This window comes from Pseudomonas sp. 14A (genome assembly GCF_018132745.1).
GTDB classification, from domain to species: Bacteria; Pseudomonadota; Gammaproteobacteria; order Pseudomonadales; family Pseudomonadaceae; genus Aquipseudomonas; species Aquipseudomonas mercuritolerans.
In genome coordinates, this window is record NZ_JAGRQJ010000007.1 from 57672 (window position 1) to 111573 (window position 53902).

Consider the following 53902-nt stretch of genomic DNA (forward strand, 5'->3'; position numbering starts at 1 on the left):
GATGCCACGCGGCGCCCGACCGGTCTTGAAGAGCCGGACGGCGCCGCCGCTACCGAGGAATTGCCCATGAGCAGCCTGTCCGTTTATCACGTTTCCAGCCCTGAGATTCCCAACAAGGTGCTGACCCATTTCGAAGATATCGCCTCGACGCTGGCCGAGCAGGGCGTGCGGTTCGACCGCTGGCAGGCCGGCGCGAAGATCCAGCCCGGCGCCAGTCAGGAAGAGGTCATCAGCGCTTATAAAGAGCAGATCGACAAACTGATGACCGAGCGCGGCTACATCACCGTCGATGTGATCAGCCTCAACAGCGACCATCCGCAAAAAGCCGAACTGCGCGCCAAGTTCCTCGAAGAGCACCGTCACGGCGAAGACGAAGTGCGATTTTTCGTCGCCGGTCGTGGCTTGTTTACCCTGCACATCGACGATTACGTCTATGCCGTTCTTTGTGAGAAGAACGACCTGATCTCGGTTCCGGCCGGCACCAAGCACTGGTTCGACATGGGCGAACATCCGCACTTCGTGGCGATCCGTCTGTTCAACAACCCGGAAGGCTGGGTTGCCAATTTCACCGGCGAAGACATCGCCGGCCGCTTCCCGCGTCTGGAGGACTGAAACCGTGTCGATCAAAGCCATTCTCACCGACATCGAAGGCACCACCAGCGCGGTGAGTTTCGTCTTCGACGTGCTGTTTCCCTACGCCGCCAAACATTTGCCGGACTTTGTGCGCCAGAACGCTTCGCGTGCTGATGTCGCCGAACAGCTCGACGCCGTGCGCCGCGACAGCAACGAGGCGCAGGCCGATGTTGAACGGGTTGTTGAAATCCTCTTGAGCTGGATCGCCGAAGACCGCAAAGCCACGCCGCTCAAGGCATTGCAAGGCATGGTCTGGGCGCAGGGCTATCAGGCCGGGCAGTTGAAGGGGCATGTCTATCCTGATGCTGTTGAAGCGCTGCAACGTTGGCATGCGGCCGGTTATCAACTGTTTGTTTACTCGTCCGGCTCGATCCAGGCGCAGAAACTGATCTTCGGTTGCTCGGAGGCTGGGGATCTGACACCGCTGTTCAGCGGCTATTTCGACACCACATCAGGGCCGAAGCGTGAGGCGCAGTCCTACCGCAACATCCAGCGGGCGGTGGGTGTTGAAGCCGATGAAATCCTGTTCCTGTCGGATATCGTCGAAGAGCTCGACGCTGCCCAGTCGGCCGGCATGAAAACATGCGGCCTGGCGCGTGAAGGCGGGGAGTTGGCAGGGCACGTGACGGTGGACAGCTTTACCGGAATCGAACCGGAAGCGTTCTGACCATTGCACACATCCCTGTAGGAGCTGTCGAGTGAAACGAGGCTGCGATCTTTCGATTTACGCATGAAATCAAGATCAAAAGCGTGCCGCAGCTCGTACAAAAATCATGCGCACAAAAAACAGGCCGTGAAGCGCGTGCTCCACGGCCTGTTTTTGTTTAAAGCAGATTACAGCGAGTGATACGTCGGCAGAGCAAAACGCTGCTGGCTCTGCAGCATTGCAATTTGCGGCAGCTCGCTGGCTTGTTCGGCCAGGTCGCGGCGGATCGCGCTGATCGCCCACGAAAGTTGGTCACCGGCGTGCAACTGCTGATACGAGAGGGCGCGTTTGAAGACTTTGCCGTCGCTGCTACGCAGAGTGAGCAGGATGCCACCGTCAGGACGTGGGGCAGTGCTGACTTCGTAGTTGGAGAACAGCGATGTAAATTTTTCTTGAATCAGGCTCATGTCATCAGCTCCGTATGTACTTGAATGGCAAGCATGCAGAGGTAGTTGCAGCGTTTGTGCCAGTATTGATTCGAAAAAAAGCCCTTTAAAATCAAGAAGTTGAAGGAATTGCATTTTGCAGGCGTCGTGCAATCTGCATGAATGGCCATCGTGCATCCTGCATTTTGCGTGATTTTTCTTCGTACAACGGAACCAAACGTCCGTACCAGAATCCGCTCTTCCCCGTCGGCGCGACGGGATACAAATCATTGCAAAAACCGCGTGTACAGCCCCGCGAGCACTGACGTACTTTCCTTCTCGACCCACGGCGTAAACGCGTCGGTCGCAGTCATTACCCGATAACAAGAACAGCGGTCTGCACGTCAGGATCGAACGGGGAGCTTTCATGCGTCACGCACCAAGCGACACGATTACCTGGGGCATGATGCTCCGCAAACTGCCGATGATCGCCAAAGCCATCCCCCGGGTGGTCAAAGGCATGAAGGTGGCCAATGTCACGGATCCGACCCAAACGTGTGGTCTGGGCTGGACGTTCGAGCAGGCGACGCGGCGCAATCCCGATGGTGTGGCGTTGTTGCAGGGCGACGTGGCGTTGACCTATACACAGGTCAATCAGTGGGCCAATCGCATTGCGCATTACCTGAGCGAGCAAGGCATCGGCAAGGGCGATGTGGTCGCGGTGTTCATCGAGAACCGTGCGGAATTGCTGGTGACAATCCTGGCGCTGGCCAAGCTCGGCGCGGTCAGTGCGCTGCTCAATACCTCGTTGATGCGCGACACGCTTGTTCACAGCATCAATCTGGTTGCGCCGGTGGCTATTGTGGTTGGCGAAGAACTGACCGCTGCCTATGCCGGCGTGCGTGATCAGGTTGCGATCGCAGCGCTGCGCACCTGGTTCGTCGCCGATCAGGACACCCACAGCCATCCGGGCATCGCGCCTGAGGGCTACGTCAATCTGATCAGCGCCAGTGCTGACGCCAGTAGCGATAACCCGCCGAGCAGCGCGCAGATTTTCTTCGACGATCCGTGTTTCTACATCTACACCTCCGGCACCACCGGCCTGCCCAAGGCCGGGGTGTTCAAGCATGGACGCTGGATGCGCAGTTCGGCGAGCTTCGGCATGATCGCCCTCGATATGCGCCCGGATGATGTCGTCTACTGCACCTTGCCGCTGTATCACGCCACGGGCCTGTGCGTGTGCTGGGGATCGGCGATCAACGGCGCCTCGGGTTTCGCCATCCGCCGCAAGTTCAGCGCCAGCCAGTTCTGGGGAGACGTGCGCCGCTATCGCGCGACCACCATCGGCTACGTCGGCGAACTGTGTCGCTATCTGGTCGAGCAACCGCTCAGCGCCGATGACAGCCGCCACGATGTACGCAAGATGATCGGCAATGGTTTGCGTCCTGGTGCCTGGGCCGAGTTCAAGACGCGTTTTGCCGTCGAGCACATTTGTGAGCTGTACGCGGCGAGCGACGGCAACATCGGTTTCACCAACATCCTCAATTTTGACAACACCGTCGGGTTTTCGCTGATGGCTTGGGAACTGGTCGCTTACGACCATGACAGTGGCGAGCCGTTGCGCGGCGATGATGGTTTCATGCGCAAGGTCGGCAAGGGCGAGCAGGGCCTGCTGCTGGCGCGGATCGACGACAAGGCACCGCTGGACGGTTACACCGACCCGCAGAAAACCGCCCGCGTCGTCCTCCACGATGTGTTCAACAAGGGCGATCGCTTTTTCAACACCGGCGACCTACTGCGCAATATCGGTTTCGGCCATGCGCAGTTCGTTGATCGCCTCGGCGATACCTATCGCTGGAAGGGTGAAAACGTGTCGACCACCGAAGTCGAAAACCTGTTGCTGCAACATCCATTGATTGCTGAAGCCGTGGCCTACGGTGTGGAAATTCCCAACACCAACGGGCGTGCGGGGATGGCCGCAATCACTCCCGCCGAATCCCTGGCCACGCTGGATTTCGCCGAATTGCTGAGTTTCGTCCGGCAACGCATGCCGGCTTATGCCGTGCCGTTGTTCTTGCGGGTGAAAGTGAAAATGGAAACCACCGGGACCTTCAAATACCAGAAGACTCGCCTGAAAACGGAAGGCTTTGACCCCGGGCTTACGGGCGATGACCCGATCTTCGCCTGGTTGCCCGGCAGCGAAACCTATGTGCATGTCAGTGAGCAAATCCTCGCTGAAATTCAACAGGGCAAACATCGATATTGAGTGTGGCTATCGGGATGCTCGGAAAAAACCGAGTGACAGCCACCGTCGCGCTCGGGAAACTGTCGGCTTTCCGATAGACCGAAATGGAGTGCCCCATGTCCGACCAAAGCCGCCAGATGACCCCTGAAGAAGCTGCCGAATTCACCGAGCAGGTTTTCAACAAGGCGCGCGACGGTGATGCCGAGATGCTTGATCGCCTGGTCAGCGCCGGGCTGCCGGTGAACCTGAAAAACAGCAAGGGCGACACCTTGTTGATGCTCGCCAGCTACTACGGCCATGTCGATGCGGTGAAGGTCCTGCTTAAACACAAAGCCGATCCGGAAATGCGCAATGGCAACGGCCAGAGCCCGATTGCCGGCGCTGCGTTCAAGGGCGATCTGGCGGTGGTCAAGGCGCTGGTCGAGGCGGGCGCCGAGATTGAAGGTTCTTCCTTCGACGGCCGTACCGCGCTGATGATGGCGGCAATGTTCAACCGCGTTGAAATCGTCGACTACCTGATCGGCCAGGGTGCAGACCCGAAAGCCAAGGACGCTAACGGCGTGACCGCGCTGGATGCGGCGCGGACCATGGGCGCAGTCGATACCACCGCGCAGCTGGAAAAGTTGCTGGCGTAAAGTCCACGGACTGTGGCGAAGGGCAGAATGCGCTATCCTTCGCGCCCTGAAAATTCACCTCCGCCACAGGATCCGCCCTCATGAAAGCCGCACTCGTCGAACTCATCAGCAAAATCAGCTCCGGCTGCATGGGCGAGGACGAGATCCTGAAAGTGGCCGACGAAGCCGCTCAGGCCTACGCCGATGCCGATGCTTTTCTGGCCGCCAATCCGGACATCAACTACGACGACACTTTCCCGATCCCGCTGGGTGAGTGGGTAGTGGTCGGTAGCCTGCCGGAAACCGTGCTGTTTCAGGCCGATACCTACGTCGATCTGTTCGCACAAATCGTTGCCTCGTTTGGTCCGGGCGTGGATTTCAATCTCAAGCCCAAGCAACTGGCCAAGACCGAAGCACTGACCGCCCTCAACCGCATCCAGGTGCAGATGAGCAGCCTGAACAAGGAAAACGGCGGTTACACGCTGATGAATTTCAGTCAGTTGCTCGACGATGAACTGCAAATGGTCCTGGTCTACGGCAACGATGTGCCCCGCGTGCTGGAGTTATGCGCCGAGGTTGGCATCGCCGCCGCGCCAGCGCTGGAAGCCTTGAAGGTCGCCGTTCACGTCTGAACGCAATAAAAGGGAACCCTGCGCGCGACCGTCTATCCTAAAAGTGCATGCCACTATTCTGGAGCGACACCATGGGTTCCACGTTCAACGGTCTGATTGGCCTGATCATCCTTGCCCTCGACATCTGGGCCATCATCAACGTACTGAAAAGCGGCGCCTCCACCGGGATGAAAATCGTCTGGGTGTTGCTGATCATCCTCCTGCCAGTGCTGGGCCTGATCATCTGGGCGATTGCCGGACCGCGGGGCAACGTCCGGATCTGAGCTGATTTTCGATCACACGGTCATCCCTGTGGGAGCGAGCCTGCTCGCGAAGACGTTGTGTCAGTCGCCATCACCGGCAACTGATGCTGCGCTTTCGCGAGCAGGCTCGCTCCCACAGTAATTTGCGCTGGTAAAAAACAACCGGAGGTTCGACCTGTCATCTTCGGCAACGTAGAATGCGCGCCTTTCCCGGGCAATCGTCCCCACGATGGCGCCCGCGCATTTATCGGAGCACTTTACCATGACCGTCACCAAGACCAGCGAGTACCTGGAAACCCTCTACGAAGGCTACGGCCAGCGTTTTCGCATGGAAAAACTGCTGCACGAAGTGCGCACCGAACACCAGCATCTGGTGATCTTCCAGAACCCGCGCATGGGCCGGGTGATGGCGCTGGACGGCGTGATCCAGACCACCGAAGCCGACGAATTCATCTACCACGAGATGCTCACCCACGTGCCGATCCTTGCCCACGGCACTGCCAAGCGCGTGCTGATCATCGGCGGTGGTGACGGCGGCATGCTGCGCGAAGTGACCAAACACGCCGGCGTCGAGCACATCACCATGGTTGAAATCGACGGCACCGTGGTCGACATGTGCAAGGAATTCCTGCCGAACCACTCCGCCGGTGCCTACGACGATCCGCGCCTGAACCTGGTGATCGATGACGGCATGCGTTTCGTCGCCACCACCACTGAAAAATTCGACGTGATCATCTCCGACTCCACTGACCCGATCGGCCCAGGCGAAGTGCTGTTCTCCGAGAATTTCTACCAGGCATGCCACCGCTGCCTGAACGAAGGCGGCATTCTCGTGACTCAGAACGGCACGCCGTTCATGCAGATCGACGAAGTCAAAACCACCGCCGGTCGCCTGCGCAGCCTGTTCCCAGACTGGCATTTCTACCAGGCCGCCGTACCGACCTACATCGGCGGCTCGATGACCTTCGCCTGGGGCTCGACCAACCCGGCCTACCGCAAGCTCAGCCGTGAAACCCTACAACAGCGCTTCATCGGCAGCGGCATCGTCACCCGTTACTACAATCCGGAAATCCACATCGGCGCGTTCGCCTTGCCGCAATACGTGCTGCAAGCGGTCAACAAGCCGAGCAACGACTGATCACGCTGAAGTCTCTCTGCAAGGGAGCTCTTGTGGCGAGGGGATTTATCCCCGTTGGGATGCGCAGCATCCCTGACCGGCCTGCACGGTGTCTGCGTTAAACCGCAATGGATGGTATTACGACTGCTGCGCAGCCGGACGGGGATAAATCCCCTCGCCACGGAGCCCGCCCTATCGATCGGATGGTTATTTTCACCGTTGTCGGCTGTAATCCTTTTGAACCAACTATCGCGGAAAAAAGTCGAGATAGAGGTAAGCCCATCTACGGGTTGATCGAGGAGGCACTGATGCAAAAGTGGAAAGTCACTTTCGTGGATGATCACGGCGTAATTATTGATGAAGTCTTCGAACGTGAGGAATGCCCGTCCGATGATGAAGCCGCACGGCTGATCAAGGAGCGACTTCTTCCAGTCGCCGCGAAGCTGGATCTCAACGACCTGCAAGGGCGCACCACCGATGCCGAGGTGAAAAACCTCAAGACCCAGAACGGCATCGAAATCCGCAGCATCACCCCTGTCTGAACACTTCCTGTCATCTCGTAAACCAGGCCTTGGCAGCGGCGCTCTCTTGGGGCTACTCTGCAAGCGAGATCAGCGAATGGATCGCTAAGGTCTGGTCTTGTCAGCTACATGCTTGTTTCCCGCGCGCAACCACGTTGCCGTAGTACTTAGGCCAAAAGGCCCGGGGCGGGAATACGGAAAGTCTATCCATCAATCGAGGGGGACGATTCATGAGCACAGCCTATCAAGAAGACATCAGCAGCAACGTTCTGCGCCGCATGAAAGAAGGCGGTTTCGATTTTTCCCGGTTCCATCCCATCGAGTTCTACGCGATTTTCCCGGACGAGGAGCGGGCGCGCAGGGCAGCAGGCAAATTTCGCGGTGAATCCATCAATGCCCAGGTCAGTGCGCGCGACGACGGCGCCTGGTCGCTGGAATTGAGCAAAGTGATGTACGCAACCTATGACGACATCGGCGATTTCGAGCAAGGCTTTTCAGCCGTGGTCGAACCGCTGGGCGGCATTATCGAGGGTTGGGGCGTGAAGCAGGAGGTGCGCAATCGTTACCGGTTGAATTGATATTGCGCATTGTTTGTCGGGCAACGGCTGACCTTCGGGTCGGCCGTTGTCGTTTTAAAGATCTAAAGATCGCAGCCTTCGGCAGCTCCTACAGGTGATCGCGTAGGAGCTGCCGAAGGCTGCGATCTTTTGCTTTTGCATTCAAAATATTTCAAAAAAACAAAAAAAAGCCACCGGAGAGGGTGGCTAAAAGGGAAGACGGGTATGCAATAAAGTCCTGTCGGGACGGGGCTGCCAAGGCAGTTCAGCTCAGTTGAGCTGTCTACTTCGCGGCGGCTGGCCTGGGAAGTTTTGCAGCGAATGCGCGGATTATCCGCAGTCGTGGCCGGGCAGTGAAATCAACTCTGACTATGCTGGTGATAGGCGATGCAGTGCGTCGCAATGAAGCGGGGGCAATCGGGCCGGGGCATTTGCCGCACAGGAATGGTGCGCAGCATTCGGCGTGGATCTACAACCGATTGAAATCAAAGCGTTTATGCCGATGGCACGGGCCTTGCGAAGGCCTGTATGTCCGGAGTGACAAGGAGTACGGCATGATCCGCACCTATTTTGACGAGATGTACGATGCCGGCGGCCTGGTCCGCCCGCATTACCGGGAATTTGCCCGCTGGCTGGCCGAGACGCCCGACGAGCTGCTCGCGCAGCGCCGCCGCGAGGCCGATCTGCTGTTCCACCGTGCCGGGATCACCTTCACGCTCTATGGCGACGAGCAGGGCACCGAGCGCCTGATTCCGTTCGACACCATTCCCCGCAGCATTCCCGCCAGTGAATGGCGGATTGTCGAGCGCGGCTGCATCCAGCGGGTCAAAGCGTTGAACATGTTTCTCGCCGACCTCTACCACGAGCAGCGCATCATCAAGGCCGGGATCATTCCCGCCGAACAGGTGCTGGCCAACGAGCAATACCAGTTGGCAATGCAGGGTCTGGATCTGCACCGCGACATCTACTCGCATATCTCCGGCGTTGATCTGGTGCGCGATGGCGATGGCACTTACTACGTCCTCGAAGACAACCTGCGCACACCCAGCGGCGTCAGCTACATGCTCGAAGACCGCAAGATGATGATGCGCCTGTTTCCCGAACTGTTCTCCGCCCAGCGCATCGCTCCGATCGATCACTACCCCAATCTGCTGCTCGACACCCTGAAAAGCTCCAGCCCCATCGACAATCCCAGCGTGGTGGTACTTACGCCGGGGCGCTTTAACAGCGCGTTCTTCGAACATGCGTTTCTGGCGCGGGAGATGGGCGTTGAACTGGTGGAAGGCGCGGATCTGTTCGTGCGTGACGACAAGGTATTCATGCGCACCACCGATGGCCCGAAAGCGGTCGACGTGATCTACCGTCGCCTCGACGACGCATTCCTCGATCCGCTGGCGTTCAACCCGGACTCGATGCTCGGCGTGCCGGGGCTGCTGTCGTCCTATCGTTCCGGCAACGTGGTGCTGGCCAACGCAATCGGCACCGGGGTGGCGGACGATAAATCGGTGTACCCGTTTGTCACCGACATGATCCGTTTCTACCTCGACGAAGAGCCGATTCTGAAAAACGTGCCGACCTGGCAATGCCGCAACCCGTCCGAGCTGTCTCATGTGCTGGCCAATCTTCCGGATTTGGTCGTCAAGGAAACCCAGGGCTCCGGCGGTTACGGGATGCTGGTCGGGCCGGCCGCGACGACGGCGGAAATCGATGCCTTTCGTGAGCGCATCAAAGCCAAACCCCATGCCTACATCGCGCAGCCGACGCTGTCGCTGTCGACCTGTCCGACCTTTGTCGAAAACGGCATCGCGCCGCGCCATATCGATTTGCGTCCGTTCGTGTTGTCCGGTCGCGAGACCCGGGTTGTGCCCGGTGGTTTGACCCGAGTCGCGTTGCGTGAAGGCTCCCTGGTGGTGAATTCCTCTCAGGGCGGCGGCACCAAGGACACCTGGGTAGTCGAGGATTGAAGGAAGCTTGCCATGTTAAGTAGAACTGCCTCGGATCTGTACTGGATGTCGCGTTACCTGGAGCGTGCAGAGAACCTCGCACGCATGCTCGACATCAGTTATTCGCTGTCGCTGATGCCGCAGGACGGGCGCGGCGACGGTCTGCACGAACTCGCCATGCCGTTGCTGATCACCGGCACCCTGGACGATTACCTTGAACGCCACGGCGATCTCCACGCCGAACGTTTGCTGCATTTTTTCGCACTGGACGCGGCCAATCCGGCCAGCATCTACAGCTGCCTTGGTGCAGCGCGGGCCAGTGCCCATGCGGTACGCGGGCGAATCACTGCGGACATGTGGGAAAACATCAATGCGACCTGGCTGGAGATTCGCGGCATTGCCGAACAGGGCCTGAGTCGTTATGGCATGAGCCGTTTCTGCGAATGGATCAAGGAGCGTTCGCACCTGTTTCGTGGCGCCTCATACGGCACGATCATGCGCAACGACGCGTTTCGCTTTATTCGTCTGGGCACGTTTATCGAGCGCGCGGACAACACGCTGCGCCTGCTCGATGCCCGTTACGAAATGGCCGGCGATCAGGCCGAAGCAGTCAGCGACGGCACGGCGCACGCCTATTACCAATGGAGTGCGCTGCTGCGCGCCTTGTCCTCATTCGAGGCCTACACCGAAATCTACCGCGACGCGCCCGGCGCCCGGCATGTCGCCGAACTGCTGCTGTTACGCGCCGATGTGCCGCGTTCGCTGCGTGCCTGTACCGAAGAGATCGACCAGATCCTCGCGCAACTGCCCGGCGCCAACGGCCGACCGGCACAACGCCTGGCGGCGGAAATGGACGCGCGTCTGCGTTACACCGGCATCAACGAAATCCTCGAAGAAGGCCTGCACGCCTGGCTGACGGAATTCATCCCACTGGTGCGCCAATTGGGCAACGCCATTCACAGTTCCTATCTGGAGGCTGCATGAGACTTTCCATAAGCCACGAGACCACCTATCACTACGAAGATCAGGTGCGCGCGAGCATCCAGTACCTGCGCCTGACACCTCACGACAGCGAGCGTCAGCATGTGCTCAGTTGGCAGCTCGACCTGCCGCGTCCGGTGCGTGCGCAGCTCGATCCGTTCGGCAACATCCTGCATGTGCTGACCATGGACGAACCGCACGAAGCGATCATCATCGGCGCCCGTGGTCAGGTCGATATTGACGAATTGCGCGAGGCCGAACATGAGAGCCAGTCGGCGCTGCCGTTCCTGCGCTTCACGCGCCTGACCGAAGCCGACGAAGCCTTGCGCGAGTTTGCCGCGAAGAACTGCAAGCAACGGCGTGATCGCACCGCGCTGATCGACTTGATGCACGGTCTGAATCAGCACATGACCTACACGCCGGGCTCCACCGAAGTCGACACCAGCGCCGCCGAAGCTTTCGCCGGTCGCGCCGGGGTTTGTCAGGATCATACCCATGCGTTTCTCGCCTGCGCGCGCAGTCTCGGTGTGCCGTCGCGTTACGTGTCGGGTTATCTGTACAGCGAAGATTGCGAGCATCTGGCCAGTCATGCCTGGGCAGAAGCGTGGCTGGACGACGCGTGGTACAGCTTCGACGTGACCAACCAACTGGCGCGCCCGGAGCGACACCTGAAGCTGGCGGTCGGCCTGGATTATCTCGATGCCTGCCCGGTCCGCGGCATGCGCCGGGGCGGCGGTTGCGAGCAGATGCATGCGAAGGTGTTCGTCTCGCCAACGCCGGTGATTTCCGTGCAGCAACAGTAATTGCGGGGCCTTGTAGGAGCTGCGGCACGCTGCGATCTTTTGATCTTATCTGTAAAAAACAGGATCAAAAGATCGCAGCCTCGTTGCACTCGACAGCTCCTACAAAGTTTTCTGCTGATCAGGGTTTAGCTTTGCGTCCGGCAATATGCTTGAGATACCCCACCAGCATTTCAAGATCCCCATCCGGCAACACCTCTTCCGAAAACCCCGGCATCTTCGCCTGCGGCCACTGACGCAAACTCTGCGGATCGCGGATGTAGCGCTTCAAGAAATCCGCCCCAAAATACTCGGTCGGGCTATACGGAATATTCAGATCCGGACCGAACTGCGCGTCTCCGGCACCATTCAACCGGTGACAGGCCAGGCAGTTTTTCTGAAACAGGGCAAAACCCTTGTTCACCGGATCATCGGCCTTCAAGGCAGGATCGGGCAGCAGGGCAGGAAAGCGTTGGGCCACTGGCGCCATCAACTTGATGCTGGCGACTTCGAACGGCCACTGTTCGGGGCTGATATTGCCGGCCTGCGGATCGGTCCAGACCAGATAGAACGGCCCGGCGCTGTGTTTGCCGGCGGATAACGGAGGCCACGGCTGCGCCGGATCCTCGATCGCCAGCCATGCGCGTGCGCCGTCCTTGTTCAGCAAGGGCGCAGCGGCCAACTCTGCGGCAAAGCCATCCAGCGCCACCGCCTGCAAGTGATCCTCCGGCTTGACCCCCTTCAGCAACGCGGCCAGAGGCACAGCTTGATAGGTCATGTCCTTCTTGTAGGAAACATCATTGTTGATCGTGAGCGTTTGCAGTTGAGGATGCTTGAGCAGCTCTCCGGTCTGCCAGGTGCGGCTGTTTGCGCCCAACTGCAGATCCAGTTGTGCGGCAGACAAGGGCAAGCTCAGTAGCAAGGCACCGAGCGCAATGAGCGTTTTCAAATGATCGCCGTCCATGTCGTGGAAGTGCGCAAAGGTTGGCACAACCACGCTGGCCCGGGTAGCGGGCCAGTCACATTTTCAGTGGCGATATACAGCACGCGACGTTTGAATCAGCCGATGACCTTGGTCAGATTCGGCAAGATCAACAACAGCGTCGTGGCGAAAAGAATGAGTCCTGCTTGACGTACTTTCGGTTGTTTGAACATGGCTTGACCGCCTTTATTGTTATTTCCTGATGCATGCCTGACTGCATATCCCTGACGGCACGCGGTGCACTTCCTGCTAAAGGACGCCCGTCTCGGCAAAACCCGACGACGATGGCGTACATCTTCACCTTAGAGCCCACGTCAGCCATCGCTTAGATCCATTTCATATGGTGATCTTCAAAAGTGCTTTTAAAAGGACATGAGGCGTATTGCCAGCTTCTTTGCCGCCCGCTGGCTAGACAACTCGACGACCTGAACCGGTTCACCTGATGTCATATGACCGTCCGTCTGAGCGTGTGCGTCAAGCGCTTTGAGCAATGTGGTCATTGCTTGCCAGTCGGCGCAGGGCGAAAGTGAAGTGACAATAAATCAGGTTCGAGGACGTCATGACTGAAGCTTTGATTTTCGATGCGTTGCGCACCCCGCGTGGCAAAGGCAAGGCCGATGGCGCGCTGCACAGCGTGAAGCCGGTCAACCTGGTGGCCGGTTTGCTGAACGCCTTGCAGGCGCGCACCGCGCTGGACACCAGTCAGGTCGATGATGTCGTCCTCGGCTGCGTCACGCCGATTGGCGATCAAGGCTCGGACATCGCCAAGACGGCGGTGCAAGTGGCCGACTGGGACGTCAGCGTCGCCGGTGTGCAGATCAATCGTTTCTGCGCTTCGGGTCTGGAAGCGGTGAATCTTGGCGCGATGAAAGTGCGCTCGGGCTTCGAGGATCTGGTGGTGGTTGGCGGCGTCGAGTCGATGTCGCGGGTGCCAATGGGCAGCGATGGCGGCGCGTGGGCGCTGGACCCGCAGACCAACCTGCACAGCCACTTCACGCCGCAAGGTGTTGGCGCCGATCTCATCGCCACCCTCGAAGGCTTCAGCCGGCAGGACGTCGACGCCTACGCGCTGCACTCGCAGCAAAAAGCCGCACGAGCGCGGGCCGACGGCTCCTTCAACAAGTCGCTGGTGCCAGTGCAGGATCAGAACGGCATCATTCTGCTTGATCACGATGAGTTCATCCGCGCCGAATCCACCCTCGAAGGCCTGGGCAAGCTCAAGCCGAGTTTCGAAATGATCGGGCAGATGGGCTTTGACGCCACGGCGTTGCGGGTCTACAGCCATGTCGAGCGGATCAACCATGTGCACACGCCGGGCAACAGTTCCGGAATTGTCGACGGTGCGGCGCTGATGCTCATCGGCTCCGAAGCCAAGGGCCGCGCGCTGGGGCTGCAGCCTCGTGCGCGCATCGTTGCCACGGCCGTCACCAGTACCGACCCGACCATCATGCTCACCGGCCCGGCGCCGGCGACTCGCAAAGCGCTGGCCAAGGCCGGACTGCGGGTGGAGGACATCGACCTGTTCGAGGTCAACGAAGCGTTTGCTTCGGTGGTGTTGAAATTCATCAAGGACATGGCCGTCGATCCCGGCAAGGTCAACGTCAACGGCGGCTCGATCGCCATGGGCCACCCGCTGGGCGCGACGGGTTGCGCGATCCTCGGCACCCTGCTTGATGAACTGGAAGCGCGGCATCTGCGCTACGGCCTGGCGACGCTGTGTGTCGGCGGCGGCATGGGCATTGCCACCATCATCGAACGCCTCTGAGCCACGACTTCAAGGAACCCTGTTATGAGCGAAGCCATTCGTTACGAAAAAGGCCAGGACGGCGTCGTCGTGCTGACCATGGACATGCCGGGCCAGAGCGCCAACACCATGAACGCCGTGTACCGCGAGGCCATGGCCGCTTGCGTTGCTCGTTTGCTGACCGAGAAAGACAGCATCGCCGGAGTCATCATCATTTCGGCGAAGAAAACCTTTTTTGCCGGCGGCGACCTCAATGAACTGATCAAGGTCGGCAAGCTCGAAGCCAAAGCCGTCTACGACATGGTGCTGACCCTCAAGGCGCAATTGCGCAGCCTGGAAACCCTCGGCAAACCGGTGGTCGCGGCGATCAACGGCACTGCGCTGGGCGGCGGCTGGGAAATCTGCCTGGCATGTCACCACCGCATTGCTGTTGATGACGCCTCGGTGCAACTCGGTCTGCCGGAAGTGACCCTGGGCCTGCTGCCGGGCGGTGGAGGGGTGGTGCGCATGGTACGCATGCTCGGCATCGAAAAAGCGCTGCCGTACTTGCTTGAAGGCAAGAAGGTGCGCCCGCAACAGGCGTTGCAGGCCGGGCTGATTGATGACTTGGCAGCGGATCGCGATGAGCTGCTGGCCAAGGCGCGCGCCTGGATTCTCGCCAATCCGGCGCCAGTGCAGCGCTGGGACGTCAAGGGTTACCAGATTCCTGGCGGCATGCCATCGGACCCGAAAGTGGCGCAGATGCTGGCGATTGCGCCGTCGATCCTGCGCGCGAAAACCCAAGGCACTCTGCCGGCGCCGGAGAAGATTCTGTGCGCGGCAGTGGAGGGCGCTCAGGTCGATTTTGACACCGCGCACCTGATCGAAACCCGCTACTTCACTGAGCTGACGACCGGGCAAATCTCGAAAAACCTGATCGGTACGTTCTGGTTCCAGTTGAACGAGATCAACGCCGGCGGTTCCAGGCCGCAAGGTTTTGCGCCCTATAAAACCCGGAAAGTCGGTGTGCTCGGCGCCGGAATGATGGGCGCGGGCATCGCGTTTGTCAGCGCTTCGGCCGGTATCGAAGTCGTCCTCAAGGACATCAATCTCGCTGCTGCCGAGAAAGGTAAGGCGCATTCCGCAGCGCTGCTGGACAAGAAAGTTGCCCGTGGCCAAATGACTGCCGAACAGCGCGAAGCGGTGCTGGCGCGAATCGTTGCGAGCGAAAGCGATGCCGATCTGGCCGGTTGCGATCTGATCATCGAAGCGGTGTTCGAGGATCGCCAACTCAAAGCCAGAGTGTCCGCCGCCGCGCAACAGGTCGTGGGCGGCGAAGCGGTCATTGCTTCCAATACGTCGACGCTGCCGATCACCGGTCTGGCGACGGCGGTGCCCGATCAAAGCAAATTCATCGGCCTGCATTTCTTCAGTCCGGTAGAAAAAATGCCGCTGGTGGAAATCATCAAAGGTGCGCAGACCAGCGCCGAAACACTCGCTCGCGGTTTCGATTTCCTGCTGCAAATCAAGAAAACTCCGATCGTGGTCAACGACAGTCGCGGCTTCTTTACCTCGCGGGTGTTCGGCACGTTCACCAACGAAGGCATTGCCATGCTCGGCGAGGGCGTCAGTGCGCCGATGATCGAGACCGAAGCGCGCAAGGCTGGGATGCCGGTCGGGCCTCTGGCAATCTCCGACGAAGTTTCCCTCAGTCTGATGAGCCATATCCGTCAGCAGACGGCCAAGGACTTACAAGCAGAGGGGAAACCGCTGATTGAGCACCCGGCCTTTGCCGTGATTGACTTGATGCTCAATGAATTCAAACGACCGGGCAAAGCTGCCGGAGGCGGTTTTTATGAGTATCCAGCGGGCTCGCAGAAGCATTTGTGGCCGGAGCTGAAAGCGCGCTTCGAGAAGGCCGACGGACAGATCTCTGCGAAGGATGTGCGTGATCGGCTGTTGTTTGTGCAGGCCATCGAAACCGTGCGCTGTGTGGAGGAGGGCGTGCTGACCTCGACGGCGGATGCCAACGTCGGCTCGATCTTCGGCATCGGTTTCGCCGCGTGGACGGGCGGGGCGCTGCAGTTCATCAACCAGTATGGCCTGAAGGACTTCGTCGCCCGCGCGCAGTATCTGGCCGAGCAATACGGCGAACGCTTTACCCCGCCAGCGCTGCTGCTGGACAAAGCGGCGAAAGGTGAAATGTTCTAGGGCCGGCGAGCATTTCGGGGCTTGCCTTGGCCACGTGTTTCAAGGCAGGCTCTGGGGTGTTCATTATTCCCATCACGTGTCAGGTATTTTTTATGTCGCTGCGCATCTGCATTCTCGAAACCGACATCCTGCGGCCCGAATTGATTGACCAATATCAGGGCTATGGGCAGATGTTCCAGCGCCTGTTCTCGCAGCAACCGATTGCCGCTGAGTTCACTGTCTATAACGTGGTGAAGGGGGATTACCCAAGTGACGACGAGACTTTCGATGCGTACCTGGTCACTGGCAGCAAGGCCGATTCGTTCGGCACGGATCCGTGGATCCAGACCCTCAAGACCTACCTTCTGAATCGCTACGAACGCGGCGACAAATTGCTCGGCGTGTGCTTTGGCCATCAATTGCTGGCGCTGCTGCTTGGTGGCAAAAGCGAGCGTGCTTCCCAAGGCTGGGGCGTCGGCACTCACAGCTATCAGCTGGCAGCCAAGGCGCCGTGGATGAGCCCGGTGCGCGAAGAGCTGACACTGCTGATCAGTCATCAGGATCAGGTCACCGAACTACCGGAAAACGCCACGGTCATCGCCTCCAGCGATTTCTGCCCGTTCGCGGCGTATCACATCAACGACCAGGTGCTGTGCTTCCAGGGCCACCCGGAATTCATTCATGATTATTCGCGCGCGCTGCTCGATCTGCGCCAGGAAGCGCTGGGCTCGCAGATCTACAGCAAGGGGGTCGCGAGCCTAGAGCAGGAGCATCATGGCGCTACGGTTGCGGAGTGGATGATGCGCTTCGTGGCGCACAAGCCAGAAGCGGCTCAACGCTAAAAGGGTCTGCTTCCACAATCCCTGTGGGAGCGAGCCTGCTCGCGAATATCCGGGGTAACGCGGTCCCGGCTACAGCCACCCGGACCGCTTGAAACTCGCCCACAAACTCACACACCCCACCGCAATAAACCCCAGCACCGCAAAATAACCGTAATGCCAGGTCAATTCCGGCATGTTCTGGAAATTCATCCCGTAAATTCCCGCCACCGCTGTCGGGAACGCCAGAATCGCCGCCCACGCTGCAAACTTGCGCTGCACCACGCTCTGCCGTGATGCCTCGAGCAACACGCCAATCTCGATGGTCTGGCTGGCAATGTCGGCCAGCGTGCTCAGATCTTCCATTTGCCGCGTCACGTGAATCTGCACATCGCGAAAGTACGGGCGCATGTTCTTGTCGATGAACGGGAAACTGAGCTTTTGCAGCTCTTCGCCGATTTCCACCATCGGCGCCGCATATCGACGCAAGCGCACCACATCACGGCGCAAACCGTGCAGCTTCTGGATGTCGCGCTCGTTGAGGGCGCTGCACAGCACGTTGCGCTCCAGCTCATCGATCTCAGCGTGGATCGCTTCGCCCACCGGCTGATAGTTCTCGATGACGAAATCGAGCAGCGCATACAGGACGAAATCCTCTCCGTGCTCGAGCAACAGCGGACGCGCTTCACAGCGTTGACGCACATAGGCGTACGACGCGGAGTGGCCGTTGCGTGCGGTAATGATGTAACCCCTGCCGGCGAAGATATGCGTTTCGATGAATTGCAAAACGCCGTTTTCGCGGACCGGCGAGTAGGTGACGATAAACAGAGCGTCACCAAAGGTTTCCAGTTTCGGTCGGCTGTGTTTTTCCAGTGCGTCTTCGATGGCCAGTTCATGCAAGTTGAACTGACGTTGCAGGTTGGATAATTCCTGTGCGTCCGGTTCTTCCAGGCCGATCCACACGAAGTGGCCGGGTTTGGCCGCCCAGGCGGCACCTTCGTCCAGCGCAATATTGGTGACTTTCTTACCCTCGCTGTACACCGCAGCAGCAACAACTCGACCCATGGTGGTGATTCACTTCTTCTTGGCAGATGGCAGGGGAACAAGGCTTCAGCTTAGCCGTGTCGCTGCTTGAGAGTCAGTGAAACTTCTACAGTTCACCCGGCAAAAGAAAACCCGCGCAGGGCGGGTCTTGTTTCAAGCGGCTTGCAGTTGCCTATCCATCGATTCGATGCACTCGCGCATCTGCTCGCGGCATCGCTCAATCAGCATGGGCATGTCGTCCATGGTCAATCCGACTGTAGGAACCGCCGGCAAGGAACGTATGAGAATTTCCCCGCTGCGCCAGCGATTCAGACGCATGTGCTTGATATAGCTGCTCACGCACACCGGAACGATCGGCACGCCGGCGGCAATTGCCATCTGGAACGCGCCTTTCTTGAACGGCAGCAAATCTTCACCGAGATTGCGGGTGCCTTCCGGAAACACCCAGATCGAGGTGTCTTCATTCTGCAAGGTGTGGGTGGTCGTCAGCATCGACTGCCGCGCCTTGTGCGCATTGCCACGGTCGATCAACACATTGCCGGCCAGCCAGAACAACTGGCCGAACAACGGCACCCACTTCAGGCTTTTCTTGCCGATACACACGGTGCGGCGGGGGACGACATTGCCGAACACGAACAGATCGTAGTTGGACTGATGGTTGGCAATGATCACGCAACTGTCGGGCTTGTTCATCAAGCCGTTGACCTCGGACCTGACCCGCAAACGCAAGATACACATCGCCGGCAAAGCGTAGAGACGGGCGCAGAGTCGGCTGTTGTCCGGGTTGAACGGGCGGCACAGTCCAAGGATCACGCCGAGCACGCCGGCCAGAATAAAGTGCAGGCCCATCAACAACATACGAAACACAAACAGCATTTTTGCAGGCCCACCGGGACAAAAGGTGGCGCAGTGTACGGATGTGCACTGTTTTCGGCAATTGCCGCTATAGAGTCCGGAGATGGCCGATGTTTAAGCGCATGTTTCAGTCTTGCCTGTCAGGCGCGTCCTAGAGCTTTCCGCGAATCTTCAACGAGTGACGTAAGAAAAAGCCCGACACGAGGGTCGGGCTATTCACTTACCGGCAGATACTGGACGAGTCAGCCCAGATGTTGCTGATCCTGCAGGATGGCGTCGTCGAGGGTTTCCAGCAGTTGCTTGCGCACTTTCAGCTTGGTGTTCTTGTGCGCGAGCATGTTGATCTTCTTCAACTGCCGCGCGGCAGCCAGGGCAGCGCCTTGCAATTCTTCGGCTGTGACGACTTTGTCGAGGAAGCCTGCATCAACGGCACTTTGCGGATCGAACATCTCGCCATTGATCACCGAGCGATGGAAAGCCGAACGCCGCAAGCGATCACGCGCCAGCTCGATACCGGCGTGGTGCATGGTCATGCCGATCTGCACTTCGTTCAGGCCGATGCTGAACGGCCCGTCGACACCGATGCGGTAATCGGCGGACAACAGCAGGAAAGCGCCCTTGGCCACAGCGTGCCCCGGGCAAGCAACGATCACCGGGAACGGGTGAGAGAGCAGGCGGCGGGCCAGGGTCGAACCGGCCGTCACCAGCGCAACGGCTTCTTTCGGGCCGGCGGTCATCACCTTCAGGTCATACCCGCCCGAGAGGATCCCCGGCTGCCCGGTAATGATCACCACGGCGCGATCCGCCACCGCCTGATCCAGCGCCGCGTTAAACGCCGCAATCACATCCGGAGAAATCGCGTTGACCTTGCCATTGTTCAGGGTCAGGGTCGCGATACCGTCTTCGAGGTGGTAGGCAATCAACTCGCTCATGACGCTATTCCTTATTAGAAAGATGGGCAGACGTTACCCACCGCCGCAGGCCAGGTAAAGCGCCGTGACTGACCTGCCAGTCACCGTTTTGCGCTTCGGCCAGCGTCGCGCGCGTGTTGCCTGCTATAAAAGGAAGCGCATGGCTTACCCGAGATTGGCGGGTTTGACATCGTCCGCTCTGGCTGATCGTGGCGGCCTCTCTTAAGCGCATGAAAATTCTGAAAAAAAGTTTGCCATCGGAAAAGCTTTCGACTACATTAGCGCGCCTCGACAGACAGAACATGTCTGCAGAGATACGGTGAAGTGTCCGAGTGGCTTAAGGAGCACGCCTGGAAAGTGTGTATACAGGAAACTGTATCGAGAGTTCGAATCTCTCCTTCACCGCCACATTCAGTAAACGCAAACCCCTGATTTTCCTAGAGAAATTCGGGGGTTTGTGGTTTTTGGCATGCGGAAAAAGGCCATATGGGACTGAGATGGGACTGGGGCGCTATTTTGGTGCAAATATGGCCGCCACCGAATGGGTGGCTAACCTTCGCCAGCGATTCGATGAGCTAGGCTTCTGCGAACCAAACTCCAAGGAAGGCTGCTATGCCAAATAACTCAGATTCCAACATTGCCACGGCGGATGCACTCACATTGCTACTGCACAATCAGTATGCGCTTGGGGCGGCGATAGAAGAGGTCACCAAGTGGCTTTCGGAGAATGGCGTAGGGACAGTTGCAGAGAACGCAGTCGCGGCCATGGAAACCCTGGATGAAAACGCGAAAGCGATTACAGACGCGATCAAGCGACTCCGTCAGCTTTAGGGAGTCGTCCTGATAGGCAGCAATCGGCCAATAGCGGACGTTTGCACGCGACCGCGTCCGGCCAAAAATGGCCAGTTGCTGATGTGATTTTTTCGAAGCCTAGAAAATGTCAATCGAGCCGGTTAGGCGCGCTTATTCAGCATTCGCAACTTTACTACCTTCTTTTCGCACGTTGGTGATCTATCAATCAGCGGCGAACCCACGCGGGTTCAGGCGTAAACCACTAAGCTAGGAGCTCGGTAATTGCGTTATGCAATGCGTCTAAATCCACAGGCTTGGGAAGAAAACGCGCTTTAGACGGTAAGGATTCCAGAGGCAATACCGTGTCTCCTGACATGAGTATCACTGGCAATTCGGGCCATTGCGACCAGATAGCACGGGCTAGATCTAAGCCGTCGAGCCGTCCGGGCATGCGAACATCGCTGACTACGAGACAGAATGGCATCGCACCCTGCAACGCTATCAAAGCCTGATCCGCGCTTGGGCATTCTGTGACCTGGTAGCCAAGGATTGCTACCGCTTCCACCATTACTGCACGCAGAAACATATCATCTTCGACGAGAAGTACATTTTGCGACACTTTCGGGCTCCCCAAATGTCCACAATGGGTCTGAAACAGTTTGGCAAACTGTGTTGGCAATGGCCCCGCACGCCTCAGCTCGCTTTTTCGGCCTAATACAGGGACAACAATGAGACTGCACAAGTTTATCCTTAATAACGTCGAGCTCATTTTGTCCGCTTGGACGCGTTTCGCCCGCACTGTGGATACGGGGAAGCCAACCATGGATGAGAAGGGGTTGCGGAATCACGCGCAGCACATACTGACAACGGTGGCCCAGGACATGCAATCGTTTCAGTCCCAGTCGCAGCAGATCGCAAAATCCGAGGGGCGCGGCCCTTCTGCGGGCGACAACACGCCCTCCCAAACGCATGCCATGACACGGTTCGTTGCTGGGTTCACTATGGATCAGATGGTGTCGGAATATCGCGCTCTCCGATCCACTGTGCTGCGCTTGTGGCTCGCCGACAAACGCGCAAGCGATGACCATGATATTCAGGACATGATTCGCTTCAACGAGGCCATTGATCAGGCGTTGATAGAATCTATTGCGACGTATGGTGAAGCGGTAGAGTCAACCCGTAAGACAGTGCTAGGGGTGCTGGGTCACGACCTCCGCTCGCCACTCGGGGCCGTGCTTATGGCAAGCGAGCTACTTTGTGAAAGTGGGGACATTTCAGTCAGAAACAGAGAGCTGGCAAACCAGATAAGGGTCAGTTGTCGCAGAGCGAACCAGATGGTCGGTGATTTGATAGATCTAGCGCGGTGCAATCTGGGCAACGGTCTGCCAGTACATCCGGAAGAAGCGGATCTGAAAGTCTTGTGCGAATCGGTGGTAGAAGAGCTCCGCACGGGGTACCCGAAAGCGAATATCGACTTACATACTATCGAAGCCACAGGGACGTTTGACCCTTCTCGAATCGAGCAGGTCTTCACCAACCTGATTAGCAATGCCATTCTCCACGGGGATCTGGATCACCCTATCTGCGTCACCTTGTGCCGGAATGACAAATGGTGGGAGTTCAGCGTTCAAAATCGGGGCGAGTTGATTCCCGAAAGCGTCATGCCTCATCTTTTCAATCCGCAGGCGCGCTACTCAACATACGCGGCGAATGAAAAGGGAGCATCTGCTGGTCTGGGATTAGGCTTGTTCATTGCCGCGGAAATCGTTCAGGCCCATGGCGGGACGATTGACGTTGTTTCCACAACCGAGCGTGGAACCTTGTTTACCGTCCGACTCCCCCTCATCCGCTGATCGATCCACTATTGCGTGAACGAAAGTGCGCCATATGATTACCTACAGTGAGGCAATTGCCCTCCTCGAATAGCTTAATTTCGCAGAAGGATAGGTACATGCTTCGCTTGCCGTCAGGAACTCTCGATCAGGATCAGAACGAGCCAACGACTGCCTTCGAACAGGCAATGTTAAACGCTGCTCAATTCGATCAAGTACGCCAAGATTTCCTGAAAGCGTTGCTGGTGAATCATGAACGGTTGGCGAGGCTGAAACACTTAATGGCTAAGCTGGACGAGCCGACACGTAATCGTCATCTGCCCGGATGGCCGACTTCCTTCCCGGAGGTCGACGCGCCTCAGTTGCGAGATAACCATCGATCGCCAAAATAGCTGATTGGGCGACGTATCTGCGACATGGGCCTCTATGATCTGTAAATCAAAAGCTTAGTCATCGCCCCATATGATGGCGGCGGATTCCCGCCATTTCACTTCACTGATGCCATATCTTTCGGCCAACGGTTTGGAAAACCGTTTTAAGGGCGGTCGTCCAGGTTTCGGTATTGGCGTGAGCCCCGCGTCGCAGCTTGCCCATTGCCATGCTTCGGCGTTGCTCATTTCCTGAAGACGGATGACAAATGATTTGGGCTTCCCGTGGAGCAGATACTCGACGAAATATGTCGCACTCATGAGTATTTCTCCTTTTGCTCATGAGTATGTGAGTTACGCGTGCTGCTCGGAATTCAACTATTCGTCGGACTTTTTCGGAAGTGACAACATGACCATGAAATTCGTGAATCTATGGCCACGCAGGCCGTTAAGCCTTCAAGCGTAGGGAGGTTCGCGGTCAGTAGGCGCCCCGATCAAGGATTTTCCTACAAGTAGCGCTTGAGGCTAATGAGGCCTGGTCTGCGGAGTACCAGCGTTCAGCGCTTTTTTCTGAATACGGCCCTCGCTTGATCCCAGGCTTTTTTGCCTTCAAGGCTTTTAGCGTCGGCTGCGGCTCGCGCTTTTTTGAATTCTTCCATGGCTCCAGGCGAGTCTGCAGCATGTGCTAGCAACTCGTAGGCGATGGCATTGAGACGGTCTGCTTCTTGGAAGAGTTCGTTGCTGCGGTCGGTAGCCTCATGCCAGGCAGAAGAAGTAACCGGGTTATTTTTCATCTGGTCCTCGCGTGGTCTTATTCCTCGACATGTGGCGTAAAGGCCCTGTCGTTCCTTGCAATCCACCTGTCATGAACCCTTTGTCGCGCAAGGACAAGCGAAAGCGTTTGCCTTTTTTTGGTTCAACGCTCGTGCCTGCTCCCGCATAGGTGTGTCTGTTTGCAGACGTGATGTCCCTCAGTCATGGAAGTCAGAGCCTGCAACAGCGCGCAGATAGGCTTCGTCAGCTTCACGCCGCAGCCCTCGCCATTCTCGCCAATCGATGAGTCCGAGTCTGTCCATTTCATCCGCTTGGCGCAAAAGTTCATCGTGGTAAGCGTCCGGACACTCTTTTCGGAGCGTGCAGTTCTCCAACGCTTTGTGCCAAGAAGCATAGGCAATGAGCTTAGCTTCCTCGTCTGAAGAAAAAAGATCCTTGCAAATTTTCATAGCGGTCACTTATCGGGAGTTTGTTTGTGGAGCAAAGTTACGCGACAACAGTTCAAAAGCGTCGACAGGAGGCAGGCAAGGACAACGTTTGCCACTGATAAGGGGCAGTCGTTTATGAGCGTCCGCCCAGGTCCGATAGGGGCCATACATGACTGGTTCATTTGGTTCCAGGCTATGTCCAATCGCCCCCATACCTGGCGCGAGTGTGGGGGCCTTTTTGTAAAGCACGGCGACCAGCCCCACCTACACCGGATGACCGGGCTCAGGCAGTCTGGATTTGTCTTCTTGTTCATCCATGGAAGTCATCGGCGACAGTTTCAAGGCCATTTGCAGCATTCCGACCACATCGGGTCCGTCTTCATTAATCCACGTTCCGTAGTGCTGTCGAATCATGTTGCCGTTTGTGTGGCCCATCTGCTCAGCAATCCAGTCGATCGACGCCACGCCCGTGGTCAGCAACTGACTGGCGTACGTATGCCGGCATTGACCAGGGCCGCGGTAACGAACGCCGGCGGCCAGCAAATGCGCTTTGAAGAAGCGATCGCGCACCACAAAGTCGTTGGCATGCGGGAGGCCGGTCTTGGTGTTCAAGAACACAAAGTGCAGTTTGTGTTTCCGTACCGTTTTGTTGTCCCGCTCGACCACCTCTACGGTCTCAGCTTTTCGTTTGCGGGTCAGTGCGTCAATTTTCAGCAGGGCCTCCCATGCCGGTGCCAGCAGGCGCACCCGCCGCGTCGATCGGCGGGTTTTCGTCACCCGGTAGGCGCCGCGCACCTTGGACCGACGAAAGGTCACCGTACCATTCGCTAGATCGACATCCTCCCAGGCCAAGGCGATCGTCTCCGACACCCGTGGGCCTGCCCATAACATGAACTGCACCATCAGCAGTTCCTGCGTGCGGCTGGTGGGGGTGGCGAGCATCTGTCTGATTTCCGCTCGGGTGAACGGGTCCGGGGCTTCTGGATCAGGCAGGCGCACCATCAATCCCTCGGTCGGGTCGTGCGCGACTTTCATCCGCGTGCGGTACAGGCGAAACACCTGGCGCACGTTGCTGATGATGTCGCGGATGGTCTTGTTCTTCAGGGTTTTCGACAGTGTGTCCTGAATCCAAACCTGCAGGTCGAGGTGATCGATCTGGTTGATCTGGATCTTGCCCCAGCGTGGCCGCACATGCACTTCGGCCTTGTTGGCGTAACCTCGGTAGCTGGAGGCTGCGACGCTGTTGGCCTTGATTTTCAACCAAAGATCCAGGTAATGACCAAAGGTGTTTTCCACTAACCTGGGCGAGTTCGGAAAGTGCCGGGCGTAATCGAAGGTGCCGGTCTGGATTTCGTATTCAATGATGTCGGCCAGGCGCTTGGCCTGGGCCACAGTAGCCGGTGTGTTGCTGCCCGGAACCGTTTCCCGGCATTTCTCCCCTTTGTATTGAAAATAGATTCTCACGGACTTGCCGCGAGCTTCGACCCCACTCATGTAAACCCCTAACGCTGTACTCGTATGTCGACAGTCTGACGATCGGAAACAAAAAGGCCCGTTTCCGGGCCAAGTATCTGCGGGTGCGTCTTCTGGTGGACGCGGCTTATGCCTTGGGCTTGGGATGGCGCAGATGAGCGTTCAGCCGCTGACGCCGCCGGCTGCATTTATCGTGATTGCCTTGGGCTCGCCACTTGCCGCACTGATCGCACACGCTGGTGTAATCGATGTTCCAGGGAAAGCGGCGCACCGGTGTTACGGCTGGGTCACTGGACATGGCGGGAGTCTCCCTGTGTGGCGGGGCGGGCGAGTAGCTGACTGATCACAGCGGCATCCGTCGCGCTCAGATCGCCCAAGCGGCTGGCCATCTGGCTCAGGCTTTCCAGCCGCGTGCGGGCCTCGGGGGTTTTGTGCACCAGGTAGCCGATGACGGCGGCGCCGATAATCGCAGTGGCCACCAGGTGGCGCGCCGGTGTGGTAGCCTTCGCGCCGCTGCTGCTGTGGTTCTGTGCTTGCATGGTTAGGGTCCTCAGTTGTAGTCGGGTGTCGGGGAGCTGCAACTCCTCGACACTGTTTTTTTCTCAGTCCTTACGTGCCAGGTGGATCACCAAGCCTTCGAAACGCGGCTCATGCTCAACACATGACTGCCATTCCAACACCCGCAAGATCTGTTGCCGGCTGCAGTCGTCCACGAGGATTTCGCGCTGCCCAGCGGCGGCTCGAACTTCCAGCATCTGCAGCAAACCGTCCTCTGCGTAAGCACCGGCTTGAATGATTGGCGCGCGTTGTCCCGCCAAATCCAAACGGTCTTGCACCGACTGGAGCTTGTTGGTGTGGCCGTCGCCGGCATTGCCCATAAACACTTGGATCTGCATCGGTCTTGCTCTCCTTTACGCCTTGAATGTCCAGCACTTGACCGTGGTCGGCCGGGGGTGGGAAACAGGGTTGCGGTGATTGAAGGCGGCGCGCACGGCGCTGTGCACGGCCTTGTTGCTGTCGAGAAATTTGCGCGAGCGCGACTCCTTTAGCAGGTCGCGCAACGTGGCCACGTCCGCCAGCTTCTGTTTGTGTTCGGCGGCGCGCTCGCAGAATTCGTTGAGGTTGATGGCAATCACCGTCGGGTCACTGCTGTGGTCGACTACTGGGTCTTCGCTCAAGGATTCGAGGTAGTCGTAGACCTCCCAAAATTCGGCGACGGCCGGATGGTCGGAGCTGATCGAGGCCTGGCGCTCGATCGCCATCCGCACGATCTGCCGCTGCGTGGCGGCGACCTGCGGATCACTGAGTTTCAGCACCAGGCGCAGGCCATCCAGCAGCGACAACAATTGCGCGTGGTTCTTGCTGATGCGCTCGACCCGGATGTAACCGCGCAGGTCGTAGCCGCAACTGCTGCAGTTGCCTTGCTCGCTCGCATAGGCCGTACCGCAGGCAAAACAGTGCGTGTGCAGGCGGCGCAGCTTGGCTTCGTGTTCGGGCATGCGCTGGGCGAACAGCTCAAGCACAGCGGACTCTTTGCCCACGGCGCGCAACAGGAAGTGACTGAGGGTGGCGCCGTCCAACGCATTCAACTGATCGGCGGCCGCACGGCTTTCCGGCGTAACGATCGGGCGCACAAAGTGCAATTTAACGATGCGCGTCATGATCGCTTCGTGCGCTACCACCGCCGCGTTCTGGCTGATCGCGATCGTTCCGCGGAAGGGCGGTTCATACGTCTCGTTGCCCGCTGTCTTGACTCCTTTGGTGGCCAGCGTGCCGCCGCCGTAGAAGTCTTTCAGCTCGTCCCATTCAAAGGTTTTGGCGTGCGCCCGATCGTCGCTGTGGCGATCGGCTTCAAGAAACACCACCGGCATGCCGGACACCTGACCCATCAGGCGCGAACGCCCGGCCTTGGTTGATTTCATTGGGTCGAAACCCTCATAACCTTCGCGGCCGAGCAGTTTCCACAGCAGGTTGAGCAGTGTGGTCTTGCCGGCGCCGGCTTCACCAGTGGCTTCCAGGAAGGGGAAGGACTGGTAACGCGCGCGGATCTGCTCACAGAACAGCGAGCCGAAAAAGAACACCAGTGCGACGAAGCCCTGGGCGCCGAAACAGGTCCACAGCAACTGTACCCACTTCTCGTTGAAGTCTTTGCCATCGCGCTGCAGCTTGATTGGCACGCCTTTCTGCAGCGTTTTCAGGCGCAGCTTGCCAAACTCGAAATAGTCTTCGCTGTTGACCTTGTAGGTGGTGCCGTCCTTGATCGCGAGGTCGCCGTAGACGTAGCAGGCGTATTCCTTGCTGTAGCCGACGTAGTCGATGGTCGACACGGTTTTGATGCCAAACAGCTGATCCTTCATCAGCTTGTCGAGCTGCTGGCCGCTGCCGGTGAACATGGCGCCGGCCGCCATGCCGAGCAGGCGTTTCTTGAATTCACTCGCGGCGGACAACTGGCCGCTGGTGAAGGTGTTTTTCACACTCTCGGAGTCGTGGGGGAAGTCCACACGCAGGTAATACCAGGACTCGTCGGTGACTTCGTTGCGCTGGAAATACAGGGCTTGCGGGTAGCAGTTGGCAATCTCCACGACGCTGCCGGACTGCTGCAGTGCCTTTTCGCGCTGTTGCGCCTGGTTAAGCAATTGATCGTCATGGTTCTCGCTGTCCTCGATGTCGGACATGGCGCGGTTGAACTTCTCCATGTCCAACTTGAACCAGTACAAACGGTTGCCAAAGCCCAGGTGAAATTCGCCGCGTTTGTTCCAGTCGTACATCAGCAAGGCTTTTTCCGCTGCGCTTTCAGCCAGCAGCAGCGCACCCTGGTGGCGAGCCTGTTTGAGATCCGTAGCAATCTGCTCGGCGCGCTTGGCGTCGTCCTGAATAAAGCTCCAGCGCTGGTGCATGTCGTTCCAATCAGCCTTGCGGCCGTCGCGTTGCGGAATCAGTGCTGATTCGCAGACGAAACCCAACGCGCGGGCATCGCGGACCCAACGTCGGGTGTAGGCGTTGGCGCTCGGCTCGTTGTCCAGCGCCCATACCAACTTGGGCAGCTTGCCGCCCTCGCGGGTCTTGATGAGGGCTTTGAGCGAGTCCGCAGGGAGCGCGTTAGACGACATGGCCGACACCGCCGCGATGTCGTTATGCACCAGGGCGATGGCATCGAAGATGCCTTCGACAATCCACAGCTCCTTGACCTCAAGCAGGTCGACGCAGGGCGGGCACCACCAAACGCCGCGATAGCTGTCCTTGGATTTGAAACGCGCCTTCATCTTGCCGAAGCGGTGCGGCTGATCGATCAGGCGTTCCCACCAGCCGCCTTTTTCCAGAGCAAAACGCACCGTGGCGCTGCCGGCGTTGTGTTCTGGCGAATAGAAGCTTTCTTGTGTGAACCAACCTTGGATCAGTTCGAACCGAAAGCCTCGAGCGAACTCCAGATAAGCCCGGGCAGTGGCATTAGGGTGCTGGTCCGTCGCCGGCGCACGCTTACTCCAGTCTTCAAACAGATCGTCGTACAGCTCTTTCACGTGCAAGGTGTGGCCGCATTTTTCAGGACGTCCACAAATCACCATCCATGGCGTATCGAACCGTGAATACAGCTCCTTTTTCTTGCATTTGGGGCAGGTGCCCCCGCGCATGTAATCGGTGCCCACTCGGTGCTTGAGTCCGAAGTCGAACTGGAGGCGCTGCAGCACGTCGTGGCGGAGATCTTCTTTCATGGTTACTTCACTGCTTTGAGGCTGAGGGAGAGCGCGGCCATCAGGCGTTTCTGTGCCGCCATCACCGGAGTTCTTTCGAGAATCGAGCTGTGCCGTTTTTCTTGCGGGACGTACCGGTATTCATCCGCGTACCAGTAGTCGTTGAGGCTCAAGCGGTACTGCTCGCGCATCGCAGCCAGCAGCGCTTCGGCTTCTGCTGGTGGCAGCTGGGCGGTCAGAATTACGGCGTTTCCCATCTTGAAACCTCGATTTTGGGCGCAGCTCACCCAAACCCACGGGATGCGGGACAGGCGTTGGTTTGAGGGTTGGTGTTACGAGTTGGCTAAGCGAAAGCGGCCGATGTCTGGCGCGTTGATGATTCGCTCATAGATGACGCTGACCGGTACGGCCCATTGCCTGCCGGTGGCCGGATCAACGATTACGGTATGCGTCGACGTGCTGCTCTGGATGTTCAAGCGTTGCCGATCGCGTACAGCGACCATCGTGGAGCCCGCCAGATGGACGATCTTTTCGGCGACCTGCGTTTTCACGTCGTAGTCTGCAACCAGAAACTGAACAGCCCGGCTGAACAGTTGCTGGTCGTCGCTCAGGTGTTCGCAGTGGTGACGCTCAAGAAACGACAGCGCAGCGTTTTGCAGAACATCTTGATATTCCGGTACTGCAGACAAATTGTTCATTGAGCTTTTCCCGCGCGGTAGAGAGCGATGGCAGCCAGCACTTCTGCGTGCCTGGCTGCTACGTGGAGGTTATGCGCGTCCATGATGAATTCGGCTTCTTCATCACTAATCGATCCGTCTTCAAGAGCGGCGGCGATTGCTTGATCAACGCAACCTCGCTTGGCAGAAACTTGAACGGAGCGTGCGTAAAGTTCGACGTTGTCCAGTGTTTCAGGATCAGCCATCGGCACGAACAGTCCCCCATACATCGAGGCGATGTAGTTGGGGAAGTGGTTCGTTCCACAGTCCTGCTCGAGCATGAAAACTTGGGTATCACTCAGGGGACTGCAACCCGCATTTTCGTAGGCATGGTTGTCGAACTTTTTGAGCTTCAGACCTAAGCGTGCTGCTGCAGCTTCGCGGCCGCCGTTGTAGCTGCGAATGATCTCGCTCATGACTTCTTTGCGTGTGTCTAGGATTGGAGTTTTCAACTTCTACTTTTCCCTGTGGAGCGCCGCTATTACTGTTCAATCACGCCGTCTTTTATCCCCAGGAGAACGGCGGCTCGATGTGCCTCCCCTCGGCGACCTTTGATCCGACCGTTCAATAGGTCGCTGACTAAATTTTTGTTCAGTCCATGCTTCCGACTGAATTCCGCGATGCTTAATCCCTTTCGATCGAGAGCCGCCCGGGCTTGCTCGTGCGTAACGGTGGCGGGCATAGTGTTCCCTCTGTTCGTTCGTGTTTGTTTGCGTTTGTCTGTGGTGATTCTTGGTCAAAAAAATGATCAAGTCAATGGTGGTGACTAAAAAAATGCTCATAGCGGATCGTGTCGGTGAACGCCTCAGAGAAGAGCGCGAGCGCTTGGGGTTGAATCAAACAGATTTTGGCGTCCTACTCGGGGTTAGTAGGGGTACGCAAAAAAACTACGAATTGGGAGCGAGTTCCTTAGATCTTCGATATGTAACCGCTCTTGAAGAGAAGGGCGTAGACGCGGCGTATGTTCTCACTGGAAAGCGTTCCACTCCGCTGGGTCAGCTCTTTAGCCCTTCAGAAGAACTGTTAATCAAACAATTCAGAGCGATTTCTGACGATGACCAAAAAGCGATTCGTCGGTTTCTAGAAGCCATGGCAGACGACGCAGCTCGGCATCGGTCTTAAATCGCAACAATCCCGCACAGTCATTGGGGTATCTCTTATTCCAATGTACTTGCTCACCCCCCATAAAGTCCGTTCAGCAATGCACTTTATGGAGTAGTTAGCATGTTGGATCGCAAGAAGAACGATCAAATCAACCTCGAACACGCCGGGTCGGAAATCGCCGTACTCACGGACATCGAGCGTCGACTGATCGATCTGTATCGCCGGCTGAGCCGCTTAGAACAGCAGCAAGTTCGCCGCGTGGCCGAGATACTGGCAATCAACCCAAAGGAGAACGCAGAGGGCTGACCGTCATTCTTTGAATGATCCCGATCGCCGGCGCTCATACGTCGGCGGTTTGTAACTACGCCACAGCCTGCGATTCCAACTGTTCGAAAAGCTCCCGCTGCTTCGCTCTGGGCATCTCTCGTAAGCGGTCGATCAGCATCCGCTCGAACGTCTGAGATGACGGGCTGAGCGTGTGTGAAAACGTCAGATTTGCCACCCATGTGTGCCCGCACTTTGCGTCCAGGCATTGGCAGTACAGTTTTACAAAGGCTCTGGTTACCTCTTCTCGCGAGGCAATCCGGCCCTTGTGTCCACAATTGCATACAACTCTCATTATGTCCCTCCCCAGGGGCAGCTGATCGCCACCATTTTGCCACAGCTTGTAGTGGCTTTTCTTTCTGCGGGCACTTCATGTAGTGATATCCGCTGCTTCTGGTATGGCTTTCCAGCTAAAGCGCCTGTCTTCGCGAAGCGTGTCATTCAATTGGTTGAACAGCTGACAGATCGGCCGGATCTCGTTGCTCGTGTACACGCGATCAATCTTTTCGATGTCCCCGAAACCACCGGTGTTTTCCGGAATGATGCCGGCCAGTGCCGGGTTCATACGCCAGGCGGCGATGACGTCGTTTCGGGTGATGTTTTTCACCTTCTCCAGCTCGTCTTTCGCCTGAAAGTCCCCGACGGGGATGATCTGAATCGCGTTTTCCTTGCCGTTAGGGATGTTCACGAACATCGAGCGGAAGTTGCCCACGCCCTTGCTCGCACTGATCTGTGCGCGCAGTTCGTCTTCGTCCTCTTCTGTCAGGTCAGGGTCGTTGGTGTAGAAGATGTAACCGGCATGCGCGCCGTTGCTGTAGTACCGGCGACGGAACAGGGTCGCCGCCTCGTTGAGCAGCAGCGCCTGCAGACCGCCCAAGTAGTCGGGGATCCCGTAAATGTTCTGTTCCACGTCGTAATCCAGAACGTGGGAGATCTCGTGCTGTTCGAACTCCATTTCCTTGTTGTCCGGCAGCAGCATCACAAACCCGCCGTCGACCTTTACCCGCATGTTGATGGCGGGTAGGTGCTGCAGCTCCAGCACCTGGCCGAATGCGTTGGTGTCGTTGTAGAAGTACGCTTCGCCAAACACCATGTAATCCAGTCCGGCGCGGCCCATCGTTTCGGTGCTGCAGCCGGCCGAGGGGATGAACTCACGCAGCAGCAGGTTTCGTTTGAATTTCGGAATGGCACCGTGGTGGGCATTGGCGCGCAACAGCTTGGCCAAGCCAACCCGGGAAACCGGAGGCTTGTAGATTTTGCCGTCGTCGCTGGGGAACACGCCCACGTATTCGCCGATGTTCCCGGACAGCACTTGTTCCGGCTCCCCGAACGTAAACGAGCGCATTGGCTGTTGCTGTCGTTGGGCTACGTGTTGCTTGCTGCGTTTGCGGTTGGCCATGGCTGGTCTGATTACTCGTGACATAGCGGCTGCGACGCCGCTTGTTGGTGTTCAAAGGTTCGTTGGCCAGAGCGTGCATCACCGCCCAGGCAATGTCGGCGTGCCCGGTGGCATCGGTGCGCGAAGCGCTGTAGGTGATCTGGCCGCTGTTGGTGGCGCCGCGCTTGATGGTCAAGAACGCCTGCGCGATGTCCGTCCACCCGGCGTCCCACTCGATTCGACTGCCTTGGATCGTGTCTTGGGCTTTGAGCACCAAGGCGTTTTTCGCCTCAAGGCTGTAGTGAATGGGCGTTGCCTTGGCGTAGAAGTCGCGCACCAGGTCGAACACGCCGTAACCCACGCCAGTGACGTCGATGCCGATGTGCTGGACGTTGAAGCGTTCGGTCAGTTTCTTGACCTGTGCAGCCTGGTAGGTGAACGAGTGGCCACGCCAGCTGTGCTTTTCCAGAATTCGGAACTTCGCGCCCGGTTCAAGCGGCGGTGCGATGACCACACAGGTGGCATCGTCGCGGGTGCGGCTCGGGTCGTAGCCCAGCCAGACCGGGCTGTTGCCAAACGGTCGATCAAGGTCCGGGTTGTAGTCTTCCCACAACGACAGATCCGAATAGCAGCGCTCCAGATCCTTGAGGCTGAATGCGCTTTGGGTGCTGTCGATGAATTTGCAGTAGAACAGCTGCTGAAATTTGTCTTCGTCGTACTCCAGCTGCAGCTGCTCCAGGTCGAACAGATCGCAGCCGCCGGCGATCGCATCGTCCAAGGTGATCGTCTTGCGCCACTGGCCGTCTGGACACAGCGCGCCCTGGGTGTAGGCCGCTTCGCTGGGCCACACACCGCCGGCCTTCTTGCCGCGTTTGCTGTTGCGAAATTCCTCGCCCGACCAGAACGGATACGCCTGGTGCGACACCGCGCTGGGCGTCGAGAAATAGGTTTTGCGCCATTTCTTGTGGGTCCCCATGGCGCTGGCGACGGTGCTGAGTTTTTCGAAATCGCGAATCCAGAAATATTCGTCCACATAGACGTGGCCGTGATAGCCCTGGGCGGTGCTGCTGTTGGTGCTGAGAAAGCGCAGTTCGGCGCCGTTACTGAGCGTGATCGGGTTGCCGGTCAGCTCGATATCAAACCACTGCTTGGCAAACTGGATGATGTAGCTGCGAAAGATCTCGGACTGCGATCGGCTGGCAGACAGAAAGACCTGGTTGTCACCGCTCAGCACGGCGTCCATGAACGCTTCGCCGGCGAAGTAGTAGGTCAGGCCAACCTGCCGGCTTTTGAGGATGTTCCGGACACGGCGTGTCAGTGGGTTCTGCTTCGCCTCGAAAAGCTCTTTCTGATAGCCGTACATCTTCGAGATGAATTTATCGAGGAAGTCCACTTCGGTCAGGCCGCTGATGTCGTTCTTGGCCTTCTTTTCACGCTTCTTGGCGCCGCCTTCGCCCCGCTCACGGCGTTGACCAGGCTGCCGTTCGCGAGGCTCGTCCGGACGATCAGACGGCAGCGCCGGCGAAGGTTTCGCGGACAGCTTTTTCAGGCGTTCAAGCAGGCCGGTCAGTCGCTCCAGCTCGTCCAGTTCGGCTTTCGTCAGCGGATCGACTTTTTCCAGGATCAGGGTGATGCGCCGATTGACCGCGCTCAACGGTTCTTCATCAGTGAGCATGTCGTCCCAGCCGCCTTGGCGGATCCAGTAGTAGACGATGCGGATATTGGGCAGCTTCAAATGCGCCTGTATTTCCTTTACCGAACAGCGGCGCAGGTAGAGGCGTTTTGCGGCTTCTTTAACTTCGGTCGGGTAGTTCATATTCCGCAGTCTATGCGGCGAAAACCCCGAAAACGCGGGGTGAAAAGCTGCGATTCGCCTATCTGGCGGAAATAGGAGAACACTGAATTTCAACCGTTTGTTTGACGGTAACCGGCTCCCTATCGTGGCGGCTCATTCAACGATTGAGCGCAGTCACCACTCATGCCCCGTTCCCTTGTCTCCTACTGGAAACGTGTTGCCACCAGCGGCCCGACCGTCGATGGCCGCGAGATTCTTCCCCAGGAACTGCGTGACATCGCCGAGACCTACACGCCGGCCAAATACACCGCTGTGATCTGGTGCGACCACGAGCGTTGGCCTGGCTCTCACGGCACCGTATTCGCCGTGCGCTTGGTGGAAGAGGGCGACGATCTGGAGCCGGGGCAAATAGCCCTCGAAGCGCAGCTAAAACCGAACGATCGCCTGCTTTATCTCAACGATCAAGGCCAGAAGCTCTTCACCAGCATTGAAATCACCCCGAATTTTGCCGGCAGCGGCAAGGCCTATTTGACCGGTCTGGCGGTGACCGATTCGCCGGCCAGCCTCGGCACTCAGGAACTCTACTTCTCCAACCGTACCAGCCGGGCTGCGTACTACGCCGCATCCCAGGAACTCGGCCCACTGCGCGAAACCGAGACGCAGGGCGAGATCGGCCGTCTGGCCGCCATGTTCACCCGCCTGTTCAAGCGTTTCGGTATCGAAGACAGCCCCGCCGAAACCACTCCGCAAACCACAAACGAGAGCAAACCCCCAATGGATGAAGCTACCGCCACGGCCCTCAAAGCCCTGCTGGCCCAGCTGCTGGTTGTCGCCGCCGGCATTCAAGCCGTGATCGAGCCTGCTGCAGAAGACGCACCAGAACCCGATCAAGCCCCGATCGATGATGTCACTGAGGCGGTGGACGAGATCGTCACCACGGCCGAAGAAGAGCGCGAATTCAAGCGCAACGGCGGCGGAAACAAAGCTGTGCTAGCGGCGTTGGCCGATCTGCAGAAGCAGTTCACCGAACTGAAGAACACCAGCAATGGCCGCCACTTGCCGCGCACTGCTGCCCCCGCTGATAAATCCAAAGTACGGGTGCTCTGATCATGGCCCGTTCCCTGAGCGCTTACGGCGCCAAGATGTACGCCGAAATGCAGCTGGCGATCGCCGAAACTTACGGTGTTCCGCTGTCCAGCAAGATGTTTTCCGTTGAACCGTCGATCGCCCAGGAGCTGAACGACGCCATCACCGCAAAGGCCGATTTCCTGCAACGCATCAACGTCATTCCAGTGACCGAGATCAAAGGCGAGAAAGTGTTCATCGGCGTGTCCGGCCCGGTGACCGGCCGCACCAATACCAAGACCACCGATCGCGAAGCGAAAGATGCGTCGGAGCTGGATAACAGCACCTACGAGCTGTCGTCGACTGAATCTGACGTGGGCCTGCCGTACGCGAAAATCGACGCCTGGGCCAAGTTTCCGGACTTCCACCAGCGTTACTCGGCGGCCGTCCAGAAACAGATCGCCCTGGATCGCATCATGGTCGGTTTCCACGGTTTGAAAGCGGCTGCGCAGACCGACATTGAAGCCTATCCAATGCTGCAGGACGTCAACAAAGGCTGGCTGCAGCAGCTGCGCGAGCAAGCGCCGCAACAGGTTCTCAAGGAAGGCAAGGAAGCGGGCAAGGTGACACTGGGGCCGGATGGCGATTACGCCAACCTGGACGCCCTGGTACATGACACCAAGCAGATGGTGGACGAACGTCTGCGCGACGGGGGCGACCTGATCGCCATCATCGGCACCGACCTTTTGGCGGCGGACAAAGCGAAGCTGTACGCCAAACAAGGCGACGTGCCGACCGAGAAAGAGCGCATCGAAGATGCCCAGGTGATTGCCACCTATGGCGGTCTGCCGAGCTTCAGCGTCCCGTTCTTTCCGGTCAACGGTGTGCTGGTCACCAGCTGGGACAACCTGTCGATCTACTTCCAGGACTCCAGCTGGCGCAAGCAAACCGTGGACAACCCGAAACGCTCCCGCGTCGAGGATTACAACAGCCGCAACGAAGGCTATGTGATCGAGCAGCTGGAGAAAATCGCGCTGACCGAGAACGTGGAGCTGGTGAAGTGAGCCTGGCTCTCGCACACAAGCGCCGCACCTTGGCTCAGGGAACAGCTGCAGTGATTGCTGCTGCAGCGGCACCGCTGGCGTATTCGCCGGCGGAAGCCCTGAGCAGCCCGGCGAATGCGAAAAAGCACCTCCTGCTGATGGAAGCCTCGCTGGATCAGGATCTGCAGCGCCTGAGCGATATCAAGGGTCTCGCCGGACGCCAGGCGCTCAAGCGTGAGGAGCTGCTGCCCAAGTACCAGGACTTCATTCAGCGCTACATGGACTCGGGCCTGGTGATGCCGAATCGTGTCCTGGTGCAGGTGATGGTCTGGCTGTTTGACACCGAGCAGTTCGAAGATGGCCTGGCGCTGGCTGACTTTGCGATCGGGCAGGGGCAGGAGATGCCCGAGCGGTTCAAGCGGCGCGACGTGCAGACCTTCGTTGCCGACGCGGTAATCGATTGGGCTTACGCAGAATACAACGCCCAGCGCAGCCCCGAGCCGTACCTGTCTGACCTGCTGCCGCGCGTCGATGGTGAGTGGGAGCTGACCGAGCAAATCCCGAGCAAGTACCACAAGTTGATCGGCATGCGCGCCATGGAGGCCGAGCAGTGGGAAACCGCGCTCCAGCATCTGGAGCGCTCGACCGAGCTGTACGCGAAAGCCGGCAACGAGACGCGCATTGCGAAGTGCCGCAAAGCGATCGCCAAACAAACACCCGCCGTCACCGGCGCCCAATAACCGACTACCCCCCCAGCGGGGAACTGTGGACGTGTGTCTGCCATTCATGGCCAGCCCCATGGAAAACAGTCTCCCCGCCCTATTTGAGCGGTCAGCAATGAGCTTTTCCGGTAAACCCACCACGTTTGTGGAACAGATGATCGAGAACGACGGCTTTTGGCCGGATCTGTCTGTTGCCGAATTCCAGAAAGGATACCGCCTGCCGGCGGAGTACCTGGTGGACATGCTGGCCGCTGACCTGACCATGGCAATGGTCGAGGTCAATGCCGATCTGGCAGAGCTGAAACAACGCTGGCGAGCCCTTGGCGTAAACAGTGTCGAGGTTCCCGATCCGCTCAACCTCCCGCCGAAGCAGATCAAGGAATGGCCATTCATCCAAACTGATCAGAACCTTCTGCCAGATAACGCGTTGAAGCTGAAAATCTACCGTCGAGCCGTGTACTGCCGGGCCAAGGCGAGCGCGTTACAACAGTTCGCCACGGTGACCCGCCGCGAAAGCGCAGAGAACACGGGCAAGGAAGCGCCGGAACGCGAAAGCACGTTCCTGGCATTCAGCCAAGCGGCAGTGCGCGCCTTGCAAGGCCGTGGCCGCGTCACGGCGGCGCTGTTATGACCAAGCTCCAAGGGCTGACCGCGTACCTGCAGGAACGCCGTCTGGTCGAACCCGAGCAGCTCGACAGTTTCACCGAGCAGGTCAAGCTTGCACTGATCTGGAAGCCCGACGTCGACGGGATGCATCTGGGCGACATGCACTATCGCGCCGTGATCGTCCTGGAGCGTTTCGCCGACCATCCGGCGCGGCTAATGGCTCTGGTGGGCAGTTGGCTGGAAAGCCACGACGCCAACCGTGACCGTCACGAGCTGCCGGCGCCGGAATTCCTTGTCGAGCCGGTCGACAACGACCTGTTCGACGTGGAAATCACGCTGGAGTTTGTCGAGCCGCAGTATCTGGCCGAGGACGCCGCCGGCGAGATCCAGGCCTTTGGCAAAACGTGGGCGTTCGTCCCGTTTGACCTGTGGGTCGCCGAGCGCGGTGAGGTGGCCACCGATGGCCGGCCGTAGCACGTTCGAACTCGACATTCGCGGTCGTTTGGGCGTCCGCGAGCAATTGGCATTGCTGAGCCTTCCGCCGCAATTGCGCCGCCGCTTGCTGAATCAGGTCACCAAACGCGTGCGCACGATGAGCCGCAAGCGCGTGCGTGAGCAGAAGAACCTGGACGGCACGCCGTTCGCCCCACGCAAAGGCGACGGCAAGGGCAAAAGGAAGATGGAAGCCGGTCTGGCCAAGTTGATGGTGGTCACCCGGGTAAGCCCTGATGAAGCGGAACTGGGCTGGAAAAACGCCCTGACCCGATGGGTTGCCGCGCAGCAACACAACGGCGTCAGCGAACGCCGTACCGCTCAACAGATGCGCCGCTGGAACAGGACCCCACCGGGTTTGGCAGCTACCGACAAGCAGGCCAAGCGCCTGCGCCGGTTGGGCTTCCGCGTGCGCCAAGCGGGCAAAAAGACACTGACCCGGCCGTCGGTAGCGTGGATTCAGGAGCATGTGAACTACGCCAAAGCTGGTTTGCTGATCCGGATCCTCGACGACCAGCGCAGCGAAAGCACCGGCGCGCAGAGCTGGGAAATCACGCTTCCGAAACGCCAGTTCATCGGCGCCGAAACCGAACGCGAAACCAATCTCCTGATTAACCAGGTGTTGCAACAAATCCTAAATTCACCCCGCTAACGAGGCACTGCATGGCACTCGGTCAAGTCACCGTCGACAATCTCAATCTAGGCCAGGGCGCCGTGACTGAGGTTGAGCGTTACTTTCTTTTCATCGGCCCAGCCGTCAAGAACGTCGGCCAGTTCATCCCGCTGAACACCGATAGCGACCTGGACGCCGCGCTGGGCGTTCCAGCGAGCGACCTCAAAACCCAAATCGCTGCCGCGCGGCAGAACGGTGGTCAACGCTGGGCCTGCATCGCGGCCCCGATCGGCGCCGAAGGTGACTGGGCCACTGCGCTGGAGAAGACCCAGCAACAGGGCGTGTCCGTCGAAGCGGTTATCATCACCAAGCCTGTAGTGAAGGCTGACGAGCTGTCAGCGATGCATGACGCAGCCGTCACCCTGAACAACACCTACGGCCGCCGAGTGTTCTTTCTGGCGAGCAGTGTCGGCATCGCCGTCGACCAGACTTGGGCGCAGTACCTCACTGAGCAAAAGGCCTTGGTGGCAAACCTCGCCGCTCCGCGCGTAGCTGTAGTGCCTCAGTTGCACGGCAACGATTTAGGCGTGCTGGCTGGCCGCTTGGCCAATGCCGCGGTGAGCATTGCTGATAGCCCGATGCGCGTAGCCTCCGGTGCCGTGCTGGGACTTGGCGAGGTGCCTGTTGATAGCGAGCTGACCCCGCTGCCGTCCGCCGTGCGCACTGAGCTGGACCGCGCGCGGCTATCCGTTACGCAAACCTACCCGGATTACCCAGGCGTGTACTGGGGTGACTGCAACATGCTGGACACCCCCGGCAGCGACTTTCAAGTCGTGGAATACCTGCGCATCACCGACAAGGCCGCTCGCCTGATTCGCCCGCTGCTGATCCGCCGCGTCGCCGATCGCCGATTGAACAACACGCCCAACAGCATGGCGGTGAATACCAACCAACTGATGGCGCCGCTGCGTGCCATGGCGAAGTCCATCAAGTTTGCCGGCGAAGTGTTTCCCGGCGACATCGAGCCGCCGAAGGACGGCGACCTGGTGCTGGAATGGCTCAGCAAAACCAAGGTAGCGGCCTACATCAAGCTCAAACCCCTCAACTGCCCGAAAGACCTGACGGCGAACATCGCCCTCGATCTTTCCACCGACAAAACGGAGTAACGCCCATGGCAAAGATTGGCGGCAAGAACTTTGACGTGAGCCTGGGCGACATCGCGCTGCACGTTGAGAACTGCACCCTGGACATTACCGACAACTCGGCAGTGGCTCAGACCCGAGGTGTTCCAGACGGCTACGTGGACGGCGACGTGGCCGCTGCCGGCGAACTGGAGCTGGATACCACCAACTTTCAACTGCTGATCGATGCAGCGCGCTCGGCCGGTAGCTTTCGCGAGCTCAAGCCGTTCGACGCGGTGTTCTTCGCCAAAGCCGGTGGGGATGAGGAACTGCGCGTGGAAGCCTTCGGTTGCAAGGTGAAGGTGTCCAGTCTCCTGGCGATCGACCCGAAGGGCGGCGAAAAGACCAAGCACAAGGTGCCATTCGACGTCACCAGTCCGGACTTTATCCACATCAACGGCGTGCCGTACCTCGCTGCCGCTGAGATCGAAGGTATCCGCTAATGGTGGACTGGTTCGATCGCGCCCAGGAACTGGAGCAGCGCCAGCGTGACCAGGCCATCAAGGCCCAGCTGCTGAAGCCTGTGCCGGTCGGGCCAAGCCTGAGCCATTGCCAGGACTGCGACAAAGAAATCCCGCCGGCGCGCCAGGCGCTGGGCGGAAAAACGCGGTGCGTCCCGTGCCAAACGGGGTTTGAGCAGAGTAATCGCCGATGACCACTGACGCTGTGCGCCTCGGAGCGCTGGAACAGAAGTTCGCTGTCTTTGAACACCGCTTGGGCGAGTTGGAAGACCGGCACGAAACCGTCCCGACTCGGGTCACCAAGTTGGAGCAGGGTTTCGAGCACATGGCGGGGCAACTGTCTGAGCTGAACGCTGGCCAGCAGACCCTGACGGTCGCGGTGAACGACATCGGCGCGAAGGTTGGCCGCTTGCTGACCATCCTCACGGTGGTCGCTTCTGTGCTGCAAATGGTTGTTCCGGCACTGCTTCGAGTGTGGTTTCCATGAGCCTGCGCGGCCGGATTCAAGCTGGCGCGCTCGCGCTGGCCAGCGCTCCGCTGGTGATTTTCCTGGGTACTTGGGAAGGCCGTGGCCAGAACACCGTTTACGCCGATCAGTTGGCCGGCGGTCTGCCGACGGTATGCATGGGCATCACCCGGTACACCAGCCCGTTTCCGGTCGTGGTGGGCGACTACTGGTCACCAGGACGTTGCGCGGAGGTGGAGCAGCTGGTGATCCGCAAAACCCAGCTGCAGCTCGCCGATTGCATCACCAACCCTGACGTAAGCCAGAACACCTTCGACGCCCTGACTAGTCACGGCCACAACGTTGGAGTGCCCAACACGTGCGCCAGTCGTGCAGTGGCATTGATCAATGCCGGCCGCATCGCTGATGGCTGCAAAGCATTGGCCTGGGCGCCGGATGGAAAGACGCCGGTATGGGCGTATGTGACCGACGCGCAGGGGCGCAAGCGCTTCGTTCAAGGCCTGCACAACCGTCGTTTGGCGGAAATGAAATTGTGCCTGCGATGACTTTTTCCTCGTTGCGCCTGGCGCCGCTCGTCCTGCTGCTGACCTTGCTGTTGTGGCTGGCCTTCGATCGGGTAACCGATCAGCGCGATGACGCCAGGCGCGAGCGCGACAGCGCGCAGTGGGAAGTGAACGGACTACGTGAGGCGGCCCGAATCAGCGGCGAAATGCTGGCCGAGCGGGACGCGATCGACCAACGAAACACTCAGGAATTGACCGATGCGCGCACTAAGAACGATCGCCTGCGCGGCGCTGTTGACGATGGCACTGGCCGGTTGCACGTTCGCGCCGCCTGTCCCGCCGGTGGATCTGTGCCCGCCACCGCCGGCGCCGCCCGCGTGGTTGATGCAGAAAGCCCCGAACTCGCAGCAGACGCTCGACCGGATTATTTCACCCTCCGGGATCAGCTCGCCTTAAGCCGGCAAATGATCCTCGGACTGCAGCAATACGTCCGAGACGTGTGCCAGCGATCGCCGGCGCACCAGGACACCACTTTACCCAACCTCAACAAGAGAGCACCCCAATGAGCCAAAACACCGAAATCACCCTGGAAGTCGGCGAAGCGGAATTCACCTTTAACCTCACGCCGGCGGACGTCACCAAATACTTCAACGCCCTGACCCAAACCAACAAGGTGGCCCCGGGCAACAACCTGTTGATGACCACCGTCAAGCAAGAGGAAAAGCCCACCTTGAAACCGTTGCTGGCCAACCCGGTGATGGTGATGCAGATCGCCGGTGCGCTGCTTGAGGAGTACGCGCCGAACGTTGAGGTGATCGTAAAAAAGCGCACGAGCACGCTGAGCGCTTAAGCGAAAACGGCCTGGGCCAGTTGATGGCCCTGACGAACCGCTGGCTTCCTGGTACCGAACCCACGCCCGAAGCGATGGGAACCGCCAAGTGGCTGGAGGACGAATACTGGAAACGCATGGAGTTTGCCGTGGCTAACGGCATCGCCCTTGCGCTGAACGGGTAACGACATTGGCAGACCGCAGCGCCAGCCTGGCTTTCATTCTGAGCTTGCAAGACAAGGTCACCGCGCCCTTGGGCAAGGTGAAAATGGGCTTTTCCGAGCTTGCCGATCAGAGCGAAAAACACATCAAGACGATCGGCATGGGCATCGGCGGCGTGACGGCGGCCGTGGTTGGGATCCGTGAGTCCATGGAACCAGCGCTGGAGGTCAATCGCGCCCTCGGCGACGTCCGATCGCTCGGCGTCGCCGAGGATGCGTTGTCGGCGCTGAATGCCAAGTCGTTGCAGTTCGCGGTGAGCTACGGCGAGAACGCTAAGGATTTTGTGGCCTCGGCGTATTTGATCGAAGGCGCCATCAAAGGCCTTGCCGGCAACCAGCTCGCGATCTTCACCAACACCAGCAACCTGCTGGCCAAGGCCACCAAAACCGACGCTGAAACGATGGGTGAATACGTCGGCACGCTCTACAACCTGCAGAAGTCCCAAGCGGATGCGATGGGGAAGGGCGCGTGGGTGGAAAAACTCGGCGGGCAGACGGCGCTGGCCGTGCAGCTGTTTCGCACCAGCGGCGCGGCGATGAAAGACGCTTTCAAAGAAGCCGGCGCGATCGCCACCACATCCGGCGTCGACCTGGCTGAGCAGATGGCAGTGATCGGCACGCTCAGCAGCACCATGGAAGGCGGCGACGCCGGCGGACGCTACAAGGCGTTTTTCGAAAACATCGGCGCGGCGTCGGACAAACTCGGCATGAAGTTCACCGACCAGCAGGGCAAGGTGCTGCCGATGATGGCGATCCTGGACAAGCTGCAGGGCAAGTTCGGTGATCTGACCAGCGCATCGGCCGGCGCCAAGTTGATGGAGGCTTTCGGCGGTGAGGGCGCCCAGGTGATCGGCGCGCTGGCCAAGGACACCGATCGGTTGCGCAACGGCATCGAGCAGTTGGGCAAGGTGCGCGGTTTGGAGAACGCCGAGCAGATGGCCCGGGCCATGGTGGACCCATGGCAGCAGTGGGCCTCCCTGGTCGAGGTCATGCGTGTGGTGTTTGGCCAGGTGTTGATACCAGTGCTGACGCCGTTCATGAACAAGATGGTGGATATCGGCAAGACCCTGGTGCGCTGGTCGCAGCTGTTTCCCAACATCACCCGCGTGATCGGCATCACCGCACTGACGATCATGGGCATCGTTGGCGCCATGTCGTTGCTGACGTTGGTCGTTGGGATTTCGCGGATGACCTGGCTCGGTCTGGTGTCGGTGTGGAAAGTCGTCCAGTTGCTAAACCTGCGCACCGTCGCCGGCTTTGTGCTGCAGAAACTCGCGATCCTGGCTTACATGGCCGTGATCTACACCCTCAGCGCGGGCCTAGCCCTGGTGCGCGGCGCCATGCTGCTGTGGCAGGGCGCGATCTGGCTGGTCAACGCGGCGTTGCTGGCCAATCCGATGGTGTGGATCGTGGTCGGTGTTCTCGCCCTGGTGGCGGTCATTGTTGCGGCCGTCCACTACTGGGACGAATGGACGTCCGCTCTGATGAATACGGCCGCGTTCCAGTTCGTCGCCGACAAGCTCCAGAAACTGGCCGACTGGTTCAACTCTATGGGCGGTTGGTCAGGCATGGCCAAGGCGGCATGGGACAGCATCGTCGGCATTTTCACCAAGGCCGTTAACGGCGTGATCGAGCTGCTCAACAGCATCCCGGGCGTGAACATCGAAGCGCGTTTCGGCGGCATGCCAGAGGTGCCTGGTGTTGATGCTGCCACCAATGCCGCCGACACCGCCAACGCCGCGCAGAAAGCCCAGCAGACCATCAATGCGGCCATTCCCAGCCTTTCACCGGCGCGCCCTGCAGCGGTACCGCCCGGTGGCCTGTTGACCAGCATCCAGAACACAAACAGCAGCCAGAACAAGGGCACGCATGTGGAGAACGTGAACATTCACACCAGCAAACCGATGAATCCGCTGGAAGTGGAAAACATGGTCGCTATGGCGGTGGGCGGATGAGCGAGTACGTAGACCTGTTGATCGTCAATAACGACCTGGCACTGGATCCGTCCCGCCAGCCGCTGCTGATCGATGACCGAGCCTGTATCGCCCAGGACATCGCTCACATGATCCGCGACAGCGGGCTGCTGGTGACGTTGGTCGCAGAACGCGATCGGCTGCGTCAGCGCGACTGCATCCAGCAGCTGGAGCTGTTGGTGGAGGATGACCCGCGCCTGGTGCCGGGTACGGCGCGCATCACCCAGCAGGAACCAGGCGTCTACCTGGTCACTGCGAAAACTCTGAAATTTGGTTCGATTGAGGTAAGTCTGTGAGCCAGGTCGACTTTAAAAAAGTGATCGCCGACGCCGGCATCCCGACCACCGAGGCCGCTCTGAAAGCTGCGTGGGAGAAGGAGGCCGAAGCCCAGGGCGCCAAAGTGGCCAACACCAGCAGCTATTCGCCGTTCTGGCGAGTAATGACCGCACTGGTGACCAAGCCGGTGCTGTGGCTGTTGGATTTTATGTGCCTGACGGTGCTGCCCAATTTCTTCGTGAAAACAGCGGTAGACACTTGGCTGGACACGCTCGCGTGGGCTGTCAACGTCGAGCGCAAAGGCGCTACCAAGGCACGGGGGAAATTGCTGTTTACCCGGGCTTTACCGGACGGTGTCCTGGAGCTGGAAAAAGGCATTGTGGTGCAGTCTGCCGCGATCAACGGCAACGTCTACCAGTTGATTACCACGGCGCCGGTGACATTCGTTGCGGGTCAGCTGCAACTGGACGTACCGGTGGAGGCGGTCGATTCCGGCAGTGGTTTCAACCTTGCCCCGGGCTACTACGCGATTCTCCCGGTGCCGGTACCCGGCATCATCCAGGTCGTGAACAAGGACGGTTGGCTTGAGTCACCAGGAGCGGATCCGGAGCCGAACGACCAGCTGCGCTTGCGCGTGCGCAACCAGTTTTCGGCGGTAAACCAATGGCACACCGACGCGGTGTATCGCGCCATGATTTCAGCCTTCCCGGGCGTGCGTCCGGATGGCGTCTATTTCGAGCACGGCGCCCCGCGTGGGCCGGGCAGTGCCAATGCGTTTGTGCTGTTCGATGCGGGCGTGCCGGCGGCAACTTACCTGGAGCAGATCAATTCGCATATCCGCGACCAGGGCAATCACGGCCACGGCGATGACCTGCTCGCCATGGTCATGCCCGAAGTCCCTGTAGACGTGGAAATGACGCTTTGGCCGCAGCCCAATCTAAGCGCCGAGCAGGTCGACACGCTGAAAACTGAGGTCGAGCTGTTCATTCGTGCAGCGTTTCGAGAAAGCACGCCCCGCGACTATCAACCCACGCTGACTTATCCACAGTCGCGTTTCAGCTTCAGTCGACTGGCGGAAGAACTGCACCAGCAGTTCGCCGATATCGCCTCACTGCGTTTTAGCCCAGGCGTCGACATCACCAGCGGGTTGGACATTCCTCGGCTGGCGTCGCTCAAGGTGGATGTGCAATGAACAAACTGAAACTGCCGTTCTGGCTCGGTGGCGCCGAGCTGTCGAAGTTGGTGGCGGCTGTCCAAGCATGGTGGGAAACCGTGACGGGATGGCTGCGCTGGCCTTATTCGCAGATCGATCCCGACACTTGCCACCCGAATATTCTTGAGTTGTGGGCTTGGCAGCGGGACGTGACGCGCTTCAAAGGCGAACCCGAATCCTTGTTTCGGCTACGCGTGAAATACGCGTTTATCAACTCGGTCGACGCCGGTAGCACCGCCGGTTTGAAACGCATTTTTCAGCGCCTCGGCGTGGGTTATGTCGAGATCGAGGAGCGTCAGCCCGATCGGGATTGGGACGTCGTGCTGCTCAAGTTCAGCAACGCTCAACTGTCTCTTAACCCCGAGCTGCTGCGTGTGTTGATCCAGCAATACGGCCGAACGTGTCGGCGCTATGACTTCGTCACCATCACCCCCGTAGGGCTGCAAATCGCCCTGATCGACTTCAACGACGACCAGCAAACGCTGGTCGCCAGCCTGTAGGAGCGCACCGTGAGCGCCAGTATTACCTTGGCCGGCGAAAGCCAAATCGCCCTGAAACAAAGCCTGCAACAGCCACTGATTGTTACCCAGTTCATCTTTGCCAATGTGCCGGGGCTTGACCCAACCAAGCCGCTCGATCGCGCTGCCGGCAAGCCACCCGCTGATCAGATCGTCCACGTCTATACGATCCCGGAGAAAAATGCCGGCTACGTGAACCCGAACCAGGTGGTGTACAGCGCGCAATTGGGATCGGACGTTGGTGATTGGGATTTCAACTGGGTCGGCCTCGAGGACGCCGATGGCATCTTGTTCGCTGCGTCTTCGGTGCCCCTGCAGCAAAAGCGCAGAAACATTCCGCCGGAGCAGATCGGCAACAACGTCACTCGCAACTTTCTGGTGGCCTTTGATGGTGCGATGCAGCTCACCGGTGTGAAGATCGATGCCAGCACTTGGCAGCATGATTTCACGGTACGCCTTGCCGGCATCGACGAGCGCGAGCGCCTGAGCAATCGCAATCTCTACGGACGAGCGTTCTTTTTCAGTGATTCGCTGATGTTCGAAAAAGCGGAGACCGGCTACCAGATCAACGGTGGCACAGCCTACATCGAGGGCATCCGCGTGGCGATCGCGAAGGCAGAGGCCGTCCAAGAAGTAATCCCAGTAGGCAAGATCTGGTTAGACGTTTGCCTCGAGCGCCAGTTGAACGACCGGGTGGCTGTGTGGAAAGTGGTGTTCGGTGAACAGGACGACTATACCGACGCCGCTGGTGTGCGCCATTACTGTGTACCACTCGCCGATTTCGTATCGCCAACCAACATCGTGGACTTGCGCGATGCCGAGCCCGTCGGCGGTGCGTTGATCAAATACCTCGCTTCTCGTACCGGTGACTATCCGTTACTGCGCGCCCGGGCCACGACCAAAGCAGACGTCGGACTCGGCAATCTTCCGAACGCCATCAGCGACGATCCGGCTACCAACAGCAGCCAGATCGTGGCGTCTACGGCCGCGCTGAACAAATTGCAGAAACAGGTCGGGGATTCCATGACTGGCATGGTGGCAGGCTTTGCCATCTCTTGGGCGCCTGAAGGATGGCTGAAGTGCAACGGTGCGGCCGTCTCACGCACAACCTATGCGCGACTGTTCGCATTGCTCGGCGCGCACTACGGCGCCGGCGATGGATCAACGACTTTCAATCTGCCCGACATGCGCGGCTTGTTTCCACGAGGCTGGGACGACGGTCGCGGCCTTGATCCGGGGCGAGCCTTCGGCGCTTACCAGGACATGATGCTTCAATCTCATAACCACGGCGCTTCAGCCGGTGAAGTCGGCAACCATCTACATGCCGCGTGGACGGATGCGCAAGGCGAGCACAGTCACGCCGCGTGGACTGATGTTCAGGGCAACCACCAGCACACTGCCCCGCGCGCGCAAAACAATAACGTGGGCGGTGGCAGTCCTAACTTTACGACAGCAAACCTGCAGAACGGCACCACGGCCCCGACTGATTGGGCGGGTGCTCACTCTCACAACGTTGGTATAGGCGCTGCCGGCGCCCACGGCCATAACGTCGGCATCGACTGGGCCGGCGCTCACAGCCATGCCATTTCCGTGGCCGCAGCGGGCGGTGCCGAGACGCGTCCTCGAAACCTGTCTCTCCTTTTTTGCATCAAGTATTGAGGTCGAGCATGACTGAAAAATTCGTGTACCAAACTGACCACCTGGGCATTTTCATTGGAGCCGTAACGGCCGATGAATCGCCGCTGGAGCCGGGCGTATATCTGGTTCCTGGTGGTTGCGTCGAAGTGAAGCCGCCCGCAGTACCGGAGCAAAAAGCTGCATGGTGGAACGGTAAAGCCTGGCAGTTGGTGGATTATTTCGGCGGCGTCGTGGTGTACAGCATCGTCACCGGCGAGCCGCGAACGTTGGAAGGCTTCGAATCGGTGCCAGCGGGCTACACCATGAAAAAGCCCGGGCCAAATCAGGTCTGGAAAAATGGCGGGTGGGTCGACGACATCGAAGCGGTTCTGGCGGCACTGCGTGACGAGAAGCTACAAGCGATCGCCTCGGGCTGCGCTGGCTACATCGCTGGTGGTTTTACTTCCAGCGCATTGGGCGAGCCATACCGCTACAGCAGCGCCATTGATGACCAGGTGAATCTCAACGGCCAGGTGCTGTTGGGGCTCGACGACGTCTACCCCTGCTATGACATCGACCAGGTGCTGGCCTTCCGGCCGCACACCATCGCCCAGTTGCAGCAAGTCAGCCTTGATCTGGTTCGGTTCCGACGAGCCGCGCAGCAGCATGCCGAGGCGTTACGCCTGGCTGTGGAAAAGGCGCAAAAAGACAAAAACCTGAAAGCGATGAAAGCCATCCGCTGGACTGCGCCGGCATGACCTGGGCACCGGTGACCATGCGCTGGCCAGAGCAGGCCACTCAGTGGCTGGGCGGGCTGTCAGCAGCCAAGGATCTGGCCGGCGGCGAACTGGCCAGCACCGCCCAGCGCCTGGCGAGTCTGAGCGGGCTGGCCAACACCAACCCGGGGCCGGTCGGTGATATCGCCAAAAGCGCGATCGCGGCCGGACGCAAGGCGCTGGCCGAGCAAATGGATCAAGTGCCTGCGTGCCTGGTGGTAACGCCGTTTCAAAACGGTGTGGGGCAGGGTGCGGGGTATCAGCGATTTCTGTCAGCGCCGAATGCGCTGGAACATCTCGCCAAAAAACTTGAAGACGCCAGCGACAGCGGGCGCCCGAGTGGGCCGCAGTACGCACTATCGATCCTGTTTTTGGCGACACACCTTGAGCAGCTGGCCAGCAGCTTGGCGCGGTTCAATGCTTTGCTGCCGATCCCTGACCTGGTGCGAACCGAGCGCCGTGCGCAACACCTGGTGAAACTGGAAATCGAAAAGTGGGAGATCCCCGGCGCTGGCACGCTTCCGCGCTGGCAGGGTTTGCCGCTTGAACGTTGCACGGTGGTGAAAGCTGCCAAGCAGTCCATGGCGGGGCAGTTGGCGATGCTGGAAGGCTACGCGGCCGACAGCTCGCCGTTGGCCGATCTGGCAACGCTGGCAGCACGCAAGAGCGCTCAGCAACAGGGACGGGACAAGCAACTGGCTGACCTGAAAGACTTGCTGATCGGTGGCAACCCAGACGTCAGCATGCGCGCGCGGATGATTGGCCCAGGCACCGCCAGCGAATTGCGCCGCGAGCTGCTGGCCGGCGATGCGCCTGGCCACGAATGGATTCAATGCGCGGGCTTGCTGTTGGTGGGTAGCAAAGAAGGGCTGAGCTTCGTGCAGGAGCTGGTCGGCCTATGACGCTGCTACTCGACGGGCAAAAAGTCCAAGGCAAGAACCTCAAGGTCACGGCCAATCTGCGCATTGAAAGCGGCGATATGTCCGGCCAGACGAGCAACACCGACAAGGCTCACAAAGGCTTCAAGCCCAAGACGCTGGCCGTGTCGCTGATGATCCCCTTCGCGGACAAAACCCAACTCACCGATCTGCTGCGTTTGGCTGAATCCACCGCCGGCGGTGGTCAGCTCCATCTGTACCGGATTGTTAACGATACCGCCGAGGCCTTCGGTGTGCGCCAAGTGGAGTTCTCCGACGGTGTCAACGCTCGGGAGGCGGACACGCTGAAAGCATGGTTGGTGCAATTCACCCTGAGCGAGCGTGAATCAAACCCGGAGAAAGTCGAAGGCCGGCGCGCCGGCAACAAGGTCACCGCGCAAGGCGCTCCCGGCAGCTCAGTCGGTGACGCCGGTACCGGCAACGGCGAATCAACCGGCAACGATCCCTCGCTAAGCGGCTTCGAAAAAGTGCTCGGGCGTGTGGACAAGTGGCTAGGCGGGAGTGAGCCGGCGTGAAACTGCACAAGATACTTTCGATCAACGGAGTGCCGATCGCACTGGTCAAGGAGGACGTGCGATTAGACGCCACCAGTCCCGGTCGGGCGAACTTCACGGTTCAATCGTCGGCGCCGCTCAAAGGGCTCGTGACGCTGGATATCGGCTACAACGAAGGCACGCTGCAACGGCACTTCATCGGTTACGTCGAGCGCTGCACCGCCGCCAACGCGGTAGAGCAAGTGCTGTTCTGTCGCGAGTTGGCCGCTGTACTGGCCAAGCCGTTGCCGCTGAATCTGCGCCATGTTGACCTACGCGCCGTGCTGGCCGAGGTCAGCGTACAAACTGGCTTGCGGTTTCGTGTTCCTGATCGGCCTTATGCCAACGTGAAGGCGCCGTATTTTTACAGCCTCGCCGCCGGTTACCAGGCGATGGACAGCTTGGCCCGCGTGTACAGCATTCCCGACTTCACCTGGCACCAGTTGGGCAACGGCGAAGTCTTCGCCGGCAGTTGGGCCGATAGTTTTTTCGGCGCACGTGCGCCGCTGCAGATTCCCACGGAGCTGTTTGACGGCTTCCAGGGCAACCAGAGCGCGATGGTCGCGGCCCTTCCCGGGCTGCGACCAGGTGCAACGATCAACAACGGCGAGCGCATCACCACGGTGGCACTCGCCAATGACCAGATGGCCATCCGATGGACGACGCAATCCGCCGCGCTGTAGAGCGCCAATTCCCCGAACTCACCGGTGGCTATCACTTGCCGCGATTTGCCCGAGTTATCGCCGTGGCCGATGCGCCAGCGGACGCCGGACTGTGCGACGACTTCCGCCCGCGCTATGCCGTGGATATTGAAGTGCTCGGCGCCGACGACGAACCAGACCCAGCCATGCCGCCGCTCACTGGCGTTCCATTGCCGCTGCCCACCGGTGGCGAGGAAATGGGCATTTATGCCTTTCCGGAGGAGGGCACGCGGGTGGTGGTGTGCTTTGCCTACGGGCTACCGAACAAACCCTACATTCAATCGATCTTGCCGCACGGCCTGAGCATGCCCAAGGTGCCGAAGGGGGATCAGGTGTGGCAGCACAGCGAAGCCGCCCAACAGCGCGTCGATGCCGACGGCAACTGGCTACGCCAGACCGATGGCAAAATCCGGGATCAGGCGATCGAGCGCGAAGTTGAAGCCCTGGATAACCGCGAGCAGTTCCAGAGCCACACGCAGACGATCGATGACCATTCGACCGAGACTGTGGGTGGTGTGAAAAAGATCGAGGCGCTGGGCGCGCTCAAGCTGATGTCAGGAGGATCCGCGAGCCTGGCGGCGGTGGATGATTTGCACCAGGCCACCGGCCGGGATCTGAATCTGGTGGTGGGACAGAAACATAATGCTACCGTCGGTAGCGAGATGCAGGAGCGGATAGAAGGCTTACGGCGCAGCGTGGCGGGAATCAGCCAGCGATTTCAGGCTCCGAAAAACTGGATTGGCTCCGGAGAAATCAATTTGTTCAAAGTTGTCGGGGATGTTCTCGACCTAATGCAACAAATGAATTTAGAAATCGCTATTCATACGCATGGCCCTACTCCAGCGCCTGTTAATGCAACAATTTTCGAAGGGTGCGCAGTTCAATCTAAAGCCTACTCAACATCAATCAAAAAAATCACTCTTTAGGTAATAAACTAAACGGGGTTGTCGCAGCTAACCTTCACGAGAGAGCGATAACTAATCTCTTTGGTCGATGCATTGTGATGCGCTTGATAAATATTGAATTCAGATCTTTTGTATTTATCACAAAGCTCTTCGACAACTTGAATGATTTTATACTTTTCAACCTCTGGTGTGCGGATGCCGAAAATTATTCCTTCAAGTGATTCAAAATTATACTTCAAACACCGATTTTTAAATTCCTCATAATCGGGCATGCCGTTCTGCAGGATTAAACGGTATTCACTTTCATTTTTCCAGTCCTGCATTTTACTAGTAATACTTAGCTGCCGACTTCTCCAGTAGTTTTCTATCCATTCTTCTTGATTGTCAAGAGCTGAATAGCATGCGCTCCGATCACCGGCATCGTTCAAGTACCAGTTTTTTAACAGCATATTTCTTGGATAAATCCCGATAGATCTAAAAAAATCAAGATCACTTATTTCGGTCACGTAATTTACTTTCTCAAACGTAAGCTTGGCATGATCCCACAATGATCCACTGGATGATAATGCGACAGCCATATGGAAAGATAACTGTGCTTTGCCCCCAGTCTTGTCAGTCTTGAATTTTAAACAAACGCCTTTGTGGTTATCGCCATAGGTTCCCCATATGGATGAGTTGCTGCAACTTTCCATAAAGCACGCGGTGTACCATTCCCTATAACTTAGTTTTTTCAAGCTCTCTACAAATTGCGCGATAAAACTATGAACAAGCCTGCGCCATTTGATATTTTTTGACTCCTCTTTATAGGAGTTGTAGTTTGATATGAAAAGTTCAGTTTCCGCCATATACAAGGCCACCGTATACCCTATAGCGTCGGCCGCAGTAACTTCTCCCTCGCTCCCTTCCCCACAGACTGAAAGCAATGCTGATGAAGGCTCAAGGCTACGTACTTCTTGCATATCTTTTAACTTAGTATCTACGGGTTTTACACCTATTTGGATGTATAGTCCAGCGACCAACTTCATCGCATACACTTGAATACTACTCAGGTGCACAACCAGCTCTTCTTTTGTAACCTTTCGTTCTCCACGTGCTAAGAACTCAATGTGTCGTAGAATATTGCCATTTGAAAGAAAAGTAGAAATCACTTTTTTCCTGGCTCACTGACATCGGGTGGCAGTATGCTGAGATCGTACACATCTGGAAAATCACTTTGATTAAGCTCAAAGCCGGATAAATATTGGTAGTTTCGAACTATTAGGCAGGCAATATATCGCTTAAAAAGCTGCTGCCAGACAATAGGATCACCTGAAAAAAACAATTCACGATAGCCTTCGAATGGATCATTTAACTGATCGGGTGACGCAAAATATATATAAGTACCTGCCAGCTCACCTTCAAGCTCAACTTTACCAAGCAGCTTTTCTACCGAGCGGAATCTATAAAGGTAATCGGGCATTTGCACTTAATCTCATATGGAGTCAGTTAATCGAGCCAGATTAGCACCGTTCCGCTGGCCAGCAATTCAACAAGCACGCCACGGGGGACACGAATGCTCAATCAAAGGAAGGAAGTCAGCGCTGGGATTGTCGATTTCGCTGCCTGCGACTACCGTCGAAAAACCCCCGAATCTTCCACCATAGCCTTCGCGGCAAATTGACGTTGTAGAACTCATGACCAGTCGCGAGTGCCACGAATAGACAGTGACGAGAATAGCTA

The 53902-nt window shown here is 58.4% G+C and carries 67 protein-coding genes and 1 tRNA gene; 45 read left to right on the top strand and 23 right to left on the bottom strand.

Annotation, left to right across the window (positions count from 1 at the left end; all coding sequences use genetic code 11):
• The first annotated feature begins 66 nt into the window (after positions 1–66).
• Positions 67–612 (top strand): acireductone dioxygenase, encoded by a 546-nt coding sequence (locus PS14A_RS07735; RefSeq protein ID WP_130910504.1) that lies wholly within the window; start codon positions 67–69, stop codon positions 610–612.
• A 4-nt stretch (positions 613–616) separates the two neighbouring features.
• Complete coding sequence (gene mtnC / locus PS14A_RS07740) at positions 617–1300, top strand: acireductone synthase (protein ID WP_212615663.1); 684 nt, start codon at positions 617–619, stop codon at positions 1298–1300.
• Positions 1301–1467: 167 nt separating this feature from the next.
• Here mtnC and PS14A_RS07745 read toward each other — a convergent pair whose 3' ends face one another.
• Entirely contained in the window at positions 1468–1746 is a 279-nt protein-coding gene (locus tag PS14A_RS07745) for a DUF3509 domain-containing protein (protein WP_016773780.1), read from the bottom strand.
• Positions 1747–2131: 385 nt separating this feature from the next.
• On the opposite strand from PS14A_RS07745, the gene PS14A_RS07750 reads away from it, so the two are divergent.
• The 10 genes from PS14A_RS07750 to PS14A_RS07795 all read left to right on the top strand — a co-directional run bounded on the left by PS14A_RS07750 (position 2132) and on the right by PS14A_RS07795 (position 11359).
• Entirely contained in the window at positions 2132–3970 is a 1839-nt protein-coding gene (locus PS14A_RS07750) for a long-chain-acyl-CoA synthetase (protein ID WP_212615664.1), read from the top strand.
• Positions 3971–4065: 95 nt separating this feature from the next.
• On the top strand, positions 4066–4584 hold the full coding sequence (locus PS14A_RS07755; RefSeq protein WP_016773782.1) for an ankyrin repeat domain-containing protein: 519 nt from the start codon (positions 4066–4068) through the stop codon (positions 4582–4584).
• Between the two features lie 80 nt (positions 4585–4664).
• Positions 4665–5195 (top strand): hypothetical protein, encoded by a 531-nt coding sequence (locus PS14A_RS07760; RefSeq protein WP_123443419.1) that lies wholly within the window; start codon positions 4665–4667, stop codon positions 5193–5195.
• Positions 5196–5266: 71 nt separating this feature from the next.
• Positions 5267–5458 (top strand): PLDc N-terminal domain-containing protein, encoded by a 192-nt coding sequence (locus tag PS14A_RS07765; protein WP_016773784.1) that lies wholly within the window; start codon positions 5267–5269, stop codon positions 5456–5458.
• 241 nt (positions 5459–5699) lie between these two features.
• The gene (gene speE / locus PS14A_RS07770) at positions 5700–6575 is read left to right on the top strand and encodes a polyamine aminopropyltransferase (protein ID WP_016773785.1); all 876 of its coding nucleotides are present in this window, start codon (positions 5700–5702) and stop codon (positions 6573–6575) included.
• 287 nt (positions 6576–6862) lie between these two features.
• A complete protein-coding gene (locus tag PS14A_RS07775; RefSeq protein WP_122506536.1) occupies positions 6863–7096 on the top strand; it encodes a hypothetical protein in 234 nt (77 codons plus the stop codon).
• A 209-nt stretch (positions 7097–7305) separates the two neighbouring features.
• A complete protein-coding gene (locus tag PS14A_RS07780) occupies positions 7306–7653 on the top strand; it encodes a ribonuclease E inhibitor RraB (RefSeq protein WP_003223226.1) in 348 nt (115 codons plus the stop codon).
• Positions 7654–8186: 533 nt separating this feature from the next.
• Entirely contained in the window at positions 8187–9596 is a 1410-nt protein-coding gene (locus PS14A_RS07785; protein WP_129999222.1) for a circularly permuted type 2 ATP-grasp protein, read from the top strand.
• Between the two features lie 12 nt (positions 9597–9608).
• Positions 9609–10559 carry an alpha-E domain-containing protein gene (locus PS14A_RS07790; protein WP_016773788.1) on the top strand — a complete coding sequence of 317 codons (951 nt, stop codon included), beginning with the start codon at positions 9609–9611 and terminating at the stop codon, positions 10557–10559.
• Positions 10556–11359 carry a transglutaminase family protein gene (locus tag PS14A_RS07795; protein WP_016773789.1) on the top strand — a complete coding sequence of 268 codons (804 nt, stop codon included), beginning with the start codon at positions 10556–10558 and terminating at the stop codon, positions 11357–11359. Before PS14A_RS07790 ends, PS14A_RS07795 begins: the two co-directional genes overlap by 4 nt.
• Before the next feature lie 118 nt (positions 11360–11477).
• Here PS14A_RS07795 and PS14A_RS07800 read toward each other — a convergent pair whose 3' ends face one another.
• Positions 11478–12299 carry a cytochrome c gene (locus tag PS14A_RS07800; protein WP_212615709.1) on the bottom strand — a complete coding sequence of 274 codons (822 nt, stop codon included), beginning with the start codon at positions 12297–12299 and terminating at the stop codon, positions 11478–11480.
• Positions 12300–12876: 577 nt separating this feature from the next.
• On the opposite strand from PS14A_RS07800, the gene PS14A_RS07805 reads away from it, so the two are divergent.
• The 3 genes from PS14A_RS07805 (at position 12877) to PS14A_RS07815 (ending at position 17072) form a co-directional block, all read left to right on the top strand.
• Positions 12877–14082, top strand: a complete 1206-nt coding sequence (locus PS14A_RS07805; protein ID WP_212615665.1) for an acetyl-CoA C-acetyltransferase — start codon at positions 12877–12879, stop codon at positions 14080–14082.
• Between the two features lie 24 nt (positions 14083–14106).
• Positions 14107–16251, top strand: coding sequence for a 3-hydroxyacyl-CoA dehydrogenase NAD-binding domain-containing protein (locus PS14A_RS07810; protein ID WP_212615666.1), 2145 nt, complete (start codon positions 14107–14109; stop codon positions 16249–16251).
• 92 nt (positions 16252–16343) lie between these two features.
• Positions 16344–17072, top strand: a complete 729-nt coding sequence (locus PS14A_RS07815; protein WP_123443416.1) for an amidotransferase — start codon at positions 16344–16346, stop codon at positions 17070–17072.
• A gap of 69 nt (positions 17073–17141) precedes the next feature.
• On the opposite strand, the gene PS14A_RS07820 is transcribed toward PS14A_RS07815, so the two are convergent.
• The 3 genes from PS14A_RS07820 to PS14A_RS07830 form a co-directional block, all read right to left on the bottom strand.
• Positions 17142–18113, bottom strand: a complete 972-nt coding sequence (locus tag PS14A_RS07820) for a magnesium and cobalt transport protein CorA (protein ID WP_016773794.1) — start codon at positions 18111–18113, stop codon at positions 17142–17144.
• Between the two features lie 132 nt (positions 18114–18245).
• Positions 18246–18968 (bottom strand): 1-acylglycerol-3-phosphate O-acyltransferase, encoded by a 723-nt coding sequence (locus PS14A_RS07825; RefSeq protein WP_212615667.1) that lies wholly within the window; start codon positions 18966–18968, stop codon positions 18246–18248.
• 221 nt (positions 18969–19189) lie between these two features.
• A complete protein-coding gene (locus tag PS14A_RS07830; RefSeq protein WP_076566844.1) occupies positions 19190–19879 on the bottom strand; it encodes a crotonase/enoyl-CoA hydratase family protein in 690 nt (229 codons plus the stop codon).
• Positions 19880–20176: 297 nt separating this feature from the next.
• Here PS14A_RS07830 and PS14A_RS07835 point away from each other — a divergent pair.
• Together PS14A_RS07835 and PS14A_RS07840 are read left to right on the top strand one after the other, a co-directional pair.
• Positions 20177–20266 (top strand) — tRNA-Ser (locus PS14A_RS07835).
• A 204-nt stretch (positions 20267–20470) separates the two neighbouring features.
• Positions 20471–20689, top strand: coding sequence for a hypothetical protein (locus PS14A_RS07840; protein WP_212615668.1), 219 nt, complete (start codon positions 20471–20473; stop codon positions 20687–20689).
• Between the two features lie 223 nt (positions 20690–20912).
• Here the strand turns inward: PS14A_RS07840 and PS14A_RS26740 are convergent, their stop codons facing one another.
• On the bottom strand, positions 20913–21473 hold the full coding sequence (locus PS14A_RS26740; protein WP_349251716.1) for a response regulator: 561 nt from the start codon (positions 21471–21473) through the stop codon (positions 20913–20915).
• Here PS14A_RS26740 and PS14A_RS07850 point away from each other — a divergent pair.
• Together PS14A_RS07850 and PS14A_RS07855 are read left to right on the top strand one after the other, a co-directional pair.
• Positions 21379–22503, top strand: a complete 1125-nt coding sequence (locus PS14A_RS07850; protein WP_212615670.1) for a HAMP domain-containing sensor histidine kinase — start codon at positions 21379–21381, stop codon at positions 22501–22503. The genes PS14A_RS26740 and PS14A_RS07850 overlap by 95 nt on opposite strands.
• A gap of 98 nt (positions 22504–22601) precedes the next feature.
• Positions 22602–22874, top strand: a complete 273-nt coding sequence (locus tag PS14A_RS07855; protein ID WP_212615671.1) for a hypothetical protein — start codon at positions 22602–22604, stop codon at positions 22872–22874.
• Positions 22875–22928: 54 nt separating this feature from the next.
• Here the strand turns inward: PS14A_RS07855 and PS14A_RS07860 are convergent, their stop codons facing one another.
• From PS14A_RS07860 to PS14A_RS07915, 12 genes are all read right to left on the bottom strand, one after another.
• Positions 22929–23171: a DUF6555 family protein gene (locus PS14A_RS07860; RefSeq protein WP_212615672.1), complete on the bottom strand. Its 243-nt coding sequence runs from the start codon at positions 23169–23171 to the stop codon at positions 22929–22931.
• A 236-nt stretch (positions 23172–23407) separates the two neighbouring features.
• Positions 23408–23644 carry a hypothetical protein gene (locus PS14A_RS07865; RefSeq protein ID WP_212615673.1) on the bottom strand — a complete coding sequence of 79 codons (237 nt, stop codon included), beginning with the start codon at positions 23642–23644 and terminating at the stop codon, positions 23408–23410.
• A 177-nt stretch (positions 23645–23821) separates the two neighbouring features.
• Positions 23822–24073 (bottom strand): hypothetical protein, encoded by a 252-nt coding sequence (locus PS14A_RS07870; protein ID WP_212615674.1) that lies wholly within the window; start codon positions 24071–24073, stop codon positions 23822–23824.
• A gap of 243 nt (positions 24074–24316) precedes the next feature.
• Entirely contained in the window at positions 24317–25546 is a 1230-nt protein-coding gene (locus PS14A_RS07875; protein ID WP_212615675.1) for a DUF3596 domain-containing protein, read from the bottom strand.
• A 106-nt stretch (positions 25547–25652) separates the two neighbouring features.
• Positions 25653–25823 carry a hypothetical protein gene (locus PS14A_RS07880; RefSeq protein ID WP_178081155.1) on the bottom strand — a complete coding sequence of 57 codons (171 nt, stop codon included), beginning with the start codon at positions 25821–25823 and terminating at the stop codon, positions 25653–25655.
• The gene (locus PS14A_RS07885) at positions 25813–26064 is read right to left on the bottom strand and encodes a hypothetical protein (protein ID WP_122699007.1); all 252 of its coding nucleotides are present in this window, start codon (positions 26062–26064) and stop codon (positions 25813–25815) included. Before PS14A_RS07885 ends, PS14A_RS07880 begins: the two co-directional genes overlap by 11 nt.
• Positions 26065–26127: 63 nt before the next feature.
• Complete coding sequence (locus PS14A_RS07890; RefSeq protein WP_150638700.1) at positions 26128–26421, bottom strand: hypothetical protein; 294 nt, start codon at positions 26419–26421, stop codon at positions 26128–26130.
• 15 nt (positions 26422–26436) lie between these two features.
• Complete coding sequence (locus PS14A_RS07895) at positions 26437–29235, bottom strand: toprim domain-containing protein (RefSeq protein ID WP_212615676.1); 2799 nt, start codon at positions 29233–29235, stop codon at positions 26437–26439.
• A gap of 2 nt (positions 29236–29237) precedes the next feature.
• On the bottom strand, positions 29238–29471 hold the full coding sequence (locus PS14A_RS07900) for a hypothetical protein (protein WP_150638696.1): 234 nt from the start codon (positions 29469–29471) through the stop codon (positions 29238–29240).
• Between the two features lie 75 nt (positions 29472–29546).
• The gene (locus PS14A_RS07905) at positions 29547–29912 is read right to left on the bottom strand and encodes a hypothetical protein (RefSeq protein ID WP_212615677.1); all 366 of its coding nucleotides are present in this window, start codon (positions 29910–29912) and stop codon (positions 29547–29549) included.
• Entirely contained in the window at positions 29909–30382 is a 474-nt protein-coding gene (locus PS14A_RS07910; RefSeq protein WP_110645150.1) for a YmfL family putative regulatory protein, read from the bottom strand. Before PS14A_RS07910 ends, PS14A_RS07905 begins: the two co-directional genes overlap by 4 nt.
• Positions 30383–30411: 29 nt before the next feature.
• Complete coding sequence (locus PS14A_RS07915; protein WP_212615678.1) at positions 30412–30612, bottom strand: DNA-binding protein; 201 nt, start codon at positions 30610–30612, stop codon at positions 30412–30414.
• 92 nt (positions 30613–30704) lie between these two features.
• On the opposite strand from PS14A_RS07915, the gene PS14A_RS07920 reads away from it, so the two are divergent.
• Positions 30705–31052: a helix-turn-helix domain-containing protein gene (locus tag PS14A_RS07920; RefSeq protein WP_212615710.1), complete on the top strand. Its 348-nt coding sequence runs from the start codon at positions 30705–30707 to the stop codon at positions 31050–31052.
• A gap of 102 nt (positions 31053–31154) precedes the next feature.
• Complete coding sequence (locus PS14A_RS07925; protein WP_212615679.1) at positions 31155–31340, top strand: hypothetical protein; 186 nt, start codon at positions 31155–31157, stop codon at positions 31338–31340.
• Between the two features lie 55 nt (positions 31341–31395).
• Here PS14A_RS07925 and PS14A_RS07930 read toward each other — a convergent pair whose 3' ends face one another.
• The 3 genes from PS14A_RS07930 to PS14A_RS26580 form a co-directional block, all read right to left on the bottom strand.
• Positions 31396–31653: an ogr/Delta-like zinc finger family protein gene (locus PS14A_RS07930; protein ID WP_212615680.1), complete on the bottom strand. Its 258-nt coding sequence runs from the start codon at positions 31651–31653 to the stop codon at positions 31396–31398.
• Positions 31654–31728: 75 nt separating this feature from the next.
• Positions 31729–32583 carry a phage portal protein gene (locus PS14A_RS07935; RefSeq protein WP_243241673.1) on the bottom strand — a complete coding sequence of 285 codons (855 nt, stop codon included), beginning with the start codon at positions 32581–32583 and terminating at the stop codon, positions 31729–31731.
• A complete protein-coding gene (locus tag PS14A_RS26580) occupies positions 32510–34552 on the bottom strand; it encodes a terminase family protein (RefSeq protein WP_249121217.1) in 2043 nt (680 codons plus the stop codon). Before PS14A_RS26580 ends, PS14A_RS07935 begins: the two co-directional genes overlap by 74 nt.
• A gap of 162 nt (positions 34553–34714) precedes the next feature.
• Here PS14A_RS26580 and PS14A_RS07940 point away from each other — a divergent pair, with 162 nt between their 5' ends.
• The 24 genes from PS14A_RS07940 (at position 34715) to PS14A_RS08055 (ending at position 52204) form a co-directional block, all read left to right on the top strand.
• Positions 34715–35638: a GPO family capsid scaffolding protein gene (locus PS14A_RS07940; protein WP_212615682.1), complete on the top strand. Its 924-nt coding sequence runs from the start codon at positions 34715–34717 to the stop codon at positions 35636–35638.
• Between the two features lie 2 nt (positions 35639–35640).
• A complete protein-coding gene (locus tag PS14A_RS07945) occupies positions 35641–36660 on the top strand; it encodes a phage major capsid protein, P2 family (protein ID WP_110645156.1) in 1020 nt (339 codons plus the stop codon).
• A complete protein-coding gene (gene gpM / locus PS14A_RS07950) occupies positions 36657–37379 on the top strand; it encodes a phage terminase small subunit (protein ID WP_110645157.1) in 723 nt (240 codons plus the stop codon). The genes PS14A_RS07945 and gpM overlap by 4 nt, the downstream gene beginning before the upstream one ends.
• 97 nt (positions 37380–37476) lie before the next feature.
• Positions 37477–37992, top strand: a complete 516-nt coding sequence (locus tag PS14A_RS07955; protein WP_110645158.1) for a head completion/stabilization protein — start codon at positions 37477–37479, stop codon at positions 37990–37992.
• Positions 37989–38441: a phage tail protein gene (locus tag PS14A_RS07960; protein WP_110645159.1), complete on the top strand. Its 453-nt coding sequence runs from the start codon at positions 37989–37991 to the stop codon at positions 38439–38441. The genes PS14A_RS07955 and PS14A_RS07960 overlap by 4 nt, the downstream gene beginning before the upstream one ends.
• Entirely contained in the window at positions 38428–39111 is a 684-nt protein-coding gene (locus PS14A_RS07965) for a phage virion morphogenesis protein (protein ID WP_212615683.1), read from the top strand. The genes PS14A_RS07960 and PS14A_RS07965 overlap by 14 nt, the downstream gene beginning before the upstream one ends.
• 11 nt (positions 39112–39122) lie before the next feature.
• Positions 39123–40238 (top strand): DUF2586 domain-containing protein, encoded by a 1116-nt coding sequence (locus PS14A_RS07970; protein ID WP_212615684.1) that lies wholly within the window; start codon positions 39123–39125, stop codon positions 40236–40238.
• A 5-nt stretch (positions 40239–40243) separates the two neighbouring features.
• Positions 40244–40696, top strand: coding sequence for a phage protein (locus PS14A_RS07975; RefSeq protein WP_110645162.1), 453 nt, complete (start codon positions 40244–40246; stop codon positions 40694–40696).
• Positions 40696–40908: a TraR/DksA family transcriptional regulator gene (locus tag PS14A_RS07980; protein WP_212615685.1), complete on the top strand. Its 213-nt coding sequence runs from the start codon at positions 40696–40698 to the stop codon at positions 40906–40908. Before PS14A_RS07975 ends, PS14A_RS07980 begins: the two co-directional genes overlap by 1 nt.
• Positions 40905–41201, top strand: a complete 297-nt coding sequence (locus PS14A_RS07985) for a hypothetical protein (RefSeq protein WP_110645164.1) — start codon at positions 40905–40907, stop codon at positions 41199–41201. Before PS14A_RS07980 ends, PS14A_RS07985 begins: the two co-directional genes overlap by 4 nt.
• On the top strand, positions 41198–41725 hold the full coding sequence (locus PS14A_RS07990; RefSeq protein WP_212615686.1) for a lysozyme: 528 nt from the start codon (positions 41198–41200) through the stop codon (positions 41723–41725). The genes PS14A_RS07985 and PS14A_RS07990 overlap by 4 nt, the downstream gene beginning before the upstream one ends.
• Positions 41722–42249 (top strand): lysis system i-spanin subunit Rz, encoded by a 528-nt coding sequence (locus PS14A_RS07995; RefSeq protein WP_212615687.1) that lies wholly within the window; start codon positions 41722–41724, stop codon positions 42247–42249. The genes PS14A_RS07990 and PS14A_RS07995 overlap by 4 nt, the downstream gene beginning before the upstream one ends.
• Positions 42246–42533, top strand: coding sequence for a putative phage tail assembly chaperone (locus PS14A_RS08000; RefSeq protein ID WP_212615688.1), 288 nt, complete (start codon positions 42246–42248; stop codon positions 42531–42533). Before PS14A_RS07995 ends, PS14A_RS08000 begins: the two co-directional genes overlap by 4 nt.
• Before the next feature lie 23 nt (positions 42534–42556).
• Positions 42557–42697, top strand: coding sequence for a hypothetical protein (locus PS14A_RS08005; RefSeq protein ID WP_177433972.1), 141 nt, complete (start codon positions 42557–42559; stop codon positions 42695–42697).
• A 5-nt stretch (positions 42698–42702) separates the two neighbouring features.
• Entirely contained in the window at positions 42703–44688 is a 1986-nt protein-coding gene (locus tag PS14A_RS08010; protein WP_212615689.1) for a phage tail tape measure protein, read from the top strand.
• Entirely contained in the window at positions 44685–45002 is a 318-nt protein-coding gene (locus PS14A_RS08015) for a DUF2590 family protein (RefSeq protein ID WP_212615690.1), read from the top strand. Before PS14A_RS08010 ends, PS14A_RS08015 begins: the two co-directional genes overlap by 4 nt.
• Entirely contained in the window at positions 44999–46174 is a 1176-nt protein-coding gene (locus tag PS14A_RS08020) for a baseplate J/gp47 family protein (protein WP_212615691.1), read from the top strand. The genes PS14A_RS08015 and PS14A_RS08020 overlap by 4 nt, the downstream gene beginning before the upstream one ends.
• Entirely contained in the window at positions 46171–46695 is a 525-nt protein-coding gene (locus PS14A_RS08025) for a phage tail protein (RefSeq protein ID WP_212615692.1), read from the top strand. Before PS14A_RS08020 ends, PS14A_RS08025 begins: the two co-directional genes overlap by 4 nt.
• Positions 46696–46704: 9 nt before the next feature.
• Entirely contained in the window at positions 46705–48372 is a 1668-nt protein-coding gene (locus PS14A_RS08030; protein WP_212615693.1) for a phage tail protein, read from the top strand.
• 8 nt (positions 48373–48380) lie between these two features.
• The gene (locus tag PS14A_RS08035; RefSeq protein ID WP_212615694.1) at positions 48381–49088 is read left to right on the top strand and encodes a hypothetical protein; all 708 of its coding nucleotides are present in this window, start codon (positions 48381–48383) and stop codon (positions 49086–49088) included.
• On the top strand, positions 49085–50008 hold the full coding sequence (locus tag PS14A_RS08040) for a hypothetical protein (RefSeq protein ID WP_212615695.1): 924 nt from the start codon (positions 49085–49087) through the stop codon (positions 50006–50008). Before PS14A_RS08035 ends, PS14A_RS08040 begins: the two co-directional genes overlap by 4 nt.
• Positions 50005–50559 (top strand): DNA-binding protein, encoded by a 555-nt coding sequence (locus PS14A_RS08045; protein ID WP_212615696.1) that lies wholly within the window; start codon positions 50005–50007, stop codon positions 50557–50559. Before PS14A_RS08040 ends, PS14A_RS08045 begins: the two co-directional genes overlap by 4 nt.
• Entirely contained in the window at positions 50556–51260 is a 705-nt protein-coding gene (locus PS14A_RS08050) for a hypothetical protein (RefSeq protein ID WP_212615697.1), read from the top strand. The genes PS14A_RS08045 and PS14A_RS08050 overlap by 4 nt, the downstream gene beginning before the upstream one ends.
• Entirely contained in the window at positions 51233–52204 is a 972-nt protein-coding gene (locus PS14A_RS08055) for a hypothetical protein (protein ID WP_212615698.1), read from the top strand. Before PS14A_RS08050 ends, PS14A_RS08055 begins: the two co-directional genes overlap by 28 nt.
• 8 nt (positions 52205–52212) lie before the next feature.
• On the opposite strand, the gene PS14A_RS26800 is transcribed toward PS14A_RS08055, so the two are convergent.
• Positions 52213–53331 (bottom strand): DUF2971 domain-containing protein, encoded by a 1119-nt coding sequence (locus PS14A_RS26800; RefSeq protein WP_212615699.1) that lies wholly within the window; start codon positions 53329–53331, stop codon positions 52213–52215.
• Positions 53328–53642: a hypothetical protein gene (locus PS14A_RS08065; protein WP_212615700.1), complete on the bottom strand. Its 315-nt coding sequence runs from the start codon at positions 53640–53642 to the stop codon at positions 53328–53330. The genes PS14A_RS26800 and PS14A_RS08065 overlap by 4 nt, the downstream gene beginning before the upstream one ends.
• Between the last annotated feature and the right edge of the window lie 260 nt (positions 53643–53902).

Coding starts and splice junctions, on each gene's coding strand:
- PS14A_RS07735 (WP_130910504.1), top strand. CDS start 67: ATGAGCAGCCTGTCCGTTTATCACGTTTCCAGCCCTGAGATTCCCAAC.
- PS14A_RS07745 (WP_016773780.1), bottom strand. CDS start 1,746: ATGAGCCTGATTCAAGAAAAATTTACATCGCTGTTCTCCAACTACGAA.
- PS14A_RS07750 (WP_212615664.1), top strand. CDS start 2,132: ATGCGTCACGCACCAAGCGACACGATTACCTGGGGCATGATGCTCCGC.
- PS14A_RS07755 (WP_016773782.1), top strand. CDS start 4,066: ATGTCCGACCAAAGCCGCCAGATGACCCCTGAAGAAGCTGCCGAATTC.
- PS14A_RS07760 (WP_123443419.1), top strand. CDS start 4,665: ATGAAAGCCGCACTCGTCGAACTCATCAGCAAAATCAGCTCCGGCTGC.
- PS14A_RS07765 (WP_016773784.1), top strand. CDS start 5,267: ATGGGTTCCACGTTCAACGGTCTGATTGGCCTGATCATCCTTGCCCTC.
- speE (WP_016773785.1), top strand. CDS start 5,700: ATGACCGTCACCAAGACCAGCGAGTACCTGGAAACCCTCTACGAAGGC.
- PS14A_RS07775 (WP_122506536.1), top strand. CDS start 6,863: ATGCAAAAGTGGAAAGTCACTTTCGTGGATGATCACGGCGTAATTATT.
- PS14A_RS07780 (WP_003223226.1), top strand. CDS start 7,306: ATGAGCACAGCCTATCAAGAAGACATCAGCAGCAACGTTCTGCGCCGC.
- PS14A_RS07785 (WP_129999222.1), top strand. CDS start 8,187: ATGATCCGCACCTATTTTGACGAGATGTACGATGCCGGCGGCCTGGTC.
- PS14A_RS07790 (WP_016773788.1), top strand. CDS start 9,609: ATGTTAAGTAGAACTGCCTCGGATCTGTACTGGATGTCGCGTTACCTG.
- PS14A_RS07795 (WP_016773789.1), top strand. CDS start 10,556: ATGAGACTTTCCATAAGCCACGAGACCACCTATCACTACGAAGATCAG.
- PS14A_RS07800 (WP_212615709.1), bottom strand. CDS start 12,299: ATGGACGGCGATCATTTGAAAACGCTCATTGCGCTCGGTGCCTTGCTA.
- PS14A_RS07805 (WP_212615665.1), top strand. CDS start 12,877: ATGACTGAAGCTTTGATTTTCGATGCGTTGCGCACCCCGCGTGGCAAA.
- PS14A_RS07810 (WP_212615666.1), top strand. CDS start 14,107: ATGAGCGAAGCCATTCGTTACGAAAAAGGCCAGGACGGCGTCGTCGTG.
- PS14A_RS07815 (WP_123443416.1), top strand. CDS start 16,344: ATGTCGCTGCGCATCTGCATTCTCGAAACCGACATCCTGCGGCCCGAA.
- PS14A_RS07820 (WP_016773794.1), bottom strand. CDS start 18,113: ATGGGTCGAGTTGTTGCTGCTGCGGTGTACAGCGAGGGTAAGAAAGTC.
- PS14A_RS07825 (WP_212615667.1), bottom strand. CDS start 18,968: ATGCTGTTTGTGTTTCGTATGTTGTTGATGGGCCTGCACTTTATTCTG.
- PS14A_RS07830 (WP_076566844.1), bottom strand. CDS start 19,879: ATGAGCGAGTTGATTGCCTACCACCTCGAAGACGGTATCGCGACCCTG.
- PS14A_RS07840 (WP_212615668.1), top strand. CDS start 20,471: ATGCCAAATAACTCAGATTCCAACATTGCCACGGCGGATGCACTCACA.
- PS14A_RS07850 (WP_212615670.1), top strand. CDS start 21,379: ATGAGACTGCACAAGTTTATCCTTAATAACGTCGAGCTCATTTTGTCC.
- PS14A_RS26740 (WP_349251716.1), bottom strand. CDS start 21,473: ATGGTTGGCTTCCCCGTATCCACAGTGCGGGCGAAACGCGTCCAAGCG.
- PS14A_RS07855 (WP_212615671.1), top strand. CDS start 22,602: ATGCTTCGCTTGCCGTCAGGAACTCTCGATCAGGATCAGAACGAGCCA.
- PS14A_RS07860 (WP_212615672.1), bottom strand. CDS start 23,171: ATGAGTGCGACATATTTCGTCGAGTATCTGCTCCACGGGAAGCCCAAA.
- PS14A_RS07865 (WP_212615673.1), bottom strand. CDS start 23,644: ATGAAAAATAACCCGGTTACTTCTTCTGCCTGGCATGAGGCTACCGAC.
- PS14A_RS07870 (WP_212615674.1), bottom strand. CDS start 24,073: ATGAAAATTTGCAAGGATCTTTTTTCTTCAGACGAGGAAGCTAAGCTC.
- PS14A_RS07875 (WP_212615675.1), bottom strand. CDS start 25,546: ATGAGTGGGGTCGAAGCTCGCGGCAAGTCCGTGAGAATCTATTTTCAA.
- PS14A_RS07880 (WP_178081155.1), bottom strand. CDS start 25,823: ATGTCCAGTGACCCAGCCGTAACACCGGTGCGCCGCTTTCCCTGGAAC.
- PS14A_RS07885 (WP_122699007.1), bottom strand. CDS start 26,064: ATGCAAGCACAGAACCACAGCAGCAGCGGCGCGAAGGCTACCACACCG.
- PS14A_RS07890 (WP_150638700.1), bottom strand. CDS start 26,421: ATGCAGATCCAAGTGTTTATGGGCAATGCCGGCGACGGCCACACCAAC.
- PS14A_RS07895 (WP_212615676.1), bottom strand. CDS start 29,235: ATGAAAGAAGATCTCCGCCACGACGTGCTGCAGCGCCTCCAGTTCGAC.
- PS14A_RS07900 (WP_150638696.1), bottom strand. CDS start 29,471: ATGGGAAACGCCGTAATTCTGACCGCCCAGCTGCCACCAGCAGAAGCC.
- PS14A_RS07905 (WP_212615677.1), bottom strand. CDS start 29,912: ATGAACAATTTGTCTGCAGTACCGGAATATCAAGATGTTCTGCAAAAC.
- PS14A_RS07915 (WP_212615678.1), bottom strand. CDS start 30,612: ATGCCCGCCACCGTTACGCACGAGCAAGCCCGGGCGGCTCTCGATCGA.
- PS14A_RS07920 (WP_212615710.1), top strand. CDS start 30,705: ATGCTCATAGCGGATCGTGTCGGTGAACGCCTCAGAGAAGAGCGCGAG.
- PS14A_RS07925 (WP_212615679.1), top strand. CDS start 31,155: ATGTTGGATCGCAAGAAGAACGATCAAATCAACCTCGAACACGCCGGG.
- PS14A_RS07930 (WP_212615680.1), bottom strand. CDS start 31,653: ATGAGAGTTGTATGCAATTGTGGACACAAGGGCCGGATTGCCTCGCGA.
- PS14A_RS26580 (WP_249121217.1), bottom strand. CDS start 34,552: ATGAACTACCCGACCGAAGTTAAAGAAGCCGCAAAACGCCTCTACCTG.
- PS14A_RS07940 (WP_212615682.1), top strand. CDS start 34,715: ATGCCCCGTTCCCTTGTCTCCTACTGGAAACGTGTTGCCACCAGCGGC.
- PS14A_RS07945 (WP_110645156.1), top strand. CDS start 35,641: ATGGCCCGTTCCCTGAGCGCTTACGGCGCCAAGATGTACGCCGAAATG.
- PS14A_RS07955 (WP_110645158.1), top strand. CDS start 37,477: ATGAGCTTTTCCGGTAAACCCACCACGTTTGTGGAACAGATGATCGAG.
- PS14A_RS07960 (WP_110645159.1), top strand. CDS start 37,989: ATGACCAAGCTCCAAGGGCTGACCGCGTACCTGCAGGAACGCCGTCTG.
- PS14A_RS07965 (WP_212615683.1), top strand. CDS start 38,428: ATGGCCGGCCGTAGCACGTTCGAACTCGACATTCGCGGTCGTTTGGGC.
- PS14A_RS07970 (WP_212615684.1), top strand. CDS start 39,123: ATGGCACTCGGTCAAGTCACCGTCGACAATCTCAATCTAGGCCAGGGC.
- PS14A_RS07975 (WP_110645162.1), top strand. CDS start 40,244: ATGGCAAAGATTGGCGGCAAGAACTTTGACGTGAGCCTGGGCGACATC.
- PS14A_RS07980 (WP_212615685.1), top strand. CDS start 40,696: ATGGTGGACTGGTTCGATCGCGCCCAGGAACTGGAGCAGCGCCAGCGT.
- PS14A_RS07985 (WP_110645164.1), top strand. CDS start 40,905: ATGACCACTGACGCTGTGCGCCTCGGAGCGCTGGAACAGAAGTTCGCT.
- PS14A_RS07990 (WP_212615686.1), top strand. CDS start 41,198: ATGAGCCTGCGCGGCCGGATTCAAGCTGGCGCGCTCGCGCTGGCCAGC.
- PS14A_RS07995 (WP_212615687.1), top strand. CDS start 41,722: ATGACTTTTTCCTCGTTGCGCCTGGCGCCGCTCGTCCTGCTGCTGACC.
- PS14A_RS08000 (WP_212615688.1), top strand. CDS start 42,246: ATGAGCCAAAACACCGAAATCACCCTGGAAGTCGGCGAAGCGGAATTC.
- PS14A_RS08005 (WP_177433972.1), top strand. CDS start 42,557: ATGGCCCTGACGAACCGCTGGCTTCCTGGTACCGAACCCACGCCCGAA.
- PS14A_RS08015 (WP_212615690.1), top strand. CDS start 44,685: ATGAGCGAGTACGTAGACCTGTTGATCGTCAATAACGACCTGGCACTG.
- PS14A_RS08025 (WP_212615692.1), top strand. CDS start 46,171: ATGAACAAACTGAAACTGCCGTTCTGGCTCGGTGGCGCCGAGCTGTCG.
- PS14A_RS08035 (WP_212615694.1), top strand. CDS start 48,381: ATGACTGAAAAATTCGTGTACCAAACTGACCACCTGGGCATTTTCATT.
- PS14A_RS08040 (WP_212615695.1), top strand. CDS start 49,085: ATGACCTGGGCACCGGTGACCATGCGCTGGCCAGAGCAGGCCACTCAG.
- PS14A_RS08045 (WP_212615696.1), top strand. CDS start 50,005: ATGACGCTGCTACTCGACGGGCAAAAAGTCCAAGGCAAGAACCTCAAG.
- PS14A_RS08055 (WP_212615698.1), top strand. CDS start 51,233: ATGGACGACGCAATCCGCCGCGCTGTAGAGCGCCAATTCCCCGAACTC.
- PS14A_RS08065 (WP_212615700.1), bottom strand. CDS start 53,642: ATGCCCGATTACCTTTATAGATTCCGCTCGGTAGAAAAGCTGCTTGGT.